The organism is Actinokineospora iranica, assembly GCF_900101685.1.
Lineage (GTDB): Bacteria > Actinomycetota > Actinomycetes > Mycobacteriales > Pseudonocardiaceae > Actinokineospora > Actinokineospora iranica.
The window spans coordinates 1-57,671 of the sequence record NZ_FMZZ01000009.1; the positions used below are offsets into that span (position 1 = coordinate 1).

The window sequence follows — 57,671 nt, forward strand, 5'->3', positions numbered from 1 at the left end:
GACCGCGGAGTCGTACGACTCGCTGACTCGGCGGCGCGGTTCGTTCAAGTCGTTCACTCTCGGGCTCGCCGCGGCCGTCGAGGTCGGGCTGCCGGTGAACCTCAATCTGGTGATCACGAGTCACAACGAGCACGAACTCGACGCCATGCGCGCGTTCGCCGAGAACCTCGGCGTTCCGTACACCGTGTACACGAACATCTCGCCCACGATCTACGGCGGCGGCGAAACCCTGCCCTCACAAGCGGTTGCTTTCGAGCGCGGCCGGAAGCCGTTCACCGGGTGCGGCGCGGGGCACACGCACTTTCACGTCAACCCGCACGGTCAGGCGAGCATGTGCAAGATCGGCCGCGACCCCGCCGTGTCGTTGCTCGACGAGGGGATCGGCGGCCTGGGCAGGCTCGGCGAGATCGCGGACGTGTTGATGGGCCGTACCGGCGGCTGCTCCGGGTGCGCGCTGGCTGGATCGTGCTTCACCTGTCGCCCGCTGGCCAAGCTCTATCAAGAGGCCCAAGCCCCCCTGACCCGTTACTGCCAGCACGGAGGGGAGGTGAATCCATGACCGTGACTCCGGTGGTGATCGAGCTGACGCAACGGCCGCTCGGCGACGACGAGGTCGAGCTGGTCGACGACGTCGAGACGCTCGGCGCTTTCGACCGCTGCTCTTGCTCGGCGGGGGACGACGCCCCGTATTCGTGACATCTCCGGGTGGTCGGGCGCGGGCGCGCTCGACCACGCGGCCCACCCGTTAATCTGCCCGCCAGAGGCGGGTATCGCATCCGAGAGGACTCATGCGCCAACGCATCACATGGCCCAATCTCCCCGAGGCTCTACGCGAGGACATCACCGCGCGTACCGGGGAGATTCTCGACGCGCGCACCGTCGCGAAGGGGATGAACTCGCCGCTCGCGATGGTTCTGCGGACCGCGGCCGGGACCGTGTTCGTCAAGGGCATCCGCAACGATCACCCCGGAGTCATCAGCCAGGAACGGGAAGCCCTGATCAACCCCTACGTGCGGGCGGTGTCGCCCGCCCTGCTGTGGCACATCGAGAACACCGCAGGGTGGAACGTCCTGGGGTTCGAGCACGTCGAGGGGCGTCACCCCGACTACGCGCCCGGCTCGCCCGACCTGCCCGCGGTGCTCGCGGCCGTCGACGCCGTCGGCGCGCTGCCGTGTCCCGATCTTCCGATCAAGAACGAGAACCGTTGGCGGCCCTACCTCGACGGCGACGACCCCGCCCCGCTCACCGGGTCGGCCCTGCTGCACACCGAGTACAACCCGTTGAACCTGCTCGTCACCGATGGCGGCGCCGCGCGCATCGTCGATTGGGCGTGGCCCACCCGCGGCGCATCGTGGATCGACCCGGCCTGTCTGCTGATCTGGTTTATCGTGTCCGGCCACTGCCCGGACGAGGCCGAGGCGCACGTCGCTCGAACACGCGCGTGGGCGACCGCGACCCCCGAGGCGCTCGACTTGTTCGCCCTGATCAACCTCCGACTATGGGGCGAGATCGCGCACTATAGCTCCCAGGACTGGGCGCGACGCATGTCCTCGGCCGCTCGGCGGTGGGCGCACGCTCGCCGGGTTTCGGCACCCCGCTAGGCCGAACAGGTTCATTTTTCCGGTCGCCCCATAAAACGTTGGCCGTTCTGTCGGCGTGTCCTGCCACGCTCGCGCAGGTGGTCGGCCGGTTCTCGCATGTCACAGAGGGGGATACGTGAGCACGAAAACCAAAAGCGGATTACTGCCCATCCTGATTATCGGTGGAATCCTCGTCGCCATACTCAAACCGACGTCGGGGAACAGGTGGTCGATTTGATCGGCATCGGCGAATCGGAAGCCGGCGGGGTGCTGGTTCCTCCCGGCTTCCGGGACCGGGTGAAGGAATGCACACCCGAGCAGCTCACCAAGGACAAGCGGTGCGAGGATCTACCGGTGATGGTGTTCGACGCCGGGAGAATGCCCTACATCGCGAGGCATGTCACGATGGCGTGGCAGGCCGGGCAGCTCGCCTTGCTGCACCGTGCCGAGAAGGGCACAGGTGGCACCAACCGCAGTCTGGCCTGCACCGGCCCGCGCAAGCAGGAGATGAAACCGGCGAGTTGCGACGAGTATCCGCTCGCGTCTTCATTGGAAGGTGGGGCGGGTGCGAGCACCCAGGCCGTGCCCGGTGGTGAGCAGTTCATCCAGGGCGGTGTCGTCAACAGCACTTATCAGAAGAACAACATGAAGACCGGTGACGAGTTCCTTGTTGTGGTCATCAACGGTGACAAGATCCCGCAGGAAGCCTACAAGGGGTAGCGATGTTGATAGCACGTCTGCCGATCTTTCCGGCTCATTCTCAGGTCGCGATCGGTGATTACGCGACTGACCCGGATACGTGGCCGGAGTGGACAGACGACGATATCGCGCAAGGATTCGCTGTGTCGTCGTCGATGGTGTATGTCGGGTTGACGGACCGTTCGGACTTCGTCACTGTCGATGTCCGCGACGGGAACCCTGGGCACGGTGAGATCGTGCTGTTCGATGGCACGTTGCGCTTGGGTGCGCTGACCATCGCGGCACCGGGGACGACGACTCTGCCCGTGCTCGCCTTGTCGGGTACCGCCGCCGAGTGGAAGACCGTGCTCACGGTCAACGACCGTGAGCGGGAGAACATCCGTCACATCACGGTCTATTTCCCCGAGTACGCCGATCCGGACATGCCGGACGGCGCTTGGATGGACATCTGACCCGAGAGGACGTCGCCGAGTGCGGTGTGAGGTGGTCGGGTATGCCGGGGCTGGCCAGCCAGGCGACGAGCGCGGACCACGCGGTGACACGGTTGACTCCGGGTTGTGGGTGGGCAAGATCGGGTAAGCGTGTGACGATGGTGGTTGATCGCCGCGGTGCGGCTCGGGTGGTGGAGGGGACGGGCGCGTGGTGATGGGGGAGCCGGTCGTTCGGGTGGGGGCGGCTACCGATGTGGGGCTGGTGCGGTCGGTCAACGAGGACAACTACCTGGTGACCGGGACGGTCTTCGCCGTGGCCGATGGGATGGGCGGGCACGCGGCGGGAGATGTGGCCAGTGGGCTCGCGGTGGCGGGGCTGGCTTCGCTGGGGACCGAGGGGCCGGTGCGGCCGGACGACGTGCGGCGGCACGTCATGGGGCTCAACCGGGACATCCTCGACGCCGCCGCGCGCAATCCGGCGCAGGCGGGGATGGGGACGACGCTCACCGGGCTGTGCCTGGCCGACTTCGCTGGCTCCGCGCACTGGGTCGTGTTCAACGTGGGCGACTCGCGGGTCTACCGGTTCGCGGGCGGGGAGTTGGCGCAGCTCACCGTCGACCACTCCGAGGTGGCCGAGCTCGTCGCGTCCGGGGAGCTGAGCGAGGCCGAGGCCGCCGACGACGTGCGGCGCAACGTGGTCACGCGGGCGCTGGGGGCCGGGGTGGCTCCGGAGCCGGACCTGCTGGTGTTCCCGCCCGCGGCGGGGGACCGGTTCCTGCTGTGCTCGGACGGGTTGACCGGGGAGCTCGACTCGGCGGCCATCGCGGCGGTCCTCGCGGCGGTGGCGGACCCGCAGGCCGCCGCCGACCAGTTGGTCCGGGCCGCTGTCGACGCGGGCGGGCGGGACAACGTGACCGTTGTCATCGTCGACCATGTGCGGCAGGACACCGCGCCGTAGCACCGCGCTTGGTCTGATTGGCCTAACGCTGGTCGGGCCACGTCGAGCGAGGTCAGGGCGCCGCGCTATGCGTTGGGCGGCAAGGGAACGGCCCCGGAGCTGGGGGTCCGCCGGGGCCGTTCACCCTCTGCATCGCCGCGGTCGGCGCTTCGTTTCACCGACTCGCGAGTAGATCGAGTTCTCCCCAGGCTGGGGACAGCGCTGTGCATAGATCGACTTCGGATGGCGGATTGACGCGGGTCTCCACAGCCGGAATAAAGCCGGGCTTCCGGTCACGGGCCGATACCGCTAGATTAGGCGAGCCTTACCTAAACTGAGTGGGAGAGCGCGTGCACCGGTATCACGAACTGAGAGTCCCTGGTCGGTTCGAGCCGTTGGCGTTGGCGGGGCGCCTGGCGGGGGCGGACGTGTTCGACGGGCACGTCGTCTACGAGCGGGCAGGCGAGTGGTGGTTCGCCGGGGACCGGCTGGTCGAGGTGATCCTGAACCGGGACGCCATCGAGACCGTCACCGACAGCGGGACCGTCGCCGAGCCGTGGACCGACACGCCGTTGCGGCAGGTGCGCGACGCCCTCGCGGAGGCGGGCGTGCAGGGGTGGCACGCGTTCGGGTGGGCCGGATTCGAGTTGGCGTACGCGCTGGCGGGGCGGCCGGACCTGGTCGGCGGCGAGCAGCCGTTGCTGCACATGGCCATTCCGCGCACCGAGATCCGGCTCGGTGCGGACGAGGTGATCGTCCGCAGCGTCGACGAGCACCGGCTCGCCGAGGTCCGCGACCTGCTGCGCACCCCGTTCGACGTGTCCGCAAGGGAAGCGACGCCGGTCGACGTCCTCGACGACAGCAGCCGGGTCGCTTACCAGGCCAGCGTTGCCAAAGCGGTCTCCGACATCGGCAACGGCAAGCTGCAGAAGGTGATCCTCTCCCGCGCGGTCGACGTGCCGTTCGAGGTCGACCTCGTCTCCACTTACGTTCTCGGCAGACGCCGCAACACCCCGGCCCGGTCCTTCCTGCTCGACCTCGGCGGCTGGCAGGCGGCCGGGTTCAGCCCGGAGACCGTCACCGAGGTCAGCGCGGACGGCGAGGTCTCCACCCAGCCGCTGGCGGGCACCCGCGCCTACGTCGACGGCAGCGAGTCCGATGTGGACCGTCGGCTGGACCTGGTGTCGGACCCCAAGGAGGTCTTCGAGCACGCCGCGTCGGTCAAGCTGGCCTACGAAGAGCTTGAGGCGCTGTGCGAGCCGGGGTCGGTGACGGTCAAGGAGTTCATGGCCGTCAAGGAGCGCGGCAGCGTCCAGCACCTCGGCTCCCGGGTCAACGGCACGCTTTCCGGCGGCCGCAACGCCTTCGACGCGCTGGCCGCCCTGTTCCCCGCCGTGACCGCCTCCGGCATCCCCAAACTTCCCGCCTACGACCGCATCGCCGCCCTGGAGGACCGCCCACGCGACCTCTACGCAGGCGCGGTCATCATGGTCGCCCAGGACGGCTCCCTGGACGCCGCGCTGGTGCTGCGCGCCATCTACCGCAAGGACGGCCGCACGTGGCTGCGCGCGGGCGCGGGCATCGTCGCGGACTCCACTCCCGAGCGCGAGTACGAGGAGACCTGCGAGAAGCTCGGCAGCGTCGCCCCGCACGTGGTCCGCGCCGCGCGCGCACTCGCCTACCGGGGCTGAGCGGCTTCCCTGGCCACCGCCTCCAGGCGGTCGCGATAAGCCGCCCACCAAGCTTGGTCGCCGGGCGCGAGGTTGTCGCTGTCCGGCCGCTGTCCGGCCGCGCCGTCGATCTGCTCCCGCACGATGTCGGCGTGGCCCGCGTGCCGTTGGGTTTCGGCGATCATGTGCACGAGGATGTGGTGCAGCGTCGCCGCGGCGCCGTCCTCCGGCCAGTGCGGCACGCGACCGAGCGCGTCGAGCGGCAGAGTGGTGATCGTGGTGTCCGAGTGGGCCTGGACCCGTTGGTACAGCTCGATGATGTAGTCGCGTGACTCGTCCGCGGCTGCCCACATGTCGATGTTGGGCTCGGCGTCGTCGGCGAGCCAGGGCAGCGGCTCCGGGAACGGCCGCCCGAAGGTGTCGCCGAAGTAGCCCACCTCGCAGCCCGCCAGGTGCTTCACCAGACCCAGCAGGTTGGTGCCGGTGGGGGTGAGCGGGCGGCGGACGTCGTACTCCGAAAGCCCGTCGAGCTTCCAGAGCACGGCGTCGCTGCCCTGCCGCAGATACCGGTGGAGACTGGATTTCGGATCGTTCATGCCGCCAGCCTGTCAGAGGCGGGCGGCCAGCGCCTTCTTGCTCACCTTGCCTACCGCCGTGTAGGGGAACTCGTTCAGCACTTCGAGGCGGTCGGGCAGCTTGAAGTCCGCCAGGCCGCGTGAGCGCAGGAACGCGGTCAGCTCGGCCAGGGTGGGCGGTTCGCCGTTCGGCAGGACGCAGGCGCAGGTCCGCTCGCCCAGCAGCGCGTCCGGCACGGCGACCACGGCGGCGTCGTGCACCGCGGGGTGGGCCAGCAGGTGGCTTTCGACCTCCTCTGCCGACACCTTCTCGCCGCCCCGGTTGATGGTGTCCTTGACCCGGCCGTCGACCACCAGGTGCCCGGAAGGCAGCCGCCGCACCAGATCGCCGGTGAGGTAGAAGCCGTCCGGGGTGAAGGCCTTGGCGTTGTGCTCGTCGGCCCGGAAGTAGCCGCGCAGCGTGTACGGGCCGCGCGTCAGCAGCTGGCCGAGTTCGCCGGGCGCCACGTCCGCGCCGTCCTCGTCCACGATCCGGATCTCGTCGTCTGGACACAGTGGACGGCCCTGGGTGGTGAGGACCAGCTCGTCCGGGTCGTCCAGCCGGGTGTAGCACAGCAGGCCCTCGGCCATGCCGAACACCTGTTGCAGGTCGCAGCCCAGGGTCGGGCGGACGCGCAGCGCCGTCTCCTCTTTCAGCTTCGCGCCGCCGACTTGCAGCAGCCGCAGGCTCGACAGGTCGCGGCCCGCCCATTTCGCCGCCTCCAGCCACAGCAGCGTCAGCGACGGCACCAGCGCGGTCACGGTCACCCGTTCCCGTTCGATCAGCGGGAAAGCGTCCGGCGGGCTCGGGCTCGGCGCCAGCACCACGGTGCCGCCCGCGTGCAGCGTGCCCAGGATGCCGGGGCAGGCCAGGGCGAAGTTGTGCGCGATCGGGAGCGCCGCCAGGTACACGGTGTCCTGGTCGAGTCCGGTGACTTCGGCGCTGGCGCGCAGGTTGTAGGCGTAGTCGTCGTGCGTGCGCGGGATCAGCTTCGGCAGGCCGGTCGTGCCGCCGGACAGCAGGAACAGCGCCACCGACGACGGATCGGGCGCAGGCAGCGGAACCGGCTCACTGTCCACATCAGACAGCGCCGTGAATGGGCCAGGGGCGCCCGCGACGAGCACCCGCATCCCGGGGACCTCGGCCAGCACTTCCGCTGCCAGGTCGCGGTAATCGAACCCGGCGTGCGTGTCCGGGATGACGTACGCCACGGCCTCGCTGTGCGCGCACAGGTACGTGATCTCGCTGCGCCGGTGCGCAGGCAGCGCGTACACCGGACGCGCGCCGAGGCGGAACAACGCGAACGACAGCACCACGAACTCCACCGTGTTCGGCAGGTGCACCACCACGTTGTCGCCCGGGGCGACGCCGAAAGCGCGCAGACCGGCGGCCATCCGGTCGGCCCGCGCGCGCAGTTCGGCGTAGGTCAGCCGCGTGGTCCCCTGGACCAGGGCGGTCCGGTCGGGGCCGCCCCCCGGCGTGTCGCCGAGGAGCGTTCCCGTCCAGTAGCCGCGTTCGCGGTACTTCGTGGCGAAGTCGTCAGGAAACGACATCCGTGCGCGCCTTCTCGACCACGCTGGCCAGCTCCCGGATGACCGGCGTGAGCTTCTGGTACGACATCGGCGTCTCCGGGTGCCACAGGCCAAGCTGACCGGCCTTGACCGCGGGCAGCTCCGCCCAGGTCGGGATCTTGGCCATCTCGGCCTGCGGCAGGGTGAAGTCGCGCGAGTCGTTGAGGATCAGGTCGGCCGGGTAGCGCGAAGCCTGCTCCCAGCTCAGCTCTTCCCAGCTCGGGGCTTCGCCGCCGGTCGGGGCGACCATGTCCAGGCCCTGCTTGCCGAAGTAGTTCAGGTCGCTGAAGAAGTCCGGCTTCGCCACCAGCAGCGCGTCCTTGGAACCCTGCACCACCATGGTCTTGAGGCCCGGCTTCGCCGCGGCAGCGGCCTTGAGCGCCGCGCCAGCGGTCTCGAACTCCTGCTTCGCCTTGGCCAGGTCGGCCGAGTTCAGGTCTGCGCCAAGGGATTCGGCGAGCTTCGCGAACTTCGCGATGCCCTCGGCCGCTGACACGCCGCCGAGCTGGATGGCGACCATCGGCGCCTTCTCCTCGATCGTGGCGGCCGACTCCTCCGGGATGTACCAGAGCGCCTCGCCGTACATGATCGTGATCAGCAGCTCCGGCTTGAGCGCGGTGTACTTCTCCAGGTTGAACTCGCCGAACTCGCTGCCGACGGACTCGGTGTTCGGGTCGAGGTCACCGGCCTGCGGGGAGGGCTTGCCGTCCGTGGTCTTCTGCGGGCCGAACACGCCGATCGGCTTGATCCCGAAGTCCACCAGGGTCGCGGCGGCGTTGACCTGCATGACGATCTTGGTCGGCCGCTGCGGCAGCGAGACCTTCTTGCCGCGGTCATCGGTGAACTCCCACGGGCCCGACGGCGCCGCTGCCGTGCTCGAACCGCCGTTCGACGAGCCGGGGGCCGCGTCGCCGCACGCGACGAGCACGCTTGCCAGCGCCACCCCCGTCGCGACGGCCAGGAACTTTCGGCGGCGGGTTTGCCTGGTGGGGAAGGTGTTCATCGGTCTGCTCTCTGTTTCTCGGGGAGATGCGTGGTGGTTTCCGAGTCAGCGGGAACGGTCGGCGGGCACTTGTGGCGCCCGAACGGAACGACCAGCGGGGTGCCGCTGAGCGGGTCTGTGATCACCTCGCAGCGCAGACCGAACACGTCGTGGACGAGTTCGGCGGTGACCACATCGGCCGGGTCGCCCTCGGCGACCACCCGGCCGGACTTCATCGCCACCACGTGGTCGGCGTAGCGGCTGGCCTGGTTGAGGTCGTGCAACACCATCACCACGGTTCGGGCCGCGGCGAGATTGAGGTCGGCGATCAGGTCGAGGACGTCGATCTGGTGCGCCAGGTCCAAATAGGTCGTCGGCTCGTCCAGCAGCAGGAACGGCGTGTCCTGGGCCAGCGCCATCGCGATCCACGCGCGCTGCCGCTGCCCGCCGGACAGCTCGTCCACCGGACGGTCGGCGAGGTCGGTCATCGACGTCGACGCCAGCGCCTGGCCGACCGCGTCGCCGTCGTCCGGGGACCACTGCCGCCACCAGGTCTGGTGTGGACTGCGCCCGCGCCCAACCAGCTCCCGCACGGTCATGCCCTCGGGGGCGACCGGCGACTGCGGCAGGATTCCCAACTGACGCGCCAGATCCCGGGTGCGCATCCGGTGGATCGACTGCCCGTCAAGGTAAACCGCGCCCTCGTCCGGGGTGAGCAGCCGGGACATGCCGCGCAGCAGGGTCGACTTGCCGCACGCGTTCGCGCCGACGATCACGGTGACCTTGCCGGACGGGATGGTTAGGTCCACCCCGTCGATCACAATGCGCTTCTCGTAAGCCAGCCGCAGGTTCTCTGCGCGCAGTCCGGACGTCATTCAGGCTCCAACTCGGTTGGCTCGGGCAAGCAGCCACAGCAGGTACGGCGCGCCGACCGCGCCGGTCACGATGCCGACCGGCAGGCCGAACGGGCGGGCCATCAGGTCGCCGACGAGCACGATCACCGCGCCCGTCAACGCGGAGGTCAGCAGCGGCGGCGTCGGCCGCCGGGCCAGCCGCAGCGCGATCTGCGGCGCCACCAGGGACACGAACGCCACAGGTCCCGCGGCGGCGGTCGCGAACGCGACCAGCCCGACGCCGCTGAGCATCAGCCCCAGCCGCGCTTTCTGCACCGGCACGCCCAGTCCGCGCGCGGTGTCGTCGCCCAGCGTCAGCGCCGAGAGCCACCGGGACATGAGCAGCGCCAACGGGACCAGCACCAGCACCGCGACCGCCACCGGGGCCACGTGCCGCCACTCGCGCAGGTTCAGGCTGCCGGTCAGCCAGACCACCGCGCGCTGCGCCTGGAACAGGTCGGCGCGCTGCAGCAGATAGTTGGTGGTGCTGGTGAACAGGGCGGCGACACCGATGCCGACGAGCACGATCCGGTAGCCGGTCGTGCCCTGCCGCCACGCCAGCAGGTAGACCGCGACCGCGCTGACCAGGCCGCCGAACAGCGCCAGCGACGACGCGCTCAGCGTCCCCCCGAAACCGAGCACGATCCCGGCGACCGCGGCGGTGTTCGCGCCCTCGGTGACGCCGATGATCTCCGGGCTGGCCAGCGGGTTGCGCGCCATGGTCTGGAACAGCGCGCCAGCCATGCCGAACGCGAGCCCGGCGAACAGCCCGACCAGCGCGCGCGGCAGCCGCAGGTCGTACACGATCTCCACCGCGGTCGGGTCCCCGTACCAGAACAGGGCCCGCGCGGCGTCGACCACGTCGATCGGATAGTCCCCGACGGTCAGTTCCACGCAGAACGCCGCGAACGCGACCACGGCCAGCGCGACGCACACGGCCAGCACCCGCGGCCGGATTTCCCCGGACGGTCCGCGCGCGCCGATCCGGTAGGTGAGCACGGCCATCACAACTCCGGCAGTTTCCGTCGGCGGACCAGGGCGATGAAGAACGGCGCGCCCAGGAAGGCCACGACGATCCCGACGTGCACTTCGGACCGGTCGGCGATCACCCGGCCGAGCACGTCGGCGGCAAGCAGCAGGGTCGGCGCGAGCACCGCCGAATAGGCCAGCACCCAGCGCTGGTCGGGTCCGGTGAGCATCCGGGCGATGTGCGGCACCACCAGGCCGAGGAACGCGATCGGCCCGCACACCGCGGTGGCCCCGCCCGCGAGCAGCGTGATCGCCACCGCGCCCAGCAGCCGCATCGCCAGCACGTTCTGCCCGAGCGCGCGCGCCACATCGTCGCCGAGCGCCAGGATGTTCAGCCCCGGCGCGGAGACCGCGGCCAGGACCACGCCCAGCACCAGGAACGGCAGGACTTGAAGCAAAGTCGAGGAATCCGGCACGTTGAGCGACCCGACCGCCCAGAACCGGTAGTCGTCCAGCGTCGCGGAGTCGAGCAGCAGGATCATGCTGATCACCGACTGCAACAGCGCGGACACCGCGGCTCCCGCCAGCGCGAGTTTCGCCGGATTCGCCCCGCCCCGCCCGAGACTGCCCAGCACGTAGACGACGACCGTCGCGGCCATCGCGCCAGCGAAGGCGAACCAGATGTAGCCGAACAGCGCCGTCACCCCGAACACGCTGGTGGTCAACACGACCCCGAGGGCGGCGCCCGCGCCGACGCCGAGCAGGCCGGGGTCGGCGAGCGGGTTGCGGGTCAGCCCCTGCATCAGCGCGCCCGCGAGTCCCAGCGACACGCCGACCGCGAGCCCGAACAGCGTGCGGGACAGTCGCATCCCGTTGACGATCGCGGCGTCCTCCCCGGACTCCGCGCTGCCGAGCAGGCGCAGCACTTCCAGCAGCGGGATGTGCTTGCTGCCGACCATGATCGACAACAGCGTGACCAGCACAAGCACCCCCATGGCGGCGATCAGCCACGGTAGGCGTCGGCGGGCCTGTACGGGCCGGGTCTGGGCGAGCACGGGGTGAGGATAGCCTAAGAAAGGCAAGCCTTAGTTTATAAGTTTCCCAGGAGGGTTCATGCGGGTCGTCATGTTCGGCTTTCAGACCTGGGGGCACCGCACCCTGCAGGCGCTGTTGGACTCCGAGCACGAGGTGATCACCGTCGTCACCCACCCCCCGGGCGAGGGCGCGTACGAGAAGGTGTGGAGCGACTCCGTCGCCGACCTCGCCACCGCGCACGGCGTGCCGGTGATCATCCGCGAGCGCCCGGACGACGAGGAGTTGGTGACCGTCCTCAAGGAGCTGTCCCCGGACGTCATCGTCGCGACCAACTGGCGCACGTGGATCCCGCCACGCATCTTCACCCTGCCCCGACACGGCACCCTGAACGTGCACGACTCCCTGCTGCCCGCCTACGCGGGTTTCTCACCGCTGATCTGGGCGCTGATCAACGGCGAGAAGGAAGTCGGCGTGACCGCCCACATGATGGACGAGACACTGGACGCGGGCGACATCGTGTTGCAGCGCGCCGTCCCGGTGGGACCCCGCGACACCACGGCCGACCTGTTCGCCAAGACGCTGGAGCTGTTCGGGCCGATCACCGTCGACGGTCTCGCCGAGATCGCTTCTGGGCGCACGGACTTCGTGAAGCAGGACCGGTCCAAGGCGAGCTTCTTTCACAAGCGGGCCGAGGAAGACCTGCGGATCGACTGGACCTGGTCGGCTGAAGAGCTGGATCGGTTGGTGCGGGCCCAGTGCGCGCCGTATCCGAGCGCGTTCACGTTCCATCGGGGACGGCGGTTGGAGATCGTCGAGGCGCAGGTGTCCGCTGCTCGGTATGGGGGGACGCCTGGGCGGATCTTCTACCGGGAAGGAGACGGGGTGGCGATCGTGGCCGGGGCGGACGCTCGGCGGGGGCGGAACCATGCTCTGCTGGTGTTGAAGGTGCGGACGGATGACGGGGTTGAGCTGTCCGCTGGGGAGTACTTCACCCATATGGGCGGGTATCTGACTGCCCAGCCCTGATTCGGGGCTTGGTGGGGTGGTTGGTTTCTGGGGTTTGCTCGATGGGGTGGAGTGGTTTCTTTGGGGCCCCTACGAAGGAAGATCCCGTCGTGGGAAAGACGGGTGGGGAGCCTTCGGCCCCACGACCACGGCGAGTTTAGGGATCTTCCTTCACCCCCGAAGAAACCACTCCACCCCATCGAGCACTGGGCGAGCCTTGGTGTGGTCTGGTCGGTGCGCGTGCTTGCCTGTGGTCAGGAAGTGATGGCGGCGACGGCGGTGGAAAGGTCGCTGACTGCGGTGGCCACGGGTTCTACTGGGGCGACCAACTTGGTGAGGGCGTCCAGGAGGCGCTGGAGTTTGCCCTTGTCGGGGGTTGGTTGTTCCAGTTCGGTGGCTACTTCGTCGGTCAGTTCCGTTGCGCCCGGTGAGACCTCGTGGGTTGCCAGGAGGTGGCGGAGGGTGTTGAGCGCCGCCGTTGGGTCCGGTTGTCCTATGTGGACCGACGCGTTGTCGCCGATGGCGGCTTGGCCCAGGTTGACGGTGCCGCCGAACACCTGGAAGCCCTTGTTGACCTCCATCGGTCCTCCTGTCACGAAGTGGTCGCCTGTGCCTGTTGGCCCACGGCCAGGGCGCCGACATTACTGGTTCCGCCGGTTTGGATGACGCCTTCGTTGAGGATGGTGGTCTGGCGGCTGCGTAGTTCGGTGGTGTCGACGTCGTGGAGTTCGAGGAACTCGATGACGGCCTCCAGGGTGTGGCGTTCCACCAGTTTGAGGTGTTTGGCGGCGTCGTCGTGCTGGAACTGGGTGGTGAAGGTGGGGGCGGTGGCGGCTTCGCGGATGGAGAACGGGGTGCCGTAGTCGAAGGCCGGGCCCTTGGCGGCGAGGGCGCGTTCGCGGTCTCGGGCTCGGGCGTAGAGGGTGGGGGTCAGCAGGTCCGCGACCAGGTACAGGGGCGCCATGAGCAGGGCCGGGATCGCTTGCCGCAGGGCGGGTCCTAGTTCCTTGGCTATGTCGAAGTCGCGTTCGTCGAGCCGGGCGTTGATGGGTTTGGCCACGGTGCGGTCGCATTCGGCGTAGAGCATGTGGCCGTCGGTGGTGAATCTGAGGAAGGTGCTGGCGACGACTTGACCGCCCCACGACGGGATGTGCGCGCAGAGGTACCGGCGGGCCGCGTCGGTGGGGGGCGTCGTGTCGGGGAGGGTGAAGGCGGGAGGTTCGGTGCGGTCCGACACCAGGAGGCCGCGCACGGCGCTGCCGTCGGCGAAGCACCGGTTTTCCAGGTGCAGGGCGGGGAGTGGGGCGCCTACGCCGTCAGGATCAGTGGTTTCCGCCAGACGCCTGCGCACGTGGGCGGTGAGGGCTTCCTCGGTGAACGGCTTGGGAGCGGCCGATTCCGCGCCGGTCACCGGGTCCTTCTTGGGGAGGACGGGCAGGGCGAACGACCAGCCGGGTTCGGCGGCGCCGTAGCCGACGTGGGGGCGGAAGCCGCTGAAGATGGTGACGTTGCCTTGTTCCGCCTGGTCGATGGTGCGGAGGCGGTCGACGGCCCACGCGGGTGGGGAGTCGGGATTGCCATGGTCGAGGACGAAACGGTCGCGGCGCAGGCGATCCACGGTGCGCACCCGTAGGCTGTGGCGGTGGTGCAGCAGCAAAGCGGCGGCAGCGGCGGCGGTCGGCAGGACCATCCAGACGGTGGCGAACATCAGCAGCACGCCCGCCACCAAAGCGCCAGTGAGGCGCAGCCGCAGCATGGTGCGTAATCGCAGTGCCGTCAGACAGTGCAGCACCACCAGGCGCAGGTCGACGCCGGGGGACGGTGCCACGGCCCGGATGCGTTCCGACAGCAGGGTTCGCACGACCTGCTCGGCGTACGCGCCCTCCAGGTAGGCCGCGCCGCTGAGCAGGCGGGTCGCCTCGGTGTCCTCGGCCGGGTTGGGCCAGTTCGCGACGTCCATGACCGGGCCCGCCCCCCTTCTTGTGGTCTGGACGGGAACCGGGCGCGGGCCACGACTCCGATTGCCCCGCAGGGTCAGGTAAGCCGCGACGATCGCGCCGAAGAGCACGCCGAATCGCAGTGCCTCGGCCAGGTGGTCCTGGCCGGCGAACCAGATCAGGCGCGGTTTGTCGCTGGTCTCGTACAGCAGCCACCCGATTCTGCTCACCAGGCTCGCGCTGGTGACCAGCACAGTCACCAGCGCGAACCGGGAAAACCCGGTGGCGGCGCGAATGCGGGGCCCTGCCCACCACAATGCCAAGCCACAGGCCAGAAGCAGCAGCACCGTCGCACTGATCCGCACCTCGGGGTCCAGCAGATAGGTCGGTGGAGTGAGCCCGGTGAGCAGATACCTGCTCAGCGGATCTTCCCCGGCGAGCAGCAGTTCGTGGGCGACCTCGTCATGGCCCAGGAGCAGCACATAGCCCAACACGAACACGAACCCGGGTGCGCCCCGGGTGGGCCGTCTCGGCATGTTCCGAAGCTATCGGCTGCCCTGACCTTGGTCAATGATCGTGCCACGCCGAGCCACGGCTGTTGGCAGCGGCAAGGAGCCAGTGCCTACGCGGTCACCTAGGCTTGTATTCGACCCATTCCACACAGATAGGGCGGGTGCCAGTGGTGGTGAACTCGGAGACCGCTTGAATCGCTGTGGTGGCTGGGACTTCGGTGTGCGGGCCCTGCGGATAATGATCCCCGTCGCCGGTGAAGTAGTCCACATCTTCCGGGTTCGCCCCTCCCGAAGGAAAGAACATCCTGTTGTGCTCAACCCAGATCGCGATCCCCCACTTCCGGCGCACCCCAAAAACCATTTTTCGATCAAGGGGAGGATGCTCAAGCCACCACAGCACGCCGTCATCGTCGTCACCGGCGACCTGCTTCGCGATAGATCGCTCCATGAGCGTGATCAAAGGAGTGAGGTCTTTCTGGAAATCTTCGATGTAGAAGATCGGCTCAGTGGGGTCCAGGTCACCGTTGGGGGTGGTCATCGATGGGTGCTTTCCTTTGAGGATTACCGGTGTAGGTCCGGGTGTAGGGCTTCCCGTCTTCGGTGGTGCCATGCACAGTCAGGGTAGCCCCAGCAGGGAGGTAGCGCGGGAGGGTGGTGTCACACCCCGGGTAGGGGAGGCCATAGCGTCGCTTCTTGTCGGCACATGGGGCGTGATTGATGGAGATTTCAACGTGGCGTCTTCCAGTGTGGATCATCATGGTCGCGACTTTGATCTCCACATGAGAAGCCAGGAAGCGGCTGTTTTCTATTTCGTGGCCGTTTCTCAGGAGGCCTTCTTCGGCTACGTGGAACCATTGATCGTGCCTGCCGGAGATGACTGGAATTTCTTCAGTGGAAGTGGGGGTGGGCCAGTTGTCGCCGTGTATCCAGCCGACGGTTTTGCCGCGTGTTCCGTCTTTCTTGTGTCGGTCGGGCATGAGGCGGGCGCGCCAGTGGGTTTGGGGTGGGTAGTGCGCTCCGTCGCGGGCTTGTGGATGAGGGACTGGGAGGGCTTTGGCCTTGGTGAAGTCTTGGAACAAGGTGGCGAAGGACCGCGACGGGCTTCCAGTGAGGTGGTATGCCACGCAGGCGACGAGGCTGAGGCGAAGTGCGGCGAGTTGTTGGACAACTCCGGCGATGGTGGTCAAGGTCGCCTGGGTGTAGTGGTGCAACTGCGGGATATCGCCTGCGATGGTTATCGCTCGGGTCATGGCTGACTCGAAGTCTCGGCCTGCCCGGTCGGTCTCCGCCAGCAGTTCGTCGACTTCGATGGCGTATCGGTAGAGCGTGAGGGTATTGTGTTCGATGCTCATCCGCGTTGGTGGTGCGCGGAGAGGTCGATTAGCGACTTTTCGAGCTGGCTCAGCCCCTGCGTGGCGGCGTGGACCTGACCCTGGATCCGCTGCACCAGGTTGCCGATCTCACCTGCGCTCGGGGTTTCTCCCAAGATAGCTTGGATCTCCCTGGCTATCTTCCCCAACGCCGTGTCTATCGCCGCGAACCGCGCGGTGGGAATCTGACCGGCCAGGCTGGTCAACTGCTGCGCCTGCTCGCCGATACTCCGCACAGCCGAAACCTCCCTTTTCCGGAAACCCGGGGTCCGGTGGTCAGCAGGTCGTTAGTGACCTCACCGGGCCCCGGGGTGGGCCGTCTCGGCATGTTCCGAAGCTATCGGCTGCCCTGACCTTGGTCAACGAGCGCGCCCACCCGGCGTAGCTCCGGATAGAGCGCGGCGACCAGAAGAACGCTGAACACGCAGATGCCGCCGCCGATCGCGATGGCCGGGCCGGGGCCGATCAGGCTCGCGCCGAAACTGGTCAGGATGCCGCCGAGCGAGGGGCCGGTGACCGCCTGCGCCAGCCAGAGGCTGCCCACCCGGCCCTGTAGCCGGTCCGGGGTGTTGCCCTGCAACAGTGCGCGCCGCAGGATCTCGGAGAACACGTCCGCGAGGCCGCCGACGCCGAGCAGGAACAGCACCATGCCCAGGTTCGTGCTCAGGCCGACGCCGGTCGCGGCGACGCCCCACAGCGCGGCGACGGTGACCAGGGTGAGTCCGGCGCGTTTCACCGTGGAGGTCCAGCCGGACAGGACCGAGCCGACGAACGCGCCGACCGCGGGCGCGGTGTAGAGCAGGCCGACGAGTTCCGGGCCGCCGCCGAGGCGTTCTGAGGCCAGCTGCGGGTAGAGCGCGCCGGGCATGGCGAACAGCATCGCGCCCATGTCGATCAGCAGCAGCGAGGCGATGAGCCGGTTGCCGCGCAGGAACCGCAGCGCCTCGCGCAGGCTGCCCTCGGCGGTGTCGGGCTCGGGTTCCGCCGGTGGCAGCGGGCGCAGCAGGGCGAGCAGGCCGGTGGTGCCCAGGGCCATCGCCGCGGCGGCGCAGTAGCAGGCGACCAGGCCGGGGCCCGCGATGACCAGCCCGGACAGGGTGGGGCCGACGATCGCGCCGAGCTGGGTGGTGACCGCGAGCAGCGCGCTCGCCGAGCCGAGTTGCTCGCCGGGGACCATGGCGGGGACGACGGCGGTCAGCGCGCACTCGCCGATGCCGTCGATCACCCCGTGGGTGCCCGCGCAGACGAACACGATCCACAGTTTGGGCTCCGGCAGCGCCGCGTTGGCCGCGAGCCCGGCGAAGCCGATCGCGGCGCCGAAGCTGGACAGCACGACCAGCCGTTTTCGGTCGGTGCGGTCGGCCAGGACGCCGCCGATGAGGAAGCCGATGAGCAGTCCGGCGCCCAGAGTGAGGCTCACCAGGGCGACCGGCGCGGAAGTTCCCGTGATCTGGAACACCTGCACGGCCACCGCGACGGAGGTGAGTCCGATGCCGAGCAGCCACACGGTCCTGCTGGTCAGCACCAACCGGAAGTCCCGATTGGCGCGGACCGCGCCTAGATCGAGCACGAGTTGTCCGAGTCGCACGGGGTCTCCGATTTCTTCTAGGTAAGGCTAGCCTCTTGAGAGGTAAGGCTTGCCTAAATTAGCATCCGGACCCGGTGCTGTCCGTCAACGAGGAGGCTTGATCAGCTGTGACCGACGACGGCCACGCGCGATCCCGCAAGCGCGAACTGCTGCGGCGCAGGCTCGCCGAATCCGGGCTCGCCGACCAAGCCGACGCGGTCACCGCCCGTCCCACCGGCGCGCTTTCGGCCGCGCAGCGCCGAATGTGGCTGCTTCAGCAGCTTGATCCGAGCAGTGTCGCGTACACACTGTGCGCCGCGGTTGGACTGTCCGGTCGTCTCGACACTGCTGCGTTCGCCGCCGCCTTCGAGACGGCGTGCGCGCGGCACGCGATCCTCCAAACGGTCTATCCGGACGCGGACACGCGGGTTGTCCGTCCCGAGTTGAGCCCCACGCTGCCGGTGCTCGACGCGGACCTGGATGACACCGTGGCCGAGTTGGGCGGCACGCCGTTCGACCTGGCCGCCGAGTCCCCGCTGCGCGCCCGGCTGCTGCGGGTCGCCGACGACGAGCACGTGCTGCTGCTCGTCGCGCACCACATCGCCTGGGACGACGCGAGCTGGGAGATCCTGCTCGCCGACCTCGCCGCCGCCTACACCGGGAACGCCCTGGCCCCGGCGGTCGCCTACGCCCCCGACGACCGGGAGCGGCCCGCCGACATCGCCTACTGGCGCGAGCGGCTCACGCCGATCCCGGAAAGCCTTGCCCTGCCGACGGATCGCCCACACCGGACCAAGCCGAGCGAGGCGGGCGAGCGGCGCACCCGCACGCTGCCGCCGGTGGTCGCCGAGCGGGTGCGGGAGGTCGCGCGCCAGGCGGGCGTGACGCCGTTCATGCTGCTCACGGCCGCGGTGACGGCCGTGCTGCACCGCTACACCGGGGCCGAGGACATCACGCTCGGCACGCCGGTTGTCAACCGGGGCCGCGCGGACCGGTCGCTGGGGAACTTCGGCAACACGGTGGTGCTGCGCTCCACTGTGGACGGAGAGCGAAGTTTCCGCGAACTCTTGGCGCAGGCTCGCGAGGTCTGCGCGGGCGCGTACGCGCACGCGGAGCTGTCCTTCGACCGGCTTGTCGCCGAGTTGGCCCCGGAGCGGGTCGCCGGGCGGTCGGTGCTGTTCGACGTGCTGTTCTCGCTGCGGACCGAGGTGCTGCGCGGCTTCGCCCTGCCCGGGATCGCCGTGCGGGACGTGCCGGTGTTCAACGGCTCCGCCCAGTTCGACCTGGCGCTGGCGGCGGTGCTCACCGACAACCTGATGCTGGAAGCGACCTACCGCACCGAGCTGTTCGACGCCGAGACCGTCGACACCCTGCTGCGGCACGCCGACCGGCTGCTGCGCGCCGTGCTCGCCGACCCGGACGCGCCGCTGTCGCGCATCGATCTGCTCGGCGCCGAGAGCGACCGCATCCTGCGGGGCTTCAACGCCACCGCGGCCGACGTCCCCGCGACGACCCTGCCGGATCTGCTGGCCGCGCAGGTGCGGTCCACTCCGGACGCCACCGCGCTGGTGTTCGAGCGGGAACGGCTCAGCTACGCGGAGTTCGACGCGGCCACCGACCGGCTCGCCGCCGTGCTGCGCGCGGCAGGCGTCGGACCGGAGCGGGTCGTGGCGCTGATGCTGCCGCGCTCGGTGGAGCTGGTCGTCGCGATCTGGGCGGTGCTCAAGGCGGGCGGCGCGTACCTGCCCGTCGACCCGGATTACCCCGCCGACCGGATCGCCTACATGCTCGGCGATGCCGCGCCCGCGACCGTCTTGACCACCGCCGAGCTGGCCGATCGCCTGCCGGAGAGCGTTTCCCGGCTGCTGGTCGACGGCCCCATGCCGGAGGGGGTGGCGCCCGGCAATGACGCTGTAGCGCGGCACCCCCTCCACCCCGCTTACGTCATCTACACCTCCGGGTCGACCGGCCGCCCCAAGGGCGTCGTGGTGCCGCACGCGGGCATCGTGAACCGGCTGCTGTGGATGCAGGACGAGTACCGGCTGCGGGTGGGCGAGCCGGTCCTGCAGAAGACGCCGTCGAGCTTCGACGTGTCGGTGTGGGAGTTCTGCTGGCCGCTGCTGGTCGGCGCGACCCTGGTCGTGGCGCGTCCGGAGGGGCACCGCGATCCGGCCTATCTCGCCGAGCTGATCCGGGCCGAGGGCGTCACGACTGTCCACTTCGTCCCGTCCATGCTGCGCGCTTTCCTCGCCGACCCGGCTGCGCGGACCTGCACGGGGCTGCGGCGCGTGCTGTGCAGCGGTGAGGCGCTGCCCGCCGACTTGGCGGCTTCGTTCCACGCGCTGCTGCCGACCGTGGAGCTGCACAACCTGTACGGCCCAACGGAAGCGTCGGTCGACGTCACCGCCCAGCTCGCCACGCCCGGTCCGCTGCCGACGATTCCCATCGGCCGCCCGGTCTGGAACACCGCGTGCTACGTGCTGGACCGCAACCTGCGGCCGGTGCCCAACGGCGTCGCCGGGGAGCTGTACCTGGCGGGCGTCCAGCTCGCCCGCGCTTACCTTGGCAGGCCCGATCTCACCGCCACCCGGTTCGTCGCCGACCCGTATGGCGCGCCCGGGGCGCGGATGTACCGGACCGGCGACCTGGCGCGGTTCGACCGGAACGGGGTGCTGGAGTACCTGGGCCGCGCCGACGACCAGGTGAAGCTGCGCGGCCTGCGGATCGAACTCGGCGAGATCGAGGCCGTGCTCGGCGCGCACCCGGACGTGCGCGGCGCGGCCGTGGTCGTGCGCGGCGGCAGGCTGGCCGCCTACCTCGTCGGGTCGGCCGGGCACGACGAGGTGCGGGAGCACGCGGCGGCGTCGTTACCCGAGTACATGGTCCCGGACGTGTTCCTGACCGTGCCCGCCCTCCCGCTGAGCCCGAGCGGCAAGCTGGACCGCAAAACCCTTGCCACGGCAGCAGAATACGCGCCCAACACGCCTGCGGCAGCCCGCCGGGAGCCGCGCACCGAGGTCGAGCGGGTGCTGTGCGCGCTCGTCGCGGAGGTGCTGCGGCTGCCCGAGGTCGGCCCGGACGACCGGTTCTTCGCCATCGGCGGCGACAGCATCCAGGCCATCTCCCTGGTCGGCCGCGCGCGGGCCGCCGGGCTGGAGTTCACCCCGCGCGACGTGTTCGAGCAGCAGACCCCGGCCGGGCTGGCCACTGTCGTCCGACAGTCCACTGTGGACGTGCACGCGACCGATGGTGTGGGCGCCGTTCCGGCGACTCCGATCATGGAGTGGCTGCGCGGCCGGGGCAGTGTGGTCGGCCGGTTCAGCCAGACCGTGGTCGTCCAGGTTCCTGCCGGACTCGACCAGGACACCCTGACCGCCGCGCTGCAAACCGTCTTGGACCACCATGACGTGCTGCGCGCCCGCCTCGCCCGCTGGTCGGACGGCCCATGGCAGCTCGACATCGCCGCCCCCGGCCACCTCGACGCCGCCGCCCTGCTGCGCCGGGTGCCGACTCCACACGACCTCGACGCCGAAGTTGGCGCGGCGCAGGACAAACTCGACCCGGACGCGGGCGTCATGGTCCGCGTGACCTGGCTCGACGCGGGCGCGGCCGAACCAGGCAGGCTGCTGTGGACCGCGCACCACCTGGTGGTCGACGGCGTGTCGTGGCGCATCCTGCTCGCCGATTTCGCCGAGGCGTACGCGGCGCTGGCAGCCGGGACCGTGCCCGCGCTGCCCGCCGTGCGCACCTCTTTCCGGGGCTACGCACGAGGTCTGGCCGCCCGGGGCCCGGACTCGGTGGCGCGGTGGACGGCCGTGCTCGACCACCCCGAGGAGTTCCCGGTGTCCCGTCCACTCGACCCAGCCGAAGACACCGCCGCGACCACCCAGCGGCTGCGCCGCACCCTCGACGCCGGGCGCACCGCGCCGCTGCTGGCCGCCGTCCCGGCCGCCTATCGCACCGGCGTCGCCGACGTTCTGCTGTCCGCCTTGGTGATCGCGGTGGCCGACTGGCGCAAACGCCACGGCGGCAACGGAACCGCGCTGACCGTCGACCTCGAAGGCCACGGCCGCGACACCGGCGGCGACTCGACTCACGACCTCTCCCGAACGGTCGGCTGGTTCACTTCCCTTCACCCGGTTCGACTCGACCCCGGCCCGATCGACATCGACGACGCGATGGCGGGCGGCTCGGCGGCGGGGGAGGCGCTGCGCCGCGCCAAGGAACAGCTTGCCGCCGTGCGCGACGACGCGGCCGACTACGGCCTGCTGCGCTACCTCACCGCCGCCGCCGAGTTCGCCGACCGGCCCGCGCCGAAGATCGGCTTCAACTACCTCGGCCGCTTCGACGCCACGACCGGCGACTGGGCGCTGGCCGCAGAAGACGGGGCACTGCGCGCGGGCGCGGACCCGGAACTGGCCGCGGCGCACTGCCTGGAGATCGACGCCGACGTCCGCGACCACCCGGACGGCCCACGCTTGTCGGTCACCTGGTCGTGGCCGCTGGGGGTGTTGTCGGAGAACGCCGTCAACGACCTGGCGCACACGTGGTTCCACGCGCTCGACGGCCTCGCCGCGCACGCCGAGCGCGCCGTCTTCCGGCTCACGCCGAGCGACGTCCCGCTGACCGGCCTCGACCAGGCCGCGATCGACGCGCTGGCGCCGGGCGCGGTGGACATCCTGCCGCTCACCCCGCTCGCCGAGGGCCTGCTGTTCCACGCGCAGGGACCGGGAACCGACCTCTACACCGTGCAGCTTTCGGTCGACTTGGACGGCCCAGTCGACCCGACCGTGCTGCGCAGGGCCGCGGATGCCTTGCTGCGCAGGCACCCGAACCTGCGCTCGTCGTTCCGCACCGCCCCAGACGGCCGCGCGTTCGCGGTGATCGAGCCGGAGACCGCAGCGCCGTTCCGGCTGGCCGAGCCGGAAAACCTGGAACTGGTCGAACGGGAAACACCGTTCGACCAGGCCCCGCTGATCCGGTTCGCCCTGGCGCGCACCGGTTCCACTGCGCACCGCCTGGTGCTCACCTGCCACCACCTGCTGCTCGACGGCTGGTCGCTGGCCCTGGTGCTGCGCGAGCTGTTCACCCTCTACGCCACCGGCGGCGACCACGCCCCGTTGGCCCCGGTCCGCCCGTACCGGGACTACCTGACCTGGCTCAAGGCCCAGGACGCCGACGCCGCCACAGCCGCGTGGGCCGCCGCCCTGTCCGATGTGGACGGCTCGCGGCTGGTCGCCACCGAGGCTCCGCTCGACGCCCCGGAACAGCTCACCGCCGCGCTGCCGAGCGGGCTGGCCGCCCTCTGCGCCGAACGCGGCTGGACGCTGAACACCTTTGTCCAGGGCGCTTGGGCGCTGCTGCTGGGCGCGCTGACCGGCCGGTCGGACGTGGTGTTCGGCGCGGTCGCCGCCGGTCGCCCGGCCGAGCTGGCCGGGGTGGAGAACATGGTCGGCCTGTTCGCCAACACCGTGCCGGTCCGCGTCCGGCTCCGTCCGGATGAGACAGTCGCCGACCTGCTCGACCGCGTGCAGCGCGAGCAGGCGGACCTGATGGCGCACCAGCACCTCGGCCTGGCCGAGATCCAGCGCGCCGCGGGCCGCGACCGGCTGTTCGACACCCTGGTCGTGTTCGAGAACTACCCGATGAGCCCGGCGGACCTGCCCGACCCCGGCCCCGGGCTGCGGGTCACCGACGTGCGCGGCCACGACGCCACCCACTACCCGCTCAACCTCACGGTCATGCCCACGGCCGACGGGTTCACGCTCGCGCTCGACCACCGCGCCCCGGCCATCGACCGCGCCGCCGCCGAAAGCATCCTGGACCGCCTGGTCGCCCTGCTCACGGTCGACGTGGACCGCGCGGTGTCCACTGTGGACCCGCGTCGGGACGGGGAGCACGTCGAACTCGTCGGCACGGTGCGCACGGAGACCCGCACCCTGCCCGAGATCTTCCGCGCGCAGGCCGCGCTGACCCCGGACGCCCCGGCGCTGACCGGGGTCGCGCTCGACCAGACCTTCGCCGAGCTGGACGCCCGCACCGACCGCATCGCCCGGGTCCTCGCCGCGCACGGCGTCCGCCCGGAACGCGCGGTGGCGCTCGCCTTGCCGCGCGGGGAAATGGTGACCGGGCTGCTGGCCGTGCTCAAGGCAGGCGGCGTCGCCGTGCCGCTCGACCCGCGCTACCCCGCCGACCGGCTCGCGTTCATGCTCGCCGACGCCGCGCCCGCGCTGGTGCTCACCGCTGGCGCGGAGATCCCGTTCGACGGCCCGGTCGTCAACGTGCGCGACCTGCCCGCCTGTGAAGCCGAGCCGATCGCGCCGACCCTGGCCGACGCCGCCTATGTGATCTACACGTCCGGTTCCACCGGCACGCCGAAGGGCGTCGTGGTCGACCACGGCAACCTGGCGACCCTGTTCCGGGGGCACTGCGACACCCTGATCCCCGATGTGGCCGACGGCCGGCGCCGCGCCGCGCACACCGCGTCGTTCTCGTTCGACTCGGCGTGGGAGATCCTGCTGTGGCTGATCGCGGGGCACCTGCTCGACGTCGTGGCCGACGACGTGGTGCGCGACGCCGCCGCGCTGGCCGACTACCTCGCCGAGCGCGGTGTCGACGCGATCGACTTGACGCCGACGCATCTGGCCGCCGTCGTGGACGAGGGCCTGCTTGACGACGGAAGGCACCGGCCGGAGTTCCTGCTCGTCGGCGGCGAGGCCACGCCGCCCGCGCTGTGGCAGCGGCTGCTCGACGTCCCTGGCAGCACGCCGTTCAACCTGTACGGCCCCACTGAGGCCACTGTGGACGCTTACGGCTGGACCCGCGACGGCGGCTACCCGGTCGCGGGCGCCCGACTGCACGTGCTGGACGCGTTCCTGCGGCCGGTCCTGCCCGGCGTCCCCGGTGAGCTGTACATCGGCGGACCCGGTGTGGCGCGCGGGTACCTGCGCAGGCCGGGCCTGACCGCGCTGCGGTTCGTCGCCGATCCGTTCGGCCCACCCGGAAGCAGGCTCTACCGGACCGGCGACCTGGTGAGCATCGACGACAACGGCGTGCTCGTTTACCTGGGCCGCGCCGACAACCAGGTGAAGATTCGCGGTTTCCGGGTGGAGCCAGGCGAAATCGAGGCCGCCCTGACCGCGCACCCGTCGGTGAGCGCGGCGGCGGTCGTCGCCCGGGAAAACCGACTGGTCGCCTACGTGGTCGGCGGCGACCCGGCCGAGCTGCGCGACCACCTCACCGATGTGCTGCCCGCGCACCTGGTCCCGGGCGCGTTCGTCGTCCTCGACGCCCTGCCGCGCACCCCGAACGGCAAGCTCGACCGCGCCGCCCTGCCCGAGCCCGCGGCCGAGTATCGGGCCCCGCGCGACCCGCGGGAGCAGATCGTGTGCGAGCTGTTCGCCGACGTGCTCGGCGTCGCGACCGTGGGCGTGGACGACGACTTCTTCGCCCTGGGCGGGCATTCGCTGACCGCGACCCGGCTGGTGAGCCGGATTCGGTCGGTGCTGGACGTGGAATTGCCCATCGCCACCCTGTTCGCCGCGCCGACCCCGGCCGGGGTCTCCGCCGCGCTCGCCACCGGAGCCGCGGCCCGCCCGAAGCTGGTCGCAGGCACCCATCCGGATGTGCTGCCGCTGTCGTTCGCCCAGCAGCGCCTGTGGTTCCTGCACCAGCTCGAAGGCCCGAGCCCCACCTACAACATCGCCACCGGGCTGCGGCTGTCCGGACCGCTCGACGTGCCCGCGCTGACGGCCGCGCTGGACGACGTGGTCGGCAGGCACGAGGCGCTGCGCACGGTGTTCCCGTCCGTCGACGGCGTGGCCAGGCAGGTCGTCCGCGACCACGCCGACGTCGGCCTGACCGTGCTGCCCAGCACCGAGGACACGCTGAGCGCGGACCTGCGCGCGGCGTCGCGGCACTGCTTCGCGCTGGCCGTGGAGACGCCGCTGCGGGTCACGCTGTTCCGGCTCGCCGACACCGAGCACGTGCTGCTGCTGACCCTGCACCACATCGCGGGCGACGGCTGGTCGTTCACCCCGCTCACTCGCGACCTCGGCCGCGCCTACGCCGCCCGCCTGCGCGGAGAAAGTCCGGAGTGGACAGACCTGCCGGTCCAGTACGCCGATTACGCGCTCTGGCAGCGGGAACTGGACGACACGAGCCAGGTCGAGTACTGGCGGGCCGCGCTCGCGGGCATCCCCGACGAGCTGGACCTGCCGGTCGACCGCCCGCGCCCAGCGGAGAGCGAGTACGCGGGCCGCCTGCTCGACTTCCCGCTCGACGGGGACATCGCCGCGGGCGTGCGGTCGCTGGCCGGGTCGCTCGGAGTCACCCCGTTCATGGTGTTCCAGGCCGCGTTCGCCGCGTTGCTGACCCGGGTCGGCGCGGGCGCCGACATTCCGATCGGCACCCCGATCGCGGGCCGCACCGACAGCGCGCTGGACGATATCGTCGGCTCGTTCGTGAACACGCTGGTGCTGCGCACCGACACCTCCGGCGACCCGACCGTCCGCGAGTTGCTGCGCCGGGTGCGCCAGGTGTCCCTCGGCGCCTACGAGCACCAGGACGTGCCGTTCGAGCGCCTGGTCGAAGTCCTGAACCCGCCCCGGTCGAGCAGCAGGCACCCGCTGTTCCAGGTCATGCTGGCCTACCAGAACAACGCGCCGGTCCGCCCCGAGCTGCCGGGGGTGGCCGTGCGCGACGAGATCGTGGACACCGCGGTCTCCGCGTTCGACCTGACGCTGACGATCGTGGACGACCCGGACCAGGGCATGGCCGGATTCGCCCAGTACAGCACCGACCTGTTCGACCGCGACACCGTGGTGTGGCTGGTGGACGGCTTCACCAAGGTGCTCCGGTTCATCATGTCCAATGTGGACGCTCCGTTGTCTTCGCTTCCGGTGGCGGGCAGGGAGCGCCGCGTGCGGGCCGCCGAGCCGGAGCGGGTCGAGGTCCGGCCCCGGCACAGCGCGACCGAGGACATCCTCCGGGCGGTGTTCGCCGACGTCCTCAAGCTGCCCGAAGTCCGGCCGGAGCAAGGGTTCTTCGAACTGGGCGGCGACAGCATCCTCGCGATTCAGCTGGTGAGCCGCGCCCGCGCGGCCGGGCTGCTGGTCAGCGCCAAGGACGTCTTCCGACACCAGACGCCCGCGGGCATGGCGTCCGTGGCCGTCGCGGTCGGCGACGACACCGTGGCCGAGCCGGAAGGCGCCGCGCTCGGCGCGGTCCCGGAAACGCCGATCATGGCGTGGCTGCGGGAAAGCGGAGTCCCGGTCGAGCGGTTCAGCCAGGCCATGGTCGTCCAGGTCCCGCCCGGCGCGCAGCGGCTTGAGCAGGCTCTGCGGACCGTGCTCGATCGGCACGACGCCCTGCGCGCCCGCCTGGTGCGCGGCGAGAAGTGGGCGCTGGAAATCGGTCCCGGCGTCGACTTCGCCCTGCGGCGGGTTCCCGTCGAGGCCGACCGGCGCGCGCAGGTCGCCGCCGAGGCCGACCGGGCACGCGAAAGCCTCGACCCGGACGCGGGCCGCATGGTCCAAGCCGTCCTGCTTGACGCTGGCGACGACCCTGGCCTGCTGGTGCTGGTGATCCACCACCTCGTCGTCGATGGCGTGTCCTGGCGCGTTCTGCTCGACGACCTGCGCGCAGCATGGGAAACCGGCGCGGCGGCGTCCCGGCCGGGCACGTCCGCGCGCGGCTGGGCGCGGCTGCTGCACGAGCAGGCGAACCGGCCGACCGTGCTGGCCGAAGTGCCGTTCTGGCAGGCGATCGGGGCCGACCTGGACCCGCTTCCGCTGCTGCGCGCGCCGAAGCCGGACGACCCGGTGCGCGAGATCCGCATGACCCTGCCCGCAGAGCACACCGAGCCGCTGCTCACCGACGCCCCGGCCCGCTTCTACGGCGGGGTGGACGACATCCTGCTCGCCGGGCTCGCGCTGGCGGTGCGCGAGTGGAGCGGGGCTCGCGCCGTCCTGGTCGACCGTGAGGGCCACGGCCGGGAAACCGGACTGGCCGAGGAAGCGGGCCTGCGCGCCGACCTGTCCACCACGGTCGGCTGGTTCACCAGCATCCACCCGGTGCGCCTCGACCCGGGGCCGGTCGACCTCGCCGACGCCCGCGCGGGCGGCCGGTCGGCTGGCGAGGCGGTGAAGGCGGTCAAGGAGCAGCTTCGCGCGGTGCCGCGCGGCGGCATCGGCTACGGGCTGCTGCGCTACCTCAACCCGGCGGTCGAGCCGGTGAAACCGGCCCTGTGCTTCAACTACCTCGGCCGCTTCACCGCGGGAAGTGCACTGTGGACCGTCGCGGACGAGTCGGACGCGGTGTCCGCGGGCGCGGACCGGCTCACGCACGCGCTCGACATCACCGCCGTCACCCGCGACCTGTCCGGCGGCCCGGAGCTGACCGTCACGTGGTCGTGGCCGGACGGGGTCTTCGCCGAGGACGCCATCCGCGCGCTCGCCGAGTCGTGGTTCACCTACCTGCGCGCCATCGCCGCACAGGACGCGGGCGGCTTCACCCCGTCCGACCTGGACCTCGTCTCGCTGAGCCAGGACGAGATCGACGAGTTCGAAGCCGAATGGAGCACCAGTGAGTAGGCCCAAGGGACTCGCCGACGTCCTGCCCCTGTCGCCGCTGGCCGAGGGGCTGCTGTTTCAGTCCGAACTGGACAGTTTCGACTCCTACGACAAGGACCCGTACATCGTTCAGCGGGTCTTATCCGTCGACGGCCCACTGGACGCGGACCGGCTGCGGGAGGCCGCCGGGGCGCTGCTGCGGCGGCACCCGAACCTGCGGGCGGGCTTCCGCCGCAGGCGCGGCGGCGACCCGGTGGCGCTGGTGCCCACCGAGGTCGAAGTCCCGTTCTCCTACCACGATTCGCCAGCCGACCCGGAAGCGATCGTGGCCGCCGAACGGGACCGCCGGTTCGACCTGGCGAAGCCCCCGCTGATCCGCTTCGCCGTGCTGCGGCTCGGTCCGGACCGGCACCACCTGGTGATCACCCATCACCACATCCTGCTCGACGGGTGGTCGACGCCGCTGCTCGTCGCCGACCTGTTCGCCCTCTACGCTGGCCGCGACCTGCCGCCCGCCCCGCCCTACAAGGCATATCTCGCCTGGCTGGCCCGCCAGGACCGCGCCGCGGCCGAATCCGCGTGGGCGCGGGCGCTCGCCGGACTGGACGAGCCCACGGTGATCGCGGCCGACGCGGGCGCGGGCGTGCCGGAGCGGGTCGAGCTGTCCCTGCCGGTCGAGCTGACCGAGGCGCTGAACGCGTTTGCCCGCAAGCACAACGTGACCTTGGCGACGATCGTCCAGTTCGTGTGGGGCACGCTGCTGGCCCGGGTGCTCGGCCGCGCCGACGTGGTCTTCGGCTCCACCGTGTCCGGCCGCCCGGCCGAGCTGCCCGGCATCGAGTCGATGATCGGCCTGTTCATCAACACCGTGCCGGTCCGGGTCCAGATCAGTCCACAGGAGACGGTCGCGGGCGCCCTGGTGCGGCTGCGGGACGAGCAGGCCGCGCTGCTGCCGCACCAGCATCTGGGCCTCGCGCACATCCAGCGCGCCGGCGAGCTGTTCGACACCCTGGCCGTGGTGGAGAACTACCCGTTCGACCCGGGCTCGGTCGAGGAACCCGCCCCGGGCCTCAAGCTCTCCCCGGTCACCGACAGCGACGCCACGCACTACCCGCTGACCCTGACGGCGCTGCCCGGCTGGGAACTGGTCCTGCACCTGGCCTTCCGCCCGGACGTCGTCAGCCGCGCGCACGTCGAACGCCTCGCCGACGCGGTCCGGCACCTGTTCGCCCAGGTCGCCGCCGACCCGCGCCGCCCGGTCGGCACGCTCGGCCTGCTCGGCGGGCAGGCGCGGGAAACCGTGCTGCGCGACTGGAACGCCACCGGCGACTACCCGCTGACGACCCTGCCCGCCGAGTTCGCCGCGCGGGTCGCGGAGAAGCCCGACGCCGAAGCCCTGGTCTGCGAGGACGTCTCGCTCACCTACGCCGAACTCGACGCCCGCACCGACCGGCTCGCCGGAGCCCTGCAACAGCACGGCGTCGGCCCCGAAAAGGTCGTCGCGGTGGCCCTGCCGCGCGGCGTCGACCTGATCATCGGCCTGCTCGCCGTGCTCAAAGCGGGCGGCGCGTACCTCGCGCTCGACCCCGACTACCCGGCCGACCGGCTCGCGCTCATGGTCGACGACGCCCGCCCGATGTGCGCTATCGGTGAAGTGCCGGGCATACCGTCGATCGCGCCGGACGCCGCCGCCGAGTTCACCCCGGCCGACCTGCGCCCGCACCACCCGGCGTACGTGATCTACACGTCCGGTTCCACCGGCCGCCCCAAGGGCGTCGTGGTCCCGCACGCGGGCATCGGCAAGCTCATCGGCACGCACACCGAACGGCTGCTGGTCGACGGAAACAGCCGGGTCAGCCAGTTCGCCTCGCCCGGGTTCGACGTGGCGTGGTGGGAACTGGTGCAGGTGATGTGCACCGGGGGCACGCTCGTCGTCGTCCCCGCGCACCGCAGGGTCGCCGGGGCCGTGCTCACCGACTACCTGCGCGACCAGCGGGTGACGCACGCGATCCTGCCGCCCGCGCTGCTCGCCGCGCTGCCCGCCGAAGCCCGGCTGCCCGAGGGCATCTGCCTGCTCGCGGGCACCGAGGAGGTCACGCCCGCGCTGGTCGACCGGTACTCGCCGAACCGACGCATGTTCAACGCCTACGGCCCCACCGAGGTCAGCGTGAACTCGACCCTGGGGGCCTGCCGCCCGGGGATGTCCGCGCCGGTCCCGATCGGCCCGCCGGACCCGGGCACCCGCGCCTACGTGCTGGACGCGGGCCTTTCCCCGGTCCCCGTCGGGGTTGTCGGCGAGCTGTACCTCGCGGGCGACGGCCTGGCGCGCGGGTACCTCAACCGCCCCGACCTGACCGCGCAGCGGTTCGTCGCCGATCCCTTCGGGCCAGCGGGAACCCGCATGTACCGCACCGGCGACCTGGTGCGGTGGAACGCCGATGGCGCGCTGGAGTTCGTCGGCCGCGCCGACGACCAGGTCAAGATCCGCGGCGTCCGGGTCGAACCCGGCGAGGTCGCCGCCGCGCTGCTGCGGCTGCCGGAGGTGTCCTCGGCGGTCGTCGTGGTGCGCCAGGACGGCGAGCGGTCGCTCGCCGCCTACGTGGTGCCCACCCCGGGCCACGTCGTGGACCCGGCCGAGTTGCGGCGCACGCTCGCCGCCGAGCTGCCCCCCGCGTTCGTCCCGGCCGCTTTCGTGGTGCTGGACCGGATTCCCGTGCTCCCCAGCGGCAAGGTCGACCGCAAGGCCCTGCCCGCGCCCGACTTCGCCGCGCAGGCCGCCGGACGCAGACCGCGCGACCCGCGCGAAGAGCTGCTGTGCGAGCTGTTCGCCGAGGTGCTGAACGTGCCCGTGGTGGGCATCGACGACGACTTCTTCGGCCTGGGCGGGCATTCGCTGCTCATGCCCCGGCTCGTCAGCCGGATCCGCGCGGTGCTCGGTGTGGAACTGCCGCTGCGCGTGGTGTTCGAGGCGTCCACGGTCGTCGCCCTGTCCGCCCGGCTCGACGGCGCGCGCCGCCAGGTGCCGCTGCGCAAGGCCGACCGCCCGGACGTGCTGCCGCTGTCGTTCGCGCAACAGCGCATGTGGTTCCTGCACCGCCTCGACGGTCCGACCCCGACCTACAACGTCCCGTTCGCCATCCGCCTCGCGGGCGCGCTCGACGTGGCGGCGCTGCGGTCGGCGCTGTCGGATGTGGCGGCCCGGCACGAGAGCCTGCGCACGGTCTTCCCCGACGACGACGGCACGCCACGCCAGGAAATCCTTCCCGCCGCCGAGGTCCCGTTCGCCGTCGAGCCGTTCAGCCCCGAGGCCCTTGCCGACGCGGCCAGGCACTCGTTCCGCCTCGACACCGAGATCCCCATCCGCGCCACCCTGTTCCCCGACGGCGACGAGCACGTGCTGCTGATCCTGCTGCACCACATCGCCGCCGACGGCGCGTCCGCGCTGCCGCTGTTGCAGGACCTGGGCCACGCCTACGCCGCCAGGCGTGTCGGCGCCGTCCCGGCTTGGCGGGAACTGCCGGTCCAGTACGCGGATTACGCGCTCTGGCAGCGTGAACTGCTCACCGAAGACCCGGACGGGCCGCTCGCCGAGCAGGTCGCCTTCTGGTCCGGCGCGCTCGCCGGGCTGCCGGAGGAACTGCCGCTGCCCACCGACCGGCCGCGTCCGGCCATCGCGGGCAAGGTCGCCGCGGAAGTCCCGATCCGCCTCCCCGCCGAAACCCACCGGGCGCTGCGGACACTGGCCAAGGCCACCGACACCAGCCTGTTCATGGTGCTGCAGGCCGGGCTCGCCGCGCTGCTGACCCGGCTCGGCGCGGGCACCGACATCCCGATCGGCTCGCCGGTCGCGGGCCGCACCGACGACGCGCTGGACGGCCTGGTCGGCTTCTTCGTCAACACGCTCGTCCTGCGCACGGACACCTCCGGCGACCCGAACTTCCGCGACCTGCTGCGCCGGGTCCGGGAGTACGACCTGGCCGCGTACGCCCACCAGGACATCCCGTTCGAGCGCCTGGTCGAGACGCTGAACCCGGCGCGGTCGCTGGCCAGGCACCCGCTGTTCCAGGTCATGCTCGCCTACCAGACCATGCCCGCCAACGCGCTCAAGCTGGCGGACCTGGACGTCCGTCCACAAGAGACCGGCGCGGGCGGCGCGAAGTTCGACCTCGCGTTCGACCTGGTCGAGGTCGAAGGCGCCGACGGCATCGACGGTGTGCTGGAGTACCGGGTCGACCTGTTCGACCCCGCCACCGCGGCCAACATCGCCGAGCGGCTGGTCCGGCTGCTGGCCGTGGTCGCCGCCGACCCCGACCGGCCGCTGGGCCGCCTCGACCTGCTCACCGAGTCCGAAGTGGACCGGGTGCTGGTCGAGTGGAACGACACCGCACTCGCCTACGGCGGCCCGCGCACGCTGCCGGAGCTGTTCGCCGCCCAGGTGGGGAAAACCCCGGACGCGACCGCCCTGGTGTGCGGCGACACCCGCCACACCTTCGCCGAGGCCGACGCCGCCGCGAACCGCCTCGCGCACGAGCTCATCGCGCGCGGCGCTGGCCCCGACCGCAGGGTCGCGCTGCTGCTGCCGCGCACCGCCGAGACGGTGATCGCCATCCTCGCCGTGCTCAAGTCCGGGGCCGCGTACGTGCCGATCGACCCGGCCTACCCCGCCGACCGGCTGGAGTTCCTGCTCGCCGACGCGGACCCGGTTCTCGTCGTCACCACGAGCGCGTTCACCCTCGACCGCCCGGTCCTCCTGCTCGACCAGACCGACGTGAGCGGCCACCCAGCGTCCACTCCGGACACCGCGCTGACCGACCGTCATCCCGCGTATGTGATCTACACCTCCGGCTCCACCGGCACGCCCAAGGGCGTCGTGGTCGAGCACCGCAGCGTGGTGAACCTGTTCGCCTCGCACCGGGAAACGCTGTACCGGCCCACCGTGGCCCGCGCGGGCGGGCGGCGGCTTCGGGTCGCGCACAGCTGGTCGTTCGCGTTCGACGCGTCCTGGCAGCCGCAGCTCTGGCTGTTCGACGGGCACGCGCTGCACGTGGTCACCGAGGACGTGCAGCGCGACCCGGACCTGCTGGTCGAGCTGATCGAGCGCGACCGGATCGACTTCATCGAGGTCACCCCGTCGCACGCGGTGCAGCTCGCCGCGGCGGGCCTGATCCGCGACGGCCGCTGCCCGCTGCTGGTCCTCGGCGTCGGCGGCGAGGCCGTGCCCTCGACCCTCTGGCAGGACATCCGCGGGCTCGACGGCACCGAGGGGTTCAACCTGTACGGCCCGACAGAGTCTACTGTGGACGCTCTGGCGGCGCGGGTCGGCGCGAGCGAGCGGCCGATCGTCGGCAGGCCCACGGCCAACACCCGCGCCTACGTCCTCGACCGCGGCCTGCGCCCGGTGCCGCCCGGGGTCGTCGGCGAGCTGTACGTCGCGGGCGACGGCCTAGCCCGCGGCTACCTCGACCGGCCCGCGCTGACCGCCCAGCGGTTCGTCGCGGATCCGTTCGGCCCCAGCGGTTCCCGCATGTACCGCACCGGCGACCTGGTGCGCTACCTGCCCGACGGCAACCTCGACTACGTCGGCCGCGCCGACGACCAGGTCAAGGTGCGCGGCTTCCGGATCGAACTCGGCGAGATCGCCGCCGCCCTGTCCCGGCACGAGTCGGTGGCCCAGGCCGCCGTCGACGTCCGCGAGGACACCCCGGGCGACAAGCGGATCGTCGGCTATGTCGTGCCGCGCGGCGACCTCGACCTGCCCGCCCTGCGCGCGCACCTGAGCGCCGCCCTGCCGGACTACATGGCGCCTTCGGCGTTCGTGCGGCTCGACGCGCTGCCGCTCACCGCGCACGGCAAGCTCGACCGCCGCGCGCTTCCCGCGCCGGAACCCGCGCCGACCGGCGCCCGGGAACCGCGGACCCCGCTGGAAGCCACGCTGTGCGCGGTGTTCGCCGCCGCCCTCGGCCGCGCGGAAGTCGGCGCGGACGACAACTTCTTCGACAGCGGCGGGCACTCGCTGCTGTTGGTCCGGCTGCGGTCGCGGATCGCGGACGCCACCGGCAAACACGTCCCGATCGCCGACCTGTTCACCCACCCGAGCCCCGCCGCCCTCGCCGAACTGCTGCAGGACTGAGAGGAAACACCGTGACGAACCCCTTCGAGGACAACGACGGCACATACCTGGTGCTGGTGAACGCGGAGAACCAGCACTCGCTGTGGCCCGCGTTCGCCGACATCCCGGCGGGATGGACCGTCGCGCACGACAAGGACACCAGAGACGGCTGCCTGGCCTACGTCGAGCAGCACTGGACCGATCTGCGCCCGGCGAGCCTGGTGCGCGAGACCGAGGCGAGCGCGCGATGACGAACCCGGCAGTCACCCCGGCGAACGCGCCGCACGAGGTCTTCGACGTGGTGGGCATCGGCTTCGGCCCGTCCAACCTGGCCCTGGCGATCGCGGTGGACGAGCACAACCGGCGGTTCCCGGAAGCGGCGCTGCGCACCGTGTTCCTGGAGAAGCAGGCCAGCTTCGGCTGGCACCGGGGAATGCTGATCGACGACGCGACGATGCAGGTCTCATTCCTCAAGGACCTGGTCACCATGCGCGACCCGGCCAGCGACTTCAGCTTCCTGTGCTACCTGCGCGACCGGGACCGGCTGGTGGACTTCATCAACCACAAGACGATGTTCCCGCTGCGCGCGGAGTTCCACGACTACTTCGAGTGGGCCGCGGCGCGGGTCGCCGACCAGGTGCGCTACGGCTGCGAGGTCGTGTCCGTGCGGCCGGTCGAGGTCGACGGCGAGGTCGAGTACTTCGACGTGATCGGGAAAGCCGGGGACGGCACGGACGACACCGTTGTCACGTGCCGCGCCCGCAACGTCGTGCTGGCGACCGGTTTGCGGCCCCGGCTGCCCGAGGACGCGGTCACCTCGGACCGGGTGTGGCACAACATCGACCTGATGCACCGCGTCGACGCCCTCGCCGCGAGCGACCCGCGCCGGGTGCTGGTGGTCGGCGCGGGCCAGAGCGGCGCGGAAACCGTGGCGCAGCTGCACACCGTGCTGCCCGACGCGCAGGTGTGCGCGGTGTTCGCCCGCTACGGCTACGCACCCGCTGACGACAGCCCGTTCGCGAACCGCATCTTCGATCCCCAGGCCGTGGATCACTTCTACGCGGCCCCGGGCGAGGTCAAGCGGATGCTGCTCGACTACCACCGCAACACGAACTACTCGGTGGTGGACATGGACCTCATCGAGGACCTGTACCGCCGCGAGTACCGGGAGCGGGTGACTGGCCGCAGGCGGCTCGACATCCGCAACGCCTCCCGGATCACCTACGCCCGCGAGACCGACGACGCGGTTTACGTGACCGTGGAGTTCCTGCCGACCGGCGAAACCGAGACGCTGGAATGCGACGCCGTGGTCTACGCCACCGGCTACCACCCCGGCGACGTGTTCGAGCTGTTGGGGCGCGCGGCCTCGGTGTGCGAGCGCGGCCCGGAGGGCAGGCCGGTGCTGGGCCGCGACTACCGGCTGCGCACGGCCCCGCACGTCCGCGCTGGCCTGTACCTGCAGGGCGGCACCGAGCACGCGCACGGCATCACCGCGACCCTGCTGTCCAACACCGCGGTGCGGGTCGGCGAAATCCTCCAGTCCGTCCTCTATGGAGCGACCGAGCCCGCCTACGCCACCGTGTCACCATGACGAAGCCCGCGCTGACCCTGACTACGGCGCAGGTGCTGTCCGCCGCCGACGTGACACCCCGGATGCGCCGGATCACGTTGGGCGGAAACGGCTTGCGCGAGTTCGGCGGTGACCGTCCCGCGGACGCCGTGAAGCTGATCCTGCCCGCCGACGGCGTCGGCGCGCCGCCGGAGGCGAGCTGGGGGCCGGACGGGCTGACCTTCGCCGACCCGGACGCGGACGCCGCCCTGCGCGCCTACACCGTGCGCCGCTTCGACCGCGCGGCCGGGCGGCTGGAGATCGACGCCGTGGTCCACGGCCACGGTCCTGGCGCGACCTGGGCGGCCACCGCCTGCCCCGGCGACCCGGTGTCGTTCCTCGGCCCGCGCCGCGACTACCCGCGTGCCGAACGGCCCGACCTGCTGGTGATCGCGGGCGACGAGACCGCGATCCCGGCCGCCGCCGGGATCGCGGAAGACCTCGAACCCGGGCAGCGCGCGCAGGTTTTCCTTGAGGTCGCCGACCCGCACGACGAGGTGCCGTTCGCCTCGGCTGGCGATGTGACCGTGAGCTGGCTGCACCGCAGGACCGGGGCGAGTGTGCTGGCCGCGGCGCTGCGCGCGTTCCGCCCGCCGCCCGGGTCGGTGCGCGCGTGGGTCGCCGCGGAGTCCGCGGTCGCGGTGTCGCTGCGCAAGCTGCTGCGCGGCGAGTTCGGCCTGCCGAGGCACGCGGTGTCCGCGTTCGGCTACTGGCAGCGTGAAATTCCCAAGGAGCACAGTTGATCTCGCCCTACCCGCCCGCCGTGCCCGACCCGGACAACCGGTTCGAGCCGTTCCCGCTCAACGACCAGCAGCAGGCCTACCTGCTTGGCCGGACCGGCGTCTTTGAACTGGGCAACGTCTCGACGCACGCGTACTACGAGTACGAGGGCGAGGTGGACCTCGACCGGTTCACCTCGGCCTGGCGGCGGGTGATCGACCGGCACGATGTGCTGCGCACGGTGATGCTCCCGGACACCAACCAGCAGCGGGTGCTGCGCGAGGTCGGCGAGTTCACCCCGGTGGTGCACGACCTGCGCGGCGCCGACCCGGAGCCGACGCTGCGCGCGATCCGCGACCGGCTCTCGCACGAGGTGCGGCCCGCGGGGCAGTGGCCGCTGTTCGCCGTCGAGGTGAGCCTGCTCGACGAGCGGCGCTCCCGGGTGCATGTCAGCTTCGACGCGCTGATCCTGGACTACCTGAGCTGGCAGCTGCTCATCGCCGACCTGACCCGCTTCTACGCCGACCCCGAGCTTTCCCTGCCACCGCTGGAAATCGGCTTTCGCGACTACGTGCTGGCCGAGGCCGGGATCGCGGCGACGGACCGGGGCCGCAAGGCCGAGGCGTACTGGCGGGAGCGCCTGCCGTCGCTGCCCCCAGCGCCGCGCCTGCCCACCGCGGTCGACCCGGCGTCGATTCGCCATCCACAGTGGACTTCCCGGCTCGCGACCCTGCCAGCCGAGGACTGGGCGGAGGTCAAGAAAGCCGCCGCGAAGGCCGGTCTGACCCCGACCGTGGTGTGCCTGGCCGTGTTCGCCGAGGTGCTGTCGACCTGGAGCGAGTCCGCGCACTTCGCGCTCAACGTGCCGAGGATGAACAGGTTCCCGCTGCACCCGCGGGCCGCCGAGCTGCTCGGCGAGTTCGCGTCGTTCTCCCTGCTGGAGGTCGACAACCGCGAGCCGGGCACGTTCCTCGACCGCGCGAAGCGGTTGCAGCGCACCTTCTGGAACGACCTGGGCCACCAGGAGTTCTCCGGGGTGCGGGTGCTGCGCGAGCTGATCCGCGCCGCTGGCGGCACCCGCGGCGCGCTCATGCCCGTCGTGCTGACCAGCACCATCGGCTTCACCGCGGGGGAGCGCCCGCTGCTCGGCGCGGTGCTGCCCCGGGTGTTCGCGATCTCGCAGACCCCGCAGGTCTACCTCGACGTCCAGATCGAGGAGACCCCGGCGGGGCTGGTCTACAACTTCGACGCCGTGGAGCAGGCGTTCCCCGCCGGGCTCGTGGCCGAGCTGTTCGCCGCGTTCGGCCGCGTGCTCGCCACCCTGACCGGCCCGGGCTGGTCAACGGCGGACTTCCGGCTCGCGCCGTCGAGCCGGATCGACGGGCCCGCCGCCGAGATCCCCGACGAGTTGGTGCAGGACGCCTTCCTGCGCCAGGCCGAGGCGAACCCGGACAAGGTCGCGCTGATCACCCCGACCGCCACGCTCACCTACGGCGAGCTGCGCCACCGCGCCGTGCGGGTCGCGAACTGGCTGCGCGGCAAGGGAATGCGAGCAGACCAGCCGGTTGCCATCGTGCTGGAGAAGGGCTGGGAGCAGGCTGTCGCCGCCTACGGCGTGCTGCTCGCGGGCGCCCCCTACCTGCCGATCGACGCCGACGCCCCGTCGGCGCGGGTTCGCGCCGTGTGCGACCAGGCCCGCGTGCAGATCGTGCTCGACAAGTTCACTGTGGACGAAGCAGTCGCCGACGGCTCGGACGAGCGGCCGCCGGTGTCCCAGAGCCCGGACGACCTGGCCTACGTGCTGTTCACTTCCGGCTCCACGGGCCGCCCCAAGGGCGTGATGATCGAGCACCGGGGCATGGTCAACGCGCTGACCGCCACCGTCGCCGAGTTCGGCATCGGCCCGGACGACGTGGCCCTGGCCGTCACCGCGCTGCACCACGACATGTCGACCTTCGACCTGTTCGGCGTCCTCGGCGCGGGCGGCACGCTGGTGGTCCCGGCCCGCGCCCGCGACGCCGCGCACTGGGCGGACCTCGTCGTCGGACACGGTGTCACCCTGTGGAACTCGGTTCCCGCCATGATGGAAATGCTGCTGGAAACCCAGGTCGTCCCGAGTGGACTGCGGACCGTGTTCCTCGGCGGCGACTGGATTCCGCCCCGGGTGGTCGCCGCGCTGCGCGAGCGGGTGCCGGGTGTGGCGGTGGTCAGCGTCGGCGGCCCGACCGAGACGACGCTGTGGAACATCTGGCACCGCGTCACGGAAGATGACCTCGCCCGCGTCTCCATCCCCTACGGCAAGCCGATCGCCAACACCGCGTACTACGTGCTGGACGAGCGCGGAGCCGACCGACCCGCTGGCGTGACCGGCGAACTGCACTGCGCCGGACCGGGTGTGGCCCGCGGCTACTGGGGCGACCCCGCCAACAAGTCCTTTGTGGAGCGAAACGGCGAACGCCGCTACCGCACCGGTGACCTCGGCCGGGTCCTGCCGGACGGCTCGATCGAGTTCATGGGCCGCGCCGACACCCAGGTCAAGGTGCGCGGGATGCGCGTCGAGCCCGGCGAGGCCGAGGCCGTCCTCGCAGCCCAGCCCGGCGTCCGCGCCGCGGTCGTCGTCGGCGTGCCGAACGAGGGCAGGCCCGGCTACCGCGCGCTCGCCGCCTACCTGACCGGTGCCGCCGACCCGAACGCCGTGCTCGCCGCCGCCCGCCAGGTCCTGCCCGAGCACCTGGTCCCGGCCACCGTGACCGTGCTGGCCGAGATGCCGTTGACCGCCAACGGAAAAATCGACCGCGCCGCCCTCGCCGGAGCTGCCCCCGACGTGGCCACCGAGTTCACCGCGCCCCGGGACGCGCTGGAATGGGCCATCGCGTCGAGCTGGGCGGAGGTGCTGGAACGTGACCGGATCGGCGTGCACGACGACTTCTTCGCCCTCGGCGGCGACTCCGTGCTCGCCACCCGCATCCTCGCCGACCTGCGCGACGCCCTCGACACCGCGGACCTGCCGCTGCTGGCCCTGTTCGGCGCGCGGACAGTCGCGGGCATGGCCGAGGCGCTGCGCGCCGACGAGCCGGTCCCGGGCAGGCTCGACCGGATCGCCGAGCTCTACCGTCGCGTCATGGACCTTTCCGACGACGAGGTAGAGGCGGAGCTGACCCCCCGGTGAGCGTCCCGACCCCCTGGGTGCGGTGCTTCCGGCGCCGCCCGGCCGCGAGCACGATCCTGCTGTGCTTCCCGCACGCGGGCGGCGCGGCCAGCGCATACCGGGACTGGCCCGCGCACCTGCCCGCCGACGTCGAGCTGTGGGCGGTGCAGTACCCCGGCCGCGAGGACCGGATCGCCGAGCCCCTGATCGACACCATGGCCGAGCTGGTCGACGCCGTGGTCAAGGCCGTCGAACCGGCGCTGGACCGGCCCGTGGTGGTGTTCGGGCACAGCATGGGCGCCTCCGTCGCGCACGAGTTCACCCTGCGGCTGCGCCCCGGGGTGGCCAGAAGGCTCGTCGTGTCCGCCCGCCCCGGCCCGGCCGACCAGCGGCCCCGCGCCGACCTCGTCCACCTGCGCGACGAGGCGGGCGTGCGCGCCGAGCTGGACCTGCTGGGCGGCGGGGGAGCCGCGGCCATGGCCGACCCGCAGCTGCGCGACCTGCTGCTGCCCATGATCGGCAACGACTTCGCGCTGATCGAGCGCTACCGCCCCGGCCCGGCCGTGCTCGGCGTCGACGTGCTCGCCCACGTCGGCGCGGACGACCCGTCCATGCCCCCGGAGTCGGCCGACTCCTGGGCGGCGGCGACCACCGGGTCGTTCACCCGCCACACCCACCCCGGCGGGCACTTCTACCTCGCCGACCGACTCGCCGACGTGATCGCCACGCTCGGCGGCAGCACTCCGGAGGTAAACCACATGAGTGAAGCGTTCACTGTCGAAGGACTGCGCGAGGCGGTCGCGGAGGTCCTGGGCGTGTCGCCGGACCCGGACGCCAACCTGTTCGAGCTGGGCCTGGACTCGATGCGGATGATGATGCTGTCGGTCCGCTGGCAGGCGCACGGCGTCGAGGTCCCGTTCGCGGACCTCGCCGAGCAGCCGACCCTGTCCGCGTGGTCGAAGCTGCTGACGGCGGGCTGACCCTGGCTGACCCTGGCTGGCAGTGGCTGACTGTCGGTGGGTTTCAGTAACTTGACCACATGGCCACTCTTGTGACGTTCCACGCCCACCCCGACGACGAGTGCATCAGCTGCGGCGGTGTGATGCGCAAGGCCGCCGACGAGGGCCACCGGGTGGTGCTGGTGGTGGCAACGCGGGGGGAGAACGGCGAGGTCCCCGACGGTTTCCTCGCCGACGGCGAAGAGCTGGCGACCAGACGGATCGCCGAGACCCAGGCCGCCGCGGAGATCCTCGGCGTCGCCCGCGTCGAGTTCCTCGGCTACGTCGACTCCGGGATGATGGGCACGCCTGCCAACGACGCAGCGGACTCGTTCTGGTCCGCCCCCGTCGACGAGGCCGCCAAGCGGCTGGCCGCCATCCTCATCGAGGAAAACGCCGACGTCCTCACCGTCTACGACGACTTCGGCGGCTACGGCCACCCCGACCACATCCAGGTCCACCGCGTCGGCATCCGGGCCGCCGAGCTCGCCAACACGCCGCGCGTCTACCAGGCCACCGCCAACCGCGACCAGGTGCGCGCGGGCATGGCCGCGATGCGCGCCGCCGGGGGCGAGACGTTCGTCCCGCCGGAGGACTTCGAGGTCGGCAAGCCCGAGGCCGAGCTCACCGCCAAGGTCGACGTGACCCCGTACCTCGCGGTGAAGCGGGCGGCCATGCGCGCGCACGCCAGCCAGATCAGCGAGGAGTCGTTCTTCCTGGCCATGCCCGACGAGGCGTTCGCGTTCGCCTTCGGCACCGAGTGGTTCATCCGGGACGGCCAGGGCCCCGGTATCACGGAAACGGACATCATGGCCGGGTTGTAGTCACACTGGGTGAAAATGCCGTCGCAATCCCGGGGTAAGAGCTGGTCACGGCGCTACGTTGGCGGGTATGCCTTCCTACGACGACACGCTCCTGCCCGCGCCCCGGTCCGCCGAGCCCGCCTACGAGCCCACGGCCGTCCCCGTGGACCCGGCGTCGTTGGCGGCCCGGATCGCGCACCTGACCTCCTGGAACGCCGACCGTCTCGCCGCCGAGGGCTGTCTGGTCGACCCACCGCAGCCGGGTGGTCCGATGATCGGCAGGCGCCATCGTTCGCCCCTGGGCGAAGACCTGCTCCGCGAGGCCAAAGACCTGCTCTACACGCTGCTGTTCGGCACCCGCGAGCACGGTGTCGCCCTCAACCGCGTGCAGCGTGAGCTGCTGATTCTCGCCGTTCCCCTGGCCAAGGCCCCGGTGCTCGCCTTCGCCAGCCTCGCCCCGGCCGAGAGCGGCGACGCCGCGGGGAACGCCCTGCTGCGTATCGAGTACGGCGAGACCGCGGGCGAACTCGTCGGCGACGCGGTCGTCGCCGCGCTGCGGCTGATCAACCGGCTGGAGATCAACGAGGGATTCTTGTCCGCCCGCAAGGAAAACGCGCGCCGGGACACGCTGATCTGACGGTGTTTTCTGTCCTTTTTAGAGTAGTCTGGTGTGGCCGGTTAACACGGCCCCCATGAGGAGGACAACCGTACTGTTGTCCTCCTCACCCGTGTTCTCTGGAGTCGCAGGTAGGCGGCGGGACACTGTCTGTGTTACCTGATGACCGAAAAAGTTCCTGTTACGTTTCCTGGGTATGTCCGGGAAACCGCAAGACATCGTGATCAGCCAGCCGTCCACTGTGGACGGCTCGGAGCTGTGGCGAGTCGCCCGTGACTCGCGCACGCTCGACCTCAACTCCTCTTACGCGTACCTGCTCTGGTGCCGTGACTTCGCGGCCACGTCGGCCGTCGCCCGGGTCGAGGGCAGGGTGGTCGGGTTCGTCATCGGCTTCGTGCGACCGACAGACCCGGAGACCGTCGTGGTCTGGCAGATCGCCGTCGACGGTGACCAGCGCGGCAGAGGGATCGCGGGCAGACTGCTCGACAACCTGGTGAGCCGCCTCGCCGACCAGGGTGTTCGGCACCTGGAGACCACCATCGCCCCGGGCAACACCGCGTCCATCGGACTGTTCCAGGCGCTGACCAGACGCTGGGGAACGAGCCTGCGGCAGGCCAAGCTGTTCGACGCGGCGCACTTCCCCGACGACCACGAGTCCGAGGACCTGTACCGCATCGGCCCGTTCGAGCGGGCAGGCGCGAGAGTCCCCGCCTGAGTTTCCCCGGCGTTCCCCCGCTTTCTTTCCCTGCCGCCAGTTTTGGAGTCCCCCGTGAGCGTGTTCGAGACCCTCGAGTCCGAAGTCCGCACCTATTGCCGCAGTTGGCCGGTCGTGTTCGACCGCGCCACCGGAAGCGTGCTCTACGACGAGAACGGCAAGCCGTACCTGGATTTCTTCGCCGGTGCGGGCGCGCTGAACTACGGCCACAACAACCCCGTCCTCAAGGACGCCGTCATCGACTACCTGCTGCGCGACGGCGTCACACACTCCCTGGACATGCACACCGTGGCCAAACGCGACTTCCTGGAGACATTCCGGGATGTCGTGCTCTCCCCGCGCGAACTCGACTACAAGGTCGTGTTCCCCGGCCCGGCGGGCGCGAACGCCGTCGAGGCCGCGCTGAAGCTGGCCCGCAAGGTCACCGGCCGCGAGTCGGTCGTCAACTTCACCAACGCCTTCCACGGCATGACCCTGGGCGCGCTGTCGGTCACCGGCAACTCGATGAAGCGCGGCGCCGCGGGCATCCCACTGGTCCACGCCACCCCGATGCCGTACGACAACTACCTCGACGGCCGCACCCCCGACTTCCTGTGGTTCGAGCGCCTGCTCGCCGACAGCGGCAGCGGCCTCAACGAGCCCGCCGCGGTGATCGTGGAGACCGTGCAGGGCGAAGGCGGCATCAACGCGGCCCGGGTCGAGTGGCTGCGCGCGCTCGCCGACCTGTGCGCCCGGCACAAGATGCTGCTCATCGTCGACGACGTGCAGATGGGCTGCGGCCGCACCGGCCCGTTCTTCAGCTTCGAGGCGGCGGGCATCACCCCGGACATCGTGTGCCTGTCCAAGTCCATCGGCGCGTTCGGCCTGCCGCTGGCGCTGACCCTGATCCGCCCGGACCTCGACGTCTGGGAGCCCGGCGAGCACAACGGCACCTTCCGCGGCATCAACCCCGCGTTCGTCGCCGCCAGCGCCGCCCTGCGCGAGTACTGGACCGACGACACCCTGGAGAAGAGCACCCTCGCCAAGGGCGAGCACGTGCACCGGGTGATGGCCGAACTCGCCGAGGCGCACTCCGGCCTGACCGCGAAGGGCCGCGGCCTGGCCCGCGGCCTGCGGTTCCCCGACGGCGCCACCGCGGGCGCGGTCTGCCGCGCCGCGTTCGAGCGCGGCCTGCTGATGGAGACCTCCGGCCCGGACGGCGAGGTCGCCAAGGTCATGCCGCCGCTGACCATCACCGACGACGAGCTTGAGCAGGGCCTGGTGATCCTCGCCGAGTCGGTGGCCGCGGTCGCGGCCGGGCAGGTGGCGGCATGATCGTCCGCACGGTCGACGAGATCACCGACACCGACCGCGACGTCCGCACCCCGAACTGGCGCAGCAAGCGGATCGTGCTCGCCAAGGAGGGCGTCGGCTTCTCCGTCCACGAGACCACGCTGTACCCCGGCACGGTCAACGACTTCTGGTACGCCAACCACATCGAGGCCGTGTTCGTGGTCGACGGCGAAGGCGAACTCCTGGACAAGGAGACCGGCCAGACCCACCACCTCGCCCCCGGCTCCCTCTACCTGCTCGACGGCAACGAGCGCCACCAGCTTCGCCCGATCACCCAGATGCGCACGGTGTGCGTGTTCAACCCCCCGGTGACCGGCCGCGAGGTCCACGACGAGCACGGCGTGTACCCGGTGCTCACGGAGCCGAATCCCGCGCCGATCACTGAGCCGAACCGCCAGCCGACCACCGAGTCCATCCCCGAGGAGGCGCGATGACCCTCGCCGACACCCGGACCGAGGACCGCTACCGCACCCGGACCCCGCACCCGCTGGACCCGGTCGAGCGCGCCGACCCCGCCGTCTGGGGCCGCGTCGACGGCCCGCTGGACCCGGCCGCGCTCGCCGCGCACGACGCCCGCGGCTACTCGGTCTTCGACACCCTGCTCAGCCCCGGCGAAGTCCGCACCTACCGCGAAGAGCTGTCCCGCCTGGCCGACCACCTCCGCGGCGACGAGCGCACCATCGTGGAGAAGTCCTCCGCCGAGGTCCGCTCCCTGTTCGAGGTGCACAAGATCAGCGACCTGGTCGCCGAACTCGTGCGCGACCCCCGCGTCCTCGACCGGGCCCGCCAGGTCCTCGGCTCGGAGGTCTACGTCCACCAGAGCCGGGTCAACTTCATGCCCGGCTTCAAGGGCAAGGGCTTCTACTGGCACTCCGACTTCGAGACCTGGCACGCCGAGGACGGGATGCCCGCGCCCCGCGCGGTCAGCATGTCGATCGCCCTGACCGACAACTACCCGTTCAACGGCGGCCTGATGGTCATGCCCGGCTCCCACCGCACGTTCGTCCCGTGCGTCGGGGAGACCCCCGAGGACCACTACCGGGCGTCCCTGACCGAACAGGAGATCGGCGTCCCCAGCCGCGAGCACATCACCGCCTTGGCCGCAGCGCACGGCGTCGACCAGTTCACCGGCCCGGCCGGATCGGCCCTGCTGTTCGACTCGAACCTCATGCACGGCTCGGGCAACAACATCACCCCGTTCCCCCGCTCGAACGTCTTCGTCGTGTTCAACAGCGTCGAGAATCCCCTGGTCGAGCCGTTCGCCGCCCCCGCCCCCCGCCCCGGCTTCATCGCAGCCAGGCAGTTCGCGCCGCTAACCAGGTGACCCGTCTGTAATCGCTCGTACGCCGCCTGTTATGTTCGTGCTCGGCGCCGCGGCGCCTGCACGCTCCGCAAGTTCCTGACCGTCGACCACCGGGACTCCCGCTCGGGGTGGGGCCCGCTCCGGCCGCCGGTCAACCTCGTGGAGTCCGGCCCCGCGCCCACCGATTCGGGATCGGTCGGGCCGGGGCCGCCCGCGTCGGCGGTGTCTTTCCGCCTCGCCGCGGGCGTCGTCAGGCGCCGGCCCGCTCGTACGGCTCCGCATCGCAACGCGGCAACCGGCGGGTATTGAGAAGATCCATCGCCGCGGCCGACACGACAAGGCGGGCAGGGGGAACCAAACCGAAATCCTCATGGCCGCCCCGACCGGTGACGACCAGCCATTTGAACGGCGGTAGTGTGGAAATGTCGCCGATCATGTCCTCCCCTTCCGGAGCGAGGGTGATCGTCGCGTCCCTGAATTCGAAACCGCTGAGACCCGATCGGGACAGTTCCTCGGCCAGTCCGTCGGTCACCAGGAAAACTGGCGTGGCGGTGATCAGTTCATCGCCGTACCAATCATGAAAAGCGTATTCGACCTTGCTGGCGACGGCCGGACGCACGCTCCGGTCCACCACGGAGTTCGCGCCGAGTTCTCCCGCGACCTCGGGCGTCAAAAGAAAGTAGTCGCTCACGCCGTCACCTTACCGGAGGTCTGAACTGGGTGCCATGCTCGTCGTCCATCTTTGTTGCGAAATCAAGCAGGTCCTGTTTCGTTGCGATGATATTTTCATCGTAGAACGCGTTCCACGCTTTTCGTAGCCTGCTCAAGTGCACGAGATTGTTTGCCTCGCCTTTCGGTACGCCGCGCAGGTTTTCCAACGAGTGAATCTCTTCGTCTGTCAACCCCGCATCGGGATAGATCTGCGCGGCCTGCCGTTCGACGGCGTGGTGGACGACCACTTGCCCCTTGAGGTGAGGGTGCGCGTCGAAAAAAGTTTTTCGATAGTTGGTCGACCTCGCGTGACCGAATTCGGCCGCACCGGGGGTCGCAGGCGGGGACTTCGCGTCGGTGACGCCTTCGTTCTTGCGATCGTGGTGATCGGCGGCGTCGGACAGCGTCCTCGCGGACTGGGTCAGAGCCTGGTCGAGTTCGTCCAAGCGGTCGCGCGCGGCCCCGAGGACGGCTGTCACCGCGCCGTGCCCGGCTGAGTAACCGAGGATCACTGCGGCCATCCGGTTCGTCTCGTCCAGCCACGAACTCAGGCGAGTCAGCCAGGCGTGCGCTTTACTCGTCAGGTCGTCAGATAACAGGCGTAACCGCTGGGCGTCTTCCTTGATCGGCACAGCCCACTCTAGGCGCGGCTGTTCAGTGGTTCTCTCCGCTAATCAGGTGACCTGTCTGTAATCACTCGCACGCCCACCGTTACATCTATGCCCGTGTCGCAGCGCCTGTGCACTGCGCGGGCCTGGCCAGGTGTGCGCACACGGCTGTTGGTCAACCCTGAGGTCCGTCCCCCGTTCGCCTGAATCTTCCGCTGTTTCTCCAATCTCCTTGAAATCGGCAGGCGAGTCACGCACTCTGGTCTCACGGCGACTTCTCCGAGTGGGGTCGGAGATCTTGCTGTCAAGAGGGGGAAAGCGGCGCTATGACGCGCCTTCGGATCAGGGGGATCCATGACTGAACTGATCAGTCCGCTCGCGGCCGGAACCGAATCGACCTTCGGCCTCACCAAGTTTCTCGACCCGCTGCGGGTGCCGCCGCGCATCCGTTCGCGCTGGCACCAGGACGAGCTCACGATCACCGCGGTGCGCACCACGGTGCAGCTGCACTCGCAGCTGCCGCGCACCGAGGTGTGGGCGTACGAGGGCGGTTTTCCCGGGCCCACCATCGAAGTCGCCAGCGGCAAACAGATCCGCGTCTCGTGGACCAACGAGATCGAGGGCACCATTCCGCTGACCGCCGTCCACGCGCCCATCGAGACAGCCCCGTTCAACTCCCCGGGCTACCGCAACCCGGACGGCTCGCTGCCGCCGGGCGTGGGGATCATCGACGGGGTCGCCGACCTGCCGTCGTGGACGGTCGTGCACCTGCACGGCGCCCGCACCGGCGGCGGAAACGACGGCTGGGCGCACAACGCGGTACTCAAAGGAGCGTCGCAACTCACGGAGTACCCGAACGAGCAGCCGTCGACAACGCTCTGGTACCACGACCACGCCATGGCGATCACCCGCTACAACGTCTACGCGGGCCTCGCCGGGATGTACCTGATCCGCGACGAGGAAGAGGACGACCTCGACCTGCCGCGCGGTGAGCACGAGGTCCCGCTGATCATCACCGACCGCAACCTCGACACCGAACTCGACGGCAGCCTCAGCGGCAGGCTGCTCTACAAGGTCCCGTCCGCGGTCACACCGGCGGGCGGCGTCGGGACCCTCCCGTTCAGCGGCCCGTTCACCCTGGTGAACGGCAAAATCTGGCCGCACATGGACACCGAGGCCCGCTGGTACCGCTTCCGGGTGCTCAACGCGTCCAACGCCCGGTTCTACACCCTCAATCTCATCGACGAGGCGGGCAACCTCACCGACGCGGCGGACGTGCCCTACAACGACGCCATCCGCCAGATCGGCACCGACGGCGGCCTGCTGCCCGAGCCCGCCCCGCTCCCGGACGGCGGCCTCACCATCGCACCGGCCGAACGCGCCGACCTGCTGATCGACTTCAGCCGGTTCCCCGGCAGGCGGCTGCGCCTCACCAACACCCACCTGACCGCCGCGCCCGAGCGCGACATCATGGAGTTCCGGGTCGAGGACCGACCCCGGCTCGACTTCTTCGAGCTGCCCGACCGGATCTCGGAGTCCTTTGTCCGCCTGGAACACGGCACGACCCTGCCCGACGACCACGACCACGTCTACGTCGCGATGGTGCCACCCGGCTCAGCTGGCGAGGTCCACCCGCAGATGTGGGAACTGCGCGAACTCACCGACCCGGCGGAGATTCCGACGACTTTCCCCACCTCGGGCGTCATCCAGCTGACCGACCCGCACAGCGGCAAGATCCGCACCTTCGAACGCGTCGCCACTCTCTTCGACGACACCACGACCCTGTTCTTCAACCACGGCCGCTGGGTGGTGTGGAACCTGATCAACCTGGGCGGCCCCGACCACCCGCTCCACATCCACCTCGCCGAGTTCCAGGCTTTGAGCCGCAAGCAGTACGCAACCGTGGAAACGCCCGTGGGTCTCGTCGTCACCGGCTTCGACGTGGAAAAGGGCGGCACAACCGCCCCCCTGCCCGTCCCGCCGGACGGCAGGCCACTGGACAAGCAGGAACAGGGCTGGAAAGACACCTACCAGCTCGCCCCAGGCGAAATGCTCACCGTGGCAGGCCACTTCGACGGCGGCACCGGCAGTTTCATGTACCACTGCCACATCCTCGACCATGAGGACGAAGGCATGATGCGCCCCTTCGTCGTCATGCCAGCCGAGGCGGCCCGGTTCCACGTCCACCGCTTCAGCGGCGGCCACGGCCACGGAGCCTGATCGAGATCCTGTCGTTTCACCCCAGATAGGTGTAAACGTCACCGGGTGAGACGACGCGCTTGGGCGGTCCCGACCGGGGCAGTGCTACTGGCTGCCCCGATCGGGATCGTCACCAACTACGCCACGGCCTCGGTCCCCGGCTGGTTCGCCGACCCTGGGCATGTGTGGCTGGTGCTCGCGATCCTGGTGCTGCTCGCGGTGATCGCCGACCTCGTCATCCGGTTGACCCGCGAGGACTCCCTTGCCGTGGACCTCAAGGCGACCGCGCCCGCCTCCCTCCGCCGCCCCACCGTGGACATGCCGGTCCTACGCGGCCGAGACACTGAACTGACAAGACTGCTGAAAACCCCGAAAAACCACTTCGCCGTGGTCTGCGGCGCGGGCGGCATGGGCAAAACCACCCTGGCCTGCATCGCGGCGGAACAAGCGGAACACCGGGGCCGCACCGTTTTCTGGGTCCGCTGGCAAGACCTGGAGTCCCTGGGCGCCCAGCTGATCGAGGTCGCCTGCACCCTGGGCCTGCCCAGAAGCGAAGTAGCCGCAGCCCAACAGGCAGGCGCCAGCGTCCCCGACCTGATCTGGCGACACCTGAACAAAACCCGCCGCTGGCTCCTGGTCCTGGACAACGTCGACGACCCCAGAGCCCTAAGCCCCCACGACCCGGTCTCCACGTATCGCGGCTGGGTTCGTCCCGGCGGCAGAGGTCTCCTCCTGATCACCAGCCGAGACCGTTCCCCCGAAACCTGGGGCCGCGCCGCCACCTTGATCGACCTCGCACCCCTCACCCCACACGCGGGCGGACGCCTGCTCCTGGACCTGGCTCCCCACGCCGGTTCCCCAGAGGAAGCCGAGTCCCTGGCCACCCGGCTAGGCGGCCTACCCCTGGCCCTCCATGCGGCCGGGTCCGCCCTGGCCAAACCCACCGCCCGCCTGCGCACCGTCGCCGCCTACCAGCAGGCCCTCCAGGACGCCTCCGCCCAGGTCCTCCCCGACCACCCGGACATTACCAACCGCGACACGGCTCGCACCCTGGTCGGCCACACCTGGGACCTGTCCCTCACCCAGTTGGAAGAAGAAGGCCACCCCTTAGCCCGCCCCCTCCTCCGCGCCCTCTCCCTGTTGGCTGAGGCCCCCATCCCCCTGGCCCTCATCACCCCCGACCTGATCCCCGACGCCACCCCCACCCAAGCGGCTGTCGACGCGGCCCTGGCCGGACTCCACCGCTACGGCCTCCTGGACACCCCCGACCCCACCCGCACAGCATCCTTGCCCACCGTGGTCCTGCACCCGTTGGTCCGCGAAACCACCACCCTGCTCCTAACCCGCGACCAAGACCCCACCCCCTGGCAAGACACCGTCGAGGCGGCAATCCTGATCCTCGCTGAGACATCCGCACCCCAAGGCCGCCCAGCCTGGCCTCTCCTACGCCTCCTGGCCCCCACCTACTCACCCTCCCCACCCTCGACCGTCCCGACGACACCGGCGCCGCCACCCGAGCCACCCTGGACGCAGTGGCTTACCAGCTCTCCGCAGGCGGTGATGCGGCGACGGCGTTCACCCTCACACAACGAGTTCTCCACATCGAAACCGAGACTTTCGGGCCCGATCAGCCCAATACCCTTGCCAATCAGAGTAATCTCGCCAATGCCTTGTGGAGCCTTGGGCGTTATGACGAGGCGGTTGATCTGCACCGTCGTAACCTTGAGGTCAACCTTCGGGTCCTCGGGCCTGGTCACTCCGATACCCTTGATAGCCAGAACAATCTTGCCAATACCTTGGTGGCTCTTGGGCGTCTTGGTGAGGCGGTTGATCTGCACCGTCGTACTCTTGAGGTTCGCCTTCGGGTTTTCGGGCCTGGTCACCCCAAAACCCTTGGTAGTCAGAACAATCTTGCCAATATCTTGGCGGGGCTTGGGCGTTATGGTGAGGCGGTTGGTTTGCATCGTCGTACTCTTGAGCTTTACCTTCGGGTCCTTGGTCCTGGTCATCCCGATACTCTTCGTAGTCAGAACAATCTTGCCGATGCCTTGGCGGGGCTTGGGCGTCTTGGTGAGGCGGTTGATCTGCACCGTCGTACTCTTGAGGTTTGCCTTCAGGTTCTCGGGCCTGATCACCCCGAGACCCGCCGCACCCAAGCCAAGTTGCTCGCCGTGCGGCGGCGGTCGCGTTGGCGAAGGAACAAGCCCCGCAGGTAGGGCCGACTCCCGCTGGGGAAACGGCCAGTGTCACCCGCATGGACGCCTGGTTAGGCCATCCGGTTGACCTGGGCGGCTTCCGCGAACACACCGCTGGAATCCGCCTAGGTTGTTGCGTAATGCAATACCCGGCCGGGGGAGGCCGGTTGACACACCGGGGGGTGGGTGCGGGGTGGCGCACGTCGGCGTTCGTCTTGAAACAGGGGTTCGGTTCTGTGTGTTGGGGCCGGTGTGCGCGGCGGTGGGGGACCGCCTGTTGGTGCCGGGTGGGCCGGGGTTGCGTGGGCTGTTGGCGATGCTGCTGTTGGAGCCCAACCAGGTCGTGTCGGTCGAGAAGATCACGGATGTGCTCTGGGACCACGAGCCGCCCGCGACCGCGCGGACGATTGTGCAGGGGTATGTTTCCCGGCTGCGGCGTTGGCTGTCCACAGTGGACCAAACCGGGGCGACGGCGATCACGACCTGTGGGGCCGGTTACCGGCTCGACGTGGACGAGGCGCGGATCGATGTGGCGTTGGCGCGGGAGTTGCTCGCCAAGTCGCGGGGGCGGTCGGCGGTGGAGCGGGCGGAGTTGCTGGGGCAGGCGCAGGGGTTGTGGCGGGGGCCGGAGCTGTCCGACATCGGGGGCAGGGTGCGGGCGCCGGAGTTGGGGGAGTTGCGGTTGGCCGTCATCGAGGCGCGGATCGACGCTGACCTTGAACTCGGCAAGCACGGTGAGGTCATCGGGGAGCTGGCCGCGCTGGTGGACACGCACCCGTTCCGCGAACACCTCGTCGGCCAGCTGGTGCTCGCCCTGTACCGGTTGGGGCGGCGGGCGGCGGCGTTGGAGATCTACCAGCGGTTCGCCCACCGGGCCGCGCGGGAGCTCGGCCTCGACCCGGGGCCGGGTCTGCGCGAGCTGCACAGCCGCATCCTGCGCGACGATTCGACGCTGCTCACTCCCACCCCCACCGACGTCATCACCCCGCGCGTCGGCGTGGTCACCCCGGCCGAGTTGCCCGCCGCGCCGTCCGGGTTCGCCGGGCGCGCGGACGACCTGGCCTGGCTGGACGAGGTGCGGGCGGGCGCGGACGGCACCGCTCCCGCGATCGCCGTGCTGGTCGGCCCGGCCGGGGTCGGCAAGAGCGCGCTCGCGACCGTCTGGGGCGCCCGCGCCGCCGACCACTTCCCCGACGGCAGGCTGTACGCGCCGCTGCGCGGTTTCGACCCCCGGCACGACCCGGTCGACCCCGCCGACGTCCTCGCCCGGTTCCTGCTCGCCCTCGGCGTCGCAGCAGAGCACGTCCCCGACGACGCCACCGACCGCGCCGCCCTCTACCGCTCACTGTTGGCCGACCGCCGCCTCCTGGTCGTCCTGGACGACGCGGGCGACTCCACTCAGGTGCGCCCTCTGCTACCCGGCGGCCCCGGCTCGATGGTGCTGGTCACCAGCAGACGCAGACTCGACGGCCTGGTCACCCACGGCGCCCACCTCCGCGTCCTGGGCACCCTGCCCCAGGCGGAGGCCGAAGCCGTCATCGCCCACGCCGCGGGCCCACCCACTGGCGACGAGCACCCGCTGCGCGCCCGCCTGGCCGAACTCTGCGGGCACCTCCCGCTGGCCCTGCGCATCGCCGGAGCCCGGCTGGCCGTCAGTCCACAATGGTCACTCCCGGCCCTGGTAGCCGAACTCTCCGACGAACGCACCCGCCTTGGCGCACTCCACGTGCGCGACGCGGAGACCGGCATCCGCGCCGCTCTAGACCTCACCTACCGCCGCCTGGACCCCACGCACGCGCGAACCTTCCGCCTCTTAGGCGCGTTCCCCGGCCAATCGGTAGGCCCACACCTGGTCGCCGCGATAGCCGACCTACCCGTTCCCGAGGCCAGAGACCGCCTGCGCGCCCTGGCAGCCTCATTCCTGGTCACGGAAACCGACCACGACACATTCGACATGCACGACCTGGTCCGCCTTTTCGCCCGCGAATTGGGCGCAGGCGACCTGCTCCCCAAAATTCTGCGCTATTACCTGGTCGCCGCAGACGAAAGCCGCAGACATCTACACGCCCCCACCGACGACCTGATTTTCGCGGCCAGCCACCCCACTCTTCCCCGCCCCAGTATCAAAACCCGCGCCGCCGCCCTGGCCTGGTTCGAACGCGAATGGCCAAACCTCCTGGCAGTGCTCTCCGCGGCCGCCACCGCGGGCCACCACTCTCAAGTCTGGCAACTAACCCGCCTAGCAGGCGACTTCCGCGCCATCCACCCCCGCCGCGACGACTGGGAACACATCCTGCGCCGCGGCCTGGCCTCCGCCCAAGCCGCGGCGGACCCCCAAGGCCAAGCTTGGATGCACCTAAGCCACTGCGCCCTACTCGCCCGCTTCGATCAGGACCAAGAAACCCTGCCCCACGCCGAGCAAGCACTGACCATAGCCACCGAATCACACAACCCAAAACTGATGGCGACAAGCCTCAACACAATCGCCAACGCCCGCTATACCCAAAAACGCTACCCAGAAGCGCAAGCCGCCTACACCAAGGCCCTGGACCTAGCCACCCGCGCAAACGACCCCCTAGGCGAGGCGAACATCCTCAATGACATCGCCCAACTACACCGCACCCTAGGTGCCACAACCGAAGCCGTCACCCAACAATCCAGAGCGGTGACCCTCTACCGAGAAATCGGCGACCTAAGCCCCCTCGCCCTAGCCCTGGCCACCCTGGCCGACCTGGAACACGACCTAGGCCACCTAGACCAGGCAGAACAACACGCCCGCGAATCCATCACCCTCGCCGAAGCAAACGCCCAAGACCTAACCGAAGCCTTCGCCCGCGAAATCCTGGCCCAAATCCTCACCACCCACGGCAACACCCCAGCCGCCCGCCGAGAACTAACCCTCGCCCTAGAGCTATACCGACTAGCGCAATCCCCCACAGCCAACGCGGTAGAAGCAACCCTGTCCGACCTCTGACCCCCAGATCCAACCCGCCCACCTGCCAGGCCGCACCGATGCCCGCCAGGTGCTCCACTCCATCGAGCAGACCCACCCAAGCCGGCCCCCGCAGAAGCCCGGCAAGCGCACGTTTAGCGAGCGGTTAGCCGACCATCCACCTCAGCCGGCAGTCTTCCACCGGCGCCCAACGGCGCCCACGGGCCGTGCTGGAGAACTTGGGGGTGCGCGGCCCGGCGTACCGGCCGGCGCTTCTGGGGGAGTGTGCCGGCCGGTCGTCTGTCCTGGGTCAGACGCTCGCGGTCCGGTCGTCCTCGGCTCGATAAGGCTGCAACTCCGGCCGCTTGGGCTGCAACCCGTCCCCCAGCGACTCGCCCATGAGCTGCCGCCGCACCCACGGGAGCAGGTGCGTGGTCGTCCAGTTCAGATCGTCTTGGCGCAGCCGCAGCCACGGTTTGCGTTCCTCGCTCGGCAGCGGCTCGCGCCAGTCCTCGTCCACCCGCACGCCCAGCACTTCGGCCGCGCGCAGCGCGATCCGCCGGTGACCCTCTGTGGAGAAATGCAGCCGGTCGTCGCACCAGGACCGCCGGTCGTGCAGCACGGTCATCGACCACAGGTCGACCACCCGCGCCGAGTGCCGTTCCGCGATGGCCCGCAGGTGCCCGTTGTAGATGGCCACCTTGCCGCGCACGCGCCGCAGCAGCGGCTGCACCTTGGGGTCCGGTCCGGTGAACACCAGGACCTCGGACCCGGCTGCCCGCAGCGCCACCACGGCGCTTTCGAACAGGGCGGCCACGTCGTCCACGTCGGTGCCCGGTGTGATGATGTCGTTGCCGCCGCCGCACAGGGTCACCAGATCGGGTTGGGCGGCGACCGCGATCGGCACCTGCTCGTCGATGATCTCTTGCAGCATCTTCCCCCGGAGGGCCAGGTTGGCGTACTGGAGACCGGGTCGCTGCCGCGCCATGGTCTCGGCCAGCCGGTCGGCCCAGCCCACGTAGTGGCCCTGGGCCCCCACGTCGCTCATTCCCTCGGTGAAGCTGTCCCCGATCGCGATCCAGCTGTCCCACCCATGCACAGCAGATCTCCCCTCAATCAGTTCCGTTGCCCACCACAACCAAACGCCCAGGATGCCGTGTCATTCCCCGTCGGCGCCAGGCGCCGGTCGTCGCAGCGTAGGGGTCGGAGGGGTGTTCAGACCAGTCGTTAACGTCAAGTCCGTGTGAGTAAGGGCTACCTAACTCGCGCTTGTTGGGGCAGGCTGTCAGGGTGACCGCCCAGCCCGACTCCCTCTCCGCTCTCCTCGGCGGCAGAAGGGGCGCCTTGGACGCCACGGTGCCCCCGCTGGCCTTCGCCGCCGGGTGGCTGGCAGGCGACCGGATCGCCTGGGGCGCCGCCGCGGCCGTGTTCGCCGCCGTTGTCCTGGGCTCGGTGCGACTGGCCAAGGGCCACAAGGTGACCGCCGTTGTCGGCAGCCTCACGGCGGTCGTGGCGGGCGCGCTCATCGCCCTGTACACCGGCCGGGCCGAGGACTTCTTCCTCATCCAGCTCCTGTCCAACGGCGCCAGCGCCCTCGCCTGGGCGGTCAGCATCCTCGTCCGCTGGCCCCTGCTCGGCGTCGTGGTCGGCCTCGTCCTGGGGCAGAAGGCCAGGTGGCGCCAAGACCCCGACCTCTTGCGCGCGTACGGCCGGGCGAGCTGGGTGTGGGTCTTCGCTCAGTACGTTCTCCGCACGGCGGTCTTCGCTGTCCTGTGGTGGTCAGGCAATGTGGTGGCTCTCACAGTCGCCCGGGTGGCCCTTTCCTGGCCGCTGGTAGCCGCGGTTGTCGCGGTCAGCGCCGTGGTCCTGCGCAAGTCCCTGCCCGCCGACCATCCGGGCCTACGCCACCCCCGCGTCCCCGCTCCCGTCACCTGACGGCCGGGCGGCGTCGTCACCGAAGGCGTCGACGGCGGCGAGCCACGCCGCCCCCACCACCCCGTCGCGCGCTGCCAGCACCTCGTAGTCGCTCAACAGCTCGCGCACACGGTCGCCGACAGCCGTCCCCAAGACCGCCCCGGTCAGCACTACCGGCCCGTCCACATGGGCCGCCACGGCGAGGTCCGCCAACGTTTGCGCGGCCCGCTCGCGGATGTCCGCCGCCACCGGGTCGTCCACCGCGGTCACCAGCGGCGCGAACCGGGCCAGCCGCACCGGCGGCTCCCCGTTCACGGCCGTGATGAGCCGCGCGAACGCGTTGTCCGGCCCCTCGAACGCCGCCGCCACGACCGCGGCCGCCAGCGGCCCCGGCGGCCCGCCCGCCTGCAACTGCCGCAGCGTCGCCCGCACCGCCTCCCGCCCGATCCAGAACGCCGACCCCTCGTCCCCGAGCAGCCACCCGAATCCGCCCACGGTCTCCGCCCGCCGCCGCCCGACGATCCGCATGGCGATGGACCCGGTCCCGGCGATCAGGACCGTGCCGTCCTCGGCCGCGGTCCCGGACGCGAACGCCACCTCCGCGTCGGTCACCACCCGCGGCCGCAGCCGCCCCAGCTTCGCGTCGAACACCGCCGCGACCACCGGGTCGGTCAGCTTGGACGACCCCGCCATCCCCAGCACGCACCCGACGGCCGTGTGCTCGCCCAGCGCCGCGGCCACGGCCGCCGCGATCCGCTCGGCCGCCACGTCGGGCGGATGCGAGTTCGGGTTCCCGCCGCCGGATTCCCCGCGCCCCAGCACGCGCCCGCCCGCGTCGACCACCAGTGCCCGCGTCGACGTCCCGCCGACATCGATTCCCACCGCGACCTCGGTCATCGACACCACCCGGCGGTCACTACTCCATTTGGAGTAACATGGTCTTGCCCGCTCCGTTCAACCCCCTCGACGGAGCGGGCACCTTCATTCCGGTTCATGATCGCCGCACGCTCCCGCCGCTCCGCCCCAACCACCGCGCCCTACCCCGGGTGCGCCGCGTATTCCCAGCGTAACGCCGGAACAGGCGGCCCAGCCGGTCATCGTGTCCTGGTGACCTTGCTCAGTCCGCGGGGCTGGTCCGGGTCCGCGCCCCTGGCCAGCGCGAGCCCCAGCGCCAGTCGCTGCACCGGCAGCACCTCCAGGATCGGCGCCACCTCCTCGGCCGTGCGCGGCACATCGATCCGCAGCCGCGCGGGCGCCGTCACCGCTGCCGATCCCACGGCTACGACGTCCGCCCCGCGCCCGGACACCACGTCCAGCACCTCGCCCATGGCCGCGCCGCCGCGTCCCTCGCTTACCAGCGCCAGGACAGCCGTGTCGGGGTCTACCGCCGCCACCGGCCCGTGCAGCAGGTCAGC

42 protein-coding genes and 1 pseudogene (1 of these 43 running past the window's edge) are annotated in these 57,671 nt (G+C 70.6%); 26 read left to right on the top strand and 17 right to left on the bottom strand.

Annotated features, from left to right (window positions below; genetic code table 11):
* The 7 genes from BLS56_RS31575 to BLS56_RS18640 all read left to right on the top strand — a co-directional run.
* Positions 1-559 (top strand): radical SAM protein (locus BLS56_RS31575; protein ID WP_175482920.1); only part of this gene is annotated, 559 nt, incomplete at its 5' end.
* Positions 556-696 carry a hypothetical protein gene (locus BLS56_RS31580; RefSeq protein WP_175482919.1) on the top strand — a complete coding sequence of 47 codons (141 nt, stop codon included), beginning with the start codon at positions 556-558 and terminating at the stop codon, positions 694-696. The genes BLS56_RS31575 and BLS56_RS31580, both read left to right, overlap by 4 nt.
* 92 nt (positions 697-788) lie before the next feature.
* Positions 789-1,601 carry an aminoglycoside phosphotransferase gene (locus tag BLS56_RS18620; RefSeq protein WP_228771748.1) on the top strand — a complete coding sequence of 271 codons (813 nt, stop codon included), beginning with the start codon at positions 789-791 and terminating at the stop codon, positions 1,599-1,601.
* Between the two features lie 204 nt (positions 1,602-1,805).
* Complete coding sequence (locus tag BLS56_RS18625) at positions 1,806-2,300, top strand: NucA/NucB deoxyribonuclease domain-containing protein (RefSeq protein WP_175482921.1); 495 nt, start codon at positions 1,806-1,808, stop codon at positions 2,298-2,300.
* 2 nt (positions 2,301-2,302) lie between these two features.
* The gene (locus tag BLS56_RS18630; protein ID WP_091452513.1) at positions 2,303-2,731 is read left to right on the top strand and encodes a hypothetical protein; all 429 of its coding nucleotides are present in this window, start codon (positions 2,303-2,305) and stop codon (positions 2,729-2,731) included.
* Between the two features lie 193 nt (positions 2,732-2,924).
* Complete coding sequence (locus tag BLS56_RS18635) at positions 2,925-3,668, top strand: PP2C family protein-serine/threonine phosphatase (RefSeq protein ID WP_091453116.1); 744 nt, start codon at positions 2,925-2,927, stop codon at positions 3,666-3,668.
* Positions 3,669-3,997: 329 nt separating this feature from the next.
* A complete protein-coding gene (locus BLS56_RS18640; protein ID WP_228771749.1) occupies positions 3,998-5,338 on the top strand; it encodes a salicylate synthase in 1,341 nt (446 codons plus the stop codon).
* On the opposite strand, the gene BLS56_RS18645 is transcribed toward BLS56_RS18640, so the two are convergent.
* The 6 genes from BLS56_RS18645 to BLS56_RS18670 are packed head-to-tail and all read right to left on the bottom strand — an operon-like array spanning position 5,326 to position 11,402.
* Entirely contained in the window at positions 5,326-5,913 is a 588-nt protein-coding gene (locus tag BLS56_RS18645; RefSeq protein ID WP_091452518.1) for a DinB family protein, read from the bottom strand. The genes BLS56_RS18640 and BLS56_RS18645 overlap by 13 nt on opposite strands.
* Positions 5,914-5,925: 12 nt before the next feature.
* On the bottom strand, positions 5,926-7,485 hold the full coding sequence (locus BLS56_RS18650; RefSeq protein ID WP_091452521.1) for a (2,3-dihydroxybenzoyl)adenylate synthase: 1,560 nt from the start codon (positions 7,483-7,485) through the stop codon (positions 5,926-5,928).
* The gene (locus BLS56_RS18655; RefSeq protein WP_091452525.1) at positions 7,472-8,506 is read right to left on the bottom strand and encodes an ABC transporter substrate-binding protein; all 1,035 of its coding nucleotides are present in this window, start codon (positions 8,504-8,506) and stop codon (positions 7,472-7,474) included. The genes BLS56_RS18650 and BLS56_RS18655 overlap by 14 nt, the downstream gene beginning before the upstream one ends.
* Positions 8,503-9,360: an ABC transporter ATP-binding protein gene (locus BLS56_RS18660; protein ID WP_091452527.1), complete on the bottom strand. Its 858-nt coding sequence runs from the start codon at positions 9,358-9,360 to the stop codon at positions 8,503-8,505. The genes BLS56_RS18655 and BLS56_RS18660 overlap by 4 nt, the downstream gene beginning before the upstream one ends.
* Positions 9,361-10,383, bottom strand: coding sequence for a FecCD family ABC transporter permease (locus tag BLS56_RS18665; protein ID WP_091452530.1), 1,023 nt, complete (start codon positions 10,381-10,383; stop codon positions 9,361-9,363).
* Positions 10,383-11,402 carry a FecCD family ABC transporter permease gene (locus BLS56_RS18670; protein WP_228771750.1) on the bottom strand — a complete coding sequence of 340 codons (1,020 nt, stop codon included), beginning with the start codon at positions 11,400-11,402 and terminating at the stop codon, positions 10,383-10,385. The genes BLS56_RS18665 and BLS56_RS18670 overlap by 1 nt, the downstream gene beginning before the upstream one ends.
* 58 nt (positions 11,403-11,460) lie before the next feature.
* Between BLS56_RS18670 and BLS56_RS18675 the strand changes: the two genes are divergently transcribed.
* The gene (locus BLS56_RS18675) at positions 11,461-12,408 is read left to right on the top strand and encodes a methionyl-tRNA formyltransferase (protein ID WP_091452534.1); all 948 of its coding nucleotides are present in this window, start codon (positions 11,461-11,463) and stop codon (positions 12,406-12,408) included.
* A gap of 233 nt (positions 12,409-12,641) precedes the next feature.
* Here the strand turns inward: BLS56_RS18675 and BLS56_RS18680 are convergent, their stop codons facing one another.
* The 6 genes from BLS56_RS18680 to entS form a co-directional block, all read right to left on the bottom strand.
* Entirely contained in the window at positions 12,642-12,968 is a 327-nt protein-coding gene (locus BLS56_RS18680) for a hypothetical protein (protein ID WP_091452537.1), read from the bottom strand.
* 11 nt (positions 12,969-12,979) lie between these two features.
* On the bottom strand, positions 12,980-14,860 hold the full coding sequence (locus BLS56_RS18685; protein WP_139190808.1) for a hypothetical protein: 1,881 nt from the start codon (positions 14,858-14,860) through the stop codon (positions 12,980-12,982).
* A gap of 94 nt (positions 14,861-14,954) precedes the next feature.
* Positions 14,955-15,374 carry an Imm1 family immunity protein gene (locus tag BLS56_RS18690; protein ID WP_175482922.1) on the bottom strand — a complete coding sequence of 140 codons (420 nt, stop codon included), beginning with the start codon at positions 15,372-15,374 and terminating at the stop codon, positions 14,955-14,957.
* Positions 15,355-16,188, bottom strand: coding sequence for a DddA-like double-stranded DNA deaminase toxin (locus BLS56_RS18695; RefSeq protein ID WP_091452544.1), 834 nt, complete (start codon positions 16,186-16,188; stop codon positions 15,355-15,357). Before BLS56_RS18695 ends, BLS56_RS18690 begins: the two co-directional genes overlap by 20 nt.
* Complete coding sequence (locus tag BLS56_RS18700; RefSeq protein WP_091452547.1) at positions 16,185-16,442, bottom strand: hypothetical protein; 258 nt, start codon at positions 16,440-16,442, stop codon at positions 16,185-16,187. Before BLS56_RS18700 ends, BLS56_RS18695 begins: the two co-directional genes overlap by 4 nt.
* Before the next feature lie 101 nt (positions 16,443-16,543).
* Positions 16,544-17,794, bottom strand: a complete 1,251-nt coding sequence (gene entS / locus BLS56_RS18705) for an enterobactin transporter EntS (RefSeq protein ID WP_091452549.1) — start codon at positions 17,792-17,794, stop codon at positions 16,544-16,546.
* Positions 17,795-17,901: 107 nt separating this feature from the next.
* Here entS and BLS56_RS18710 point away from each other — a divergent pair, with 107 nt between their 5' ends.
* The 13 genes from BLS56_RS18710 to thpD all read left to right on the top strand — a co-directional run bounded on the left by BLS56_RS18710 (position 17,902) and on the right by thpD (position 45,718).
* Positions 17,902-28,365 (top strand): non-ribosomal peptide synthetase, encoded by a 10,464-nt coding sequence (locus tag BLS56_RS18710; RefSeq protein WP_091452552.1) that lies wholly within the window; start codon positions 17,902-17,904, stop codon positions 28,363-28,365.
* Positions 28,358-34,474, top strand: a complete 6,117-nt coding sequence (locus tag BLS56_RS18715) for a non-ribosomal peptide synthetase (RefSeq protein ID WP_091452554.1) — start codon at positions 28,358-28,360, stop codon at positions 34,472-34,474. Before BLS56_RS18710 ends, BLS56_RS18715 begins: the two co-directional genes overlap by 8 nt.
* An 11-nt stretch (positions 34,475-34,485) precedes the next feature.
* On the top strand, positions 34,486-34,704 hold the full coding sequence (locus tag BLS56_RS18720) for an MbtH family protein (RefSeq protein ID WP_091452556.1): 219 nt from the start codon (positions 34,486-34,488) through the stop codon (positions 34,702-34,704).
* Positions 34,701-36,044 carry a lysine N(6)-hydroxylase/L-ornithine N(5)-oxygenase family protein gene (locus BLS56_RS18725; RefSeq protein WP_091452558.1) on the top strand — a complete coding sequence of 448 codons (1,344 nt, stop codon included), beginning with the start codon at positions 34,701-34,703 and terminating at the stop codon, positions 36,042-36,044. Before BLS56_RS18720 ends, BLS56_RS18725 begins: the two co-directional genes overlap by 4 nt.
* Positions 36,041-36,805 (top strand): siderophore-interacting protein, encoded by a 765-nt coding sequence (locus BLS56_RS18730; RefSeq protein ID WP_091452561.1) that lies wholly within the window; start codon positions 36,041-36,043, stop codon positions 36,803-36,805. The genes BLS56_RS18725 and BLS56_RS18730 overlap by 4 nt, the downstream gene beginning before the upstream one ends.
* Positions 36,802-39,951, top strand: a complete 3,150-nt coding sequence (locus BLS56_RS18735) for a non-ribosomal peptide synthetase (protein WP_091452564.1) — start codon at positions 36,802-36,804, stop codon at positions 39,949-39,951. Before BLS56_RS18730 ends, BLS56_RS18735 begins: the two co-directional genes overlap by 4 nt.
* The gene (locus BLS56_RS18740; protein WP_091452568.1) at positions 39,948-40,910 is read left to right on the top strand and encodes an alpha/beta fold hydrolase; all 963 of its coding nucleotides are present in this window, start codon (positions 39,948-39,950) and stop codon (positions 40,908-40,910) included. The genes BLS56_RS18735 and BLS56_RS18740 overlap by 4 nt, the downstream gene beginning before the upstream one ends.
* Before the next feature lie 59 nt (positions 40,911-40,969).
* A complete protein-coding gene (locus BLS56_RS18745) occupies positions 40,970-41,752 on the top strand; it encodes a PIG-L family deacetylase (protein WP_091452570.1) in 783 nt (260 codons plus the stop codon).
* 67 nt (positions 41,753-41,819) lie between these two features.
* Positions 41,820-42,368 (top strand): hypothetical protein, encoded by a 549-nt coding sequence (locus BLS56_RS18750; protein WP_091452574.1) that lies wholly within the window; start codon positions 41,820-41,822, stop codon positions 42,366-42,368.
* 175 nt (positions 42,369-42,543) lie between these two features.
* Complete coding sequence (ectA, locus tag BLS56_RS18755; RefSeq protein WP_091452576.1) at positions 42,544-43,062, top strand: diaminobutyrate acetyltransferase; 519 nt, start codon at positions 42,544-42,546, stop codon at positions 43,060-43,062.
* Positions 43,063-43,116: 54 nt separating this feature from the next.
* A complete protein-coding gene (gene ectB, locus BLS56_RS18760; RefSeq protein WP_091452580.1) occupies positions 43,117-44,376 on the top strand; it encodes a diaminobutyrate--2-oxoglutarate transaminase in 1,260 nt (419 codons plus the stop codon).
* Positions 44,373-44,828, top strand: a complete 456-nt coding sequence (locus BLS56_RS18765; protein WP_091452583.1) for an ectoine synthase — start codon at positions 44,373-44,375, stop codon at positions 44,826-44,828. The genes ectB and BLS56_RS18765 overlap by 4 nt, the downstream gene beginning before the upstream one ends.
* Positions 44,825-45,718: an ectoine hydroxylase gene (gene thpD / locus BLS56_RS18770; protein ID WP_091452586.1), complete on the top strand. Its 894-nt coding sequence runs from the start codon at positions 44,825-44,827 to the stop codon at positions 45,716-45,718. Before BLS56_RS18765 ends, thpD begins: the two co-directional genes overlap by 4 nt.
* Positions 45,719-45,947: 229 nt before the next feature.
* Here thpD and BLS56_RS18775 read toward each other — a convergent pair whose 3' ends face one another.
* Both BLS56_RS18775 and BLS56_RS18780 read right to left on the bottom strand, forming a co-directional pair.
* Positions 45,948-46,388, bottom strand: a complete 441-nt coding sequence (locus tag BLS56_RS18775; RefSeq protein WP_091452589.1) for a hypothetical protein — start codon at positions 46,386-46,388, stop codon at positions 45,948-45,950.
* A gap of 4 nt (positions 46,389-46,392) precedes the next feature.
* Positions 46,393-47,040 (bottom strand): hypothetical protein, encoded by a 648-nt coding sequence (locus BLS56_RS18780; protein ID WP_091452592.1) that lies wholly within the window; start codon positions 47,038-47,040, stop codon positions 46,393-46,395.
* A gap of 330 nt (positions 47,041-47,370) precedes the next feature.
* Between BLS56_RS18780 and BLS56_RS18785 the strand changes: the two genes are divergently transcribed.
* The 4 genes and pseudogenes from BLS56_RS18785 to BLS56_RS18805 all read left to right on the top strand — a co-directional run bounded on the left by BLS56_RS18785 (position 47,371) and on the right by BLS56_RS18805 (position 54,384).
* A complete protein-coding gene (locus BLS56_RS18785) occupies positions 47,371-49,236 on the top strand; it encodes a multicopper oxidase family protein (protein ID WP_091452595.1) in 1,866 nt (621 codons plus the stop codon).
* A gap of 297 nt (positions 49,237-49,533) precedes the next feature.
* Positions 49,534-50,199 (top strand): annotated as a pseudogene (locus tag BLS56_RS33050) (NB-ARC domain-containing protein); the annotation flags it as partial.
* 548 nt (positions 50,200-50,747) lie between these two features.
* A complete protein-coding gene (locus tag BLS56_RS33055) occupies positions 50,748-51,431 on the top strand; it encodes a tetratricopeptide repeat protein (protein WP_175482923.1) in 684 nt (227 codons plus the stop codon).
* A 241-nt stretch (positions 51,432-51,672) separates the two neighbouring features.
* Positions 51,673-54,384 (top strand): AfsR/SARP family transcriptional regulator, encoded by a 2,712-nt coding sequence (locus BLS56_RS18805; protein WP_139190812.1) that lies wholly within the window; start codon positions 51,673-51,675, stop codon positions 54,382-54,384.
* A 268-nt stretch (positions 54,385-54,652) separates the two neighbouring features.
* Here BLS56_RS18805 and BLS56_RS18810 read toward each other — a convergent pair whose 3' ends face one another.
* Positions 54,653-55,441: an SGNH/GDSL hydrolase family protein gene (locus tag BLS56_RS18810; protein ID WP_091452610.1), complete on the bottom strand. Its 789-nt coding sequence runs from the start codon at positions 55,439-55,441 to the stop codon at positions 54,653-54,655.
* Positions 55,442-55,632: 191 nt separating this feature from the next.
* Between BLS56_RS18810 and BLS56_RS18815 the strand changes: the two genes are divergently transcribed.
* Entirely contained in the window at positions 55,633-56,277 is a 645-nt protein-coding gene (locus BLS56_RS18815) for a DUF3159 domain-containing protein (RefSeq protein ID WP_091452613.1), read from the top strand.
* On the opposite strand, the gene BLS56_RS18820 is transcribed toward BLS56_RS18815, so the two are convergent.
* Together BLS56_RS18820 and BLS56_RS18825 are read right to left on the bottom strand one after the other, a co-directional pair.
* Positions 56,242-57,153, bottom strand: coding sequence for an N-acetylglucosamine kinase (locus BLS56_RS18820; RefSeq protein WP_091453120.1), 912 nt, complete (start codon positions 57,151-57,153; stop codon positions 56,242-56,244). The two genes, BLS56_RS18815 and BLS56_RS18820, sit on opposite strands and share 36 nt — an antisense overlap.
* A gap of 197 nt (positions 57,154-57,350) precedes the next feature.
* Positions 57,351-57,671: the end of an SIS domain-containing protein gene (locus tag BLS56_RS18825; RefSeq protein WP_091452617.1), read on the bottom strand. It continues 705 nt past the right edge of the window; only the last 321 of its 1,026 coding nucleotides appear in the window; the start codon falls outside the window, past its right edge; its stop codon occupies positions 57,351-57,353.

Coding starts and splice junctions, on each gene's coding strand:
- BLS56_RS31580 (WP_175482919.1), top strand. CDS start 556: ATGACCGTGACTCCGGTGGTGATCGAGCTGACGCAACGGCCGCTCGGC.
- BLS56_RS18620 (WP_228771748.1), top strand. CDS start 789: ATGCGCCAACGCATCACATGGCCCAATCTCCCCGAGGCTCTACGCGAG.
- BLS56_RS18630 (WP_091452513.1), top strand. CDS start 2,303: ATGTTGATAGCACGTCTGCCGATCTTTCCGGCTCATTCTCAGGTCGCG.
- BLS56_RS18635 (WP_091453116.1), top strand. CDS start 2,925: ATGGGGGAGCCGGTCGTTCGGGTGGGGGCGGCTACCGATGTGGGGCTG.
- BLS56_RS18645 (WP_091452518.1), bottom strand. CDS start 5,913: ATGAACGATCCGAAATCCAGTCTCCACCGGTATCTGCGGCAGGGCAGC.
- BLS56_RS18650 (WP_091452521.1), bottom strand. CDS start 7,485: ATGTCGTTTCCTGACGACTTCGCCACGAAGTACCGCGAACGCGGCTAC.
- BLS56_RS18655 (WP_091452525.1), bottom strand. CDS start 8,506: ATGAACACCTTCCCCACCAGGCAAACCCGCCGCCGAAAGTTCCTGGCC.
- BLS56_RS18660 (WP_091452527.1), bottom strand. CDS start 9,360: ATGACGTCCGGACTGCGCGCAGAGAACCTGCGGCTGGCTTACGAGAAG.
- BLS56_RS18665 (WP_091452530.1), bottom strand. CDS start 10,383: ATGGCCGTGCTCACCTACCGGATCGGCGCGCGCGGACCGTCCGGGGAA.
- BLS56_RS18675 (WP_091452534.1), top strand. CDS start 11,461: ATGCGGGTCGTCATGTTCGGCTTTCAGACCTGGGGGCACCGCACCCTG.
- BLS56_RS18680 (WP_091452537.1), bottom strand. CDS start 12,968: ATGGAGGTCAACAAGGGCTTCCAGGTGTTCGGCGGCACCGTCAACCTG.
- BLS56_RS18685 (WP_139190808.1), bottom strand. CDS start 14,860: ATGCCGAGACGGCCCACCCGGGGCGCACCCGGGTTCGTGTTCGTGTTG.
- BLS56_RS18690 (WP_175482922.1), bottom strand. CDS start 15,374: ATGACCACCCCCAACGGTGACCTGGACCCCACTGAGCCGATCTTCTAC.
- BLS56_RS18695 (WP_091452544.1), bottom strand. CDS start 16,188: ATGAGCATCGAACACAATACCCTCACGCTCTACCGATACGCCATCGAA.
- BLS56_RS18725 (WP_091452558.1), top strand. CDS start 34,701: ATGACGAACCCGGCAGTCACCCCGGCGAACGCGCCGCACGAGGTCTTC.
- BLS56_RS18730 (WP_091452561.1), top strand. CDS start 36,041: ATGACGAAGCCCGCGCTGACCCTGACTACGGCGCAGGTGCTGTCCGCC.
- BLS56_RS18745 (WP_091452570.1), top strand. CDS start 40,970: ATGGCCACTCTTGTGACGTTCCACGCCCACCCCGACGACGAGTGCATC.
- BLS56_RS18750 (WP_091452574.1), top strand. CDS start 41,820: ATGCCTTCCTACGACGACACGCTCCTGCCCGCGCCCCGGTCCGCCGAG.
- ectA (WP_091452576.1), top strand. CDS start 42,544: ATGTCCGGGAAACCGCAAGACATCGTGATCAGCCAGCCGTCCACTGTG.
- BLS56_RS18765 (WP_091452583.1), top strand. CDS start 44,373: ATGATCGTCCGCACGGTCGACGAGATCACCGACACCGACCGCGACGTC.
- thpD (WP_091452586.1), top strand. CDS start 44,825: ATGACCCTCGCCGACACCCGGACCGAGGACCGCTACCGCACCCGGACC.
- BLS56_RS18785 (WP_091452595.1), top strand. CDS start 47,371: ATGACTGAACTGATCAGTCCGCTCGCGGCCGGAACCGAATCGACCTTC.
- BLS56_RS18820 (WP_091453120.1), bottom strand. CDS start 57,153: ATGACCGAGGTCGCGGTGGGAATCGATGTCGGCGGGACGTCGACGCGG.